At 65.0% G+C, this 55,829-nt stretch carries 53 protein-coding genes (1 of these 53 only partly in view); 17 read left to right on the forward strand and 36 right to left on the reverse strand.

All coding sequences use genetic code 11. The annotated features are described in order from the left end of the window. The 4 genes from AC1RMG_RS26170 to AC1RMG_RS26185 form a co-directional block, all read right to left on the reverse strand. Nucleotides 1–8, reverse strand: partial view of a type II toxin-antitoxin system RelE/ParE family toxin gene (locus AC1RMG_RS26170; protein ID WP_011059021.1) — the beginning only. 295 nt of this gene lie to the left of the window's left edge; 8 of the gene's 303 nt are visible here — the first part of the coding sequence; it begins with the start codon at nt 6–8; its stop codon lies beyond the left edge, outside the window. Nucleotides 9–191: 183 nt separating this feature from the next. Further along, nucleotides 192–920, reverse strand: coding sequence for a cobalt-precorrin-6A reductase (locus tag AC1RMG_RS26175; RefSeq protein WP_401021053.1), 729 nt, complete (start codon nt 918–920; stop codon nt 192–194). Beyond that, nucleotides 917–2,014, reverse strand: a complete 1,098-nt coding sequence (locus tag AC1RMG_RS26180; RefSeq protein WP_077933276.1) for a cobalt-precorrin-5B (C(1))-methyltransferase — start codon at nt 2,012–2,014, stop codon at nt 917–919. Before AC1RMG_RS26180 ends, AC1RMG_RS26175 begins: the two co-directional genes overlap by 4 nt. A gap of 93 nt (nt 2,015–2,107) precedes the next feature. Further along, nucleotides 2,108–3,322, reverse strand: coding sequence for a bifunctional cobalt-precorrin-7 (C(5))-methyltransferase/cobalt-precorrin-6B (C(15))-methyltransferase (locus AC1RMG_RS26185; protein ID WP_011059024.1), 1,215 nt, complete (start codon nt 3,320–3,322; stop codon nt 2,108–2,110). Nucleotides 3,323–3,459: 137 nt separating this feature from the next. On the opposite strand from AC1RMG_RS26185, the gene cobG reads away from it, so the two are divergent. From cobG to cobJ, 4 genes are read left to right on the forward strand one after another with little or no spacing between them, the layout of a single operon-like run. Beyond that, nucleotides 3,460–4,773, forward strand: a complete 1,314-nt coding sequence (gene cobG / locus AC1RMG_RS26190) for a precorrin-3B synthase (RefSeq protein WP_493170571.1) — start codon at nt 3,460–3,462, stop codon at nt 4,771–4,773. After that, nucleotides 4,766–5,392: a precorrin-8X methylmutase gene (locus AC1RMG_RS26195; protein ID WP_011059025.1), complete on the forward strand. Its 627-nt coding sequence runs from the start codon at nt 4,766–4,768 to the stop codon at nt 5,390–5,392. The genes cobG and AC1RMG_RS26195 overlap by 8 nt, the downstream gene beginning before the upstream one ends. Beyond that, nucleotides 5,392–6,123, forward strand: coding sequence for a precorrin-2 C(20)-methyltransferase (locus tag AC1RMG_RS26200; protein WP_026020077.1), 732 nt, complete (start codon nt 5,392–5,394; stop codon nt 6,121–6,123). The genes AC1RMG_RS26195 and AC1RMG_RS26200 overlap by 1 nt, the downstream gene beginning before the upstream one ends. After that, nucleotides 6,123–7,844, forward strand: a complete 1,722-nt coding sequence (gene cobJ, locus AC1RMG_RS26205; RefSeq protein ID WP_493170573.1) for a precorrin-3B C(17)-methyltransferase — start codon at nt 6,123–6,125, stop codon at nt 7,842–7,844. The genes AC1RMG_RS26200 and cobJ overlap by 1 nt, the downstream gene beginning before the upstream one ends. A gap of 18 nt (nt 7,845–7,862) precedes the next feature. Here the strand turns inward: cobJ and AC1RMG_RS26210 are convergent, their stop codons facing one another. The 18 genes from AC1RMG_RS26210 to gcbA form a co-directional block, all read right to left on the reverse strand. Continuing rightward, nucleotides 7,863–8,306, reverse strand: a complete 444-nt coding sequence (locus AC1RMG_RS26210) for an SMI1/KNR4 family protein (RefSeq protein ID WP_065364911.1) — start codon at nt 8,304–8,306, stop codon at nt 7,863–7,865. Further along, nucleotides 8,303–8,848, reverse strand: coding sequence for a CPCC family cysteine-rich protein (locus tag AC1RMG_RS26215; RefSeq protein WP_493170575.1), 546 nt, complete (start codon nt 8,846–8,848; stop codon nt 8,303–8,305). The genes AC1RMG_RS26210 and AC1RMG_RS26215 overlap by 4 nt, the downstream gene beginning before the upstream one ends. Before the next feature lie 27 nt (nt 8,849–8,875). Continuing rightward, entirely contained in the window at nt 8,876–9,328 is a 453-nt protein-coding gene (locus tag AC1RMG_RS26220) for a hypothetical protein (protein ID WP_493170577.1), read from the reverse strand. A gap of 33 nt (nt 9,329–9,361) precedes the next feature. Further along, entirely contained in the window at nt 9,362–10,039 is a 678-nt protein-coding gene (locus AC1RMG_RS26225) for a hypothetical protein (protein ID WP_011059031.1), read from the reverse strand. A gap of 3 nt (nt 10,040–10,042) precedes the next feature. After that, nucleotides 10,043–10,951 carry a hypothetical protein gene (locus tag AC1RMG_RS26230; RefSeq protein WP_053148854.1) on the reverse strand — a complete coding sequence of 303 codons (909 nt, stop codon included), beginning with the start codon at nt 10,949–10,951 and terminating at the stop codon, nt 10,043–10,045. Between the two features lie 38 nt (nt 10,952–10,989). Continuing rightward, nucleotides 10,990–11,586 carry a MarC family protein gene (locus tag AC1RMG_RS26235; RefSeq protein WP_011059033.1) on the reverse strand — a complete coding sequence of 199 codons (597 nt, stop codon included), beginning with the start codon at nt 11,584–11,586 and terminating at the stop codon, nt 10,990–10,992. A 64-nt stretch (nt 11,587–11,650) separates the two neighbouring features. After that, nucleotides 11,651–14,437, reverse strand: a complete 2,787-nt coding sequence (locus AC1RMG_RS26240) for a hybrid sensor histidine kinase/response regulator (protein WP_493170580.1) — start codon at nt 14,435–14,437, stop codon at nt 11,651–11,653. A 98-nt stretch (nt 14,438–14,535) separates the two neighbouring features. After that, nucleotides 14,536–15,825, reverse strand: a complete 1,290-nt coding sequence (gene purD, locus AC1RMG_RS26245; RefSeq protein ID WP_011059035.1) for a phosphoribosylamine--glycine ligase — start codon at nt 15,823–15,825, stop codon at nt 14,536–14,538. Between the two features lie 189 nt (nt 15,826–16,014). Then, entirely contained in the window at nt 16,015–17,622 is a 1,608-nt protein-coding gene (purH, locus tag AC1RMG_RS26250) for a bifunctional phosphoribosylaminoimidazolecarboxamide formyltransferase/IMP cyclohydrolase (protein WP_065364915.1), read from the reverse strand. An 82-nt stretch (nt 17,623–17,704) separates the two neighbouring features. Continuing rightward, complete coding sequence (gene fis, locus AC1RMG_RS26255) at nt 17,705–18,025, reverse strand: DNA-binding transcriptional regulator Fis (protein ID WP_003186237.1); 321 nt, start codon at nt 18,023–18,025, stop codon at nt 17,705–17,707. Further along, nucleotides 18,022–19,035 carry a tRNA dihydrouridine synthase DusB gene (dusB, locus tag AC1RMG_RS26260; protein WP_152685915.1) on the reverse strand — a complete coding sequence of 338 codons (1,014 nt, stop codon included), beginning with the start codon at nt 19,033–19,035 and terminating at the stop codon, nt 18,022–18,024. Before dusB ends, fis begins: the two co-directional genes overlap by 4 nt. 195 nt (nt 19,036–19,230) lie before the next feature. Beyond that, nucleotides 19,231–20,535 carry a DUF3426 domain-containing protein gene (locus AC1RMG_RS26265; RefSeq protein WP_053148860.1) on the reverse strand — a complete coding sequence of 435 codons (1,305 nt, stop codon included), beginning with the start codon at nt 20,533–20,535 and terminating at the stop codon, nt 19,231–19,233. 30 nt (nt 20,536–20,565) lie between these two features. Further along, nucleotides 20,566–21,444 carry a 50S ribosomal protein L11 methyltransferase gene (gene prmA, locus AC1RMG_RS26270; protein WP_011059039.1) on the reverse strand — a complete coding sequence of 293 codons (879 nt, stop codon included), beginning with the start codon at nt 21,442–21,444 and terminating at the stop codon, nt 20,566–20,568. Nucleotides 21,445–21,670: 226 nt separating this feature from the next. Then, nucleotides 21,671–23,032 (reverse strand): acetyl-CoA carboxylase biotin carboxylase subunit, encoded by a 1,362-nt coding sequence (gene accC, locus AC1RMG_RS26275; protein WP_015633996.1) that lies wholly within the window; start codon nt 23,030–23,032, stop codon nt 21,671–21,673. Nucleotides 23,033–23,049: 17 nt separating this feature from the next. Then, entirely contained in the window at nt 23,050–23,508 is a 459-nt protein-coding gene (accB, locus tag AC1RMG_RS26280) for an acetyl-CoA carboxylase biotin carboxyl carrier protein (RefSeq protein WP_011059041.1), read from the reverse strand. 48 nt (nt 23,509–23,556) lie between these two features. Beyond that, a complete protein-coding gene (gene aroQ / locus AC1RMG_RS26285; protein WP_011059042.1) occupies nt 23,557–24,009 on the reverse strand; it encodes a type II 3-dehydroquinate dehydratase in 453 nt (150 codons plus the stop codon). A gap of 230 nt (nt 24,010–24,239) precedes the next feature. Further along, nucleotides 24,240–26,201 (reverse strand): methyl-accepting chemotaxis protein, encoded by a 1,962-nt coding sequence (locus AC1RMG_RS26290; RefSeq protein ID WP_236203705.1) that lies wholly within the window; start codon nt 26,199–26,201, stop codon nt 24,240–24,242. Between the two features lie 53 nt (nt 26,202–26,254). Beyond that, nucleotides 26,255–27,922: a diguanylate cyclase GcbA gene (gcbA, locus tag AC1RMG_RS26295; protein ID WP_015634000.1), complete on the reverse strand. Its 1,668-nt coding sequence runs from the start codon at nt 27,920–27,922 to the stop codon at nt 26,255–26,257. 288 nt (nt 27,923–28,210) lie between these two features. On the opposite strand from gcbA, the gene AC1RMG_RS26300 reads away from it, so the two are divergent. The 4 genes from AC1RMG_RS26300 to speA all read left to right on the forward strand — a co-directional run bounded on the left by AC1RMG_RS26300 (nt 28,211) and on the right by speA (nt 32,510). After that, nucleotides 28,211–29,278 carry a DUF2333 family protein gene (locus AC1RMG_RS26300; RefSeq protein WP_011059045.1) on the forward strand — a complete coding sequence of 356 codons (1,068 nt, stop codon included), beginning with the start codon at nt 28,211–28,213 and terminating at the stop codon, nt 29,276–29,278. Between the two features lie 3 nt (nt 29,279–29,281). Beyond that, nucleotides 29,282–29,818, forward strand: a complete 537-nt coding sequence (locus AC1RMG_RS26305) for an NUDIX hydrolase (RefSeq protein ID WP_011059046.1) — start codon at nt 29,282–29,284, stop codon at nt 29,816–29,818. A gap of 184 nt (nt 29,819–30,002) precedes the next feature. After that, nucleotides 30,003–30,374, forward strand: a complete 372-nt coding sequence (locus tag AC1RMG_RS26310) for a translation initiation factor Sui1 (RefSeq protein WP_015634001.1) — start codon at nt 30,003–30,005, stop codon at nt 30,372–30,374. A gap of 222 nt (nt 30,375–30,596) precedes the next feature. After that, the gene (gene speA / locus AC1RMG_RS26315; RefSeq protein ID WP_041115725.1) at nt 30,597–32,510 is read left to right on the forward strand and encodes an arginine decarboxylase; all 1,914 of its coding nucleotides are present in this window, start codon (nt 30,597–30,599) and stop codon (nt 32,508–32,510) included. 86 nt (nt 32,511–32,596) lie between these two features. On the opposite strand, the gene AC1RMG_RS26320 is transcribed toward speA, so the two are convergent. After that, entirely contained in the window at nt 32,597–33,943 is a 1,347-nt protein-coding gene (locus AC1RMG_RS26320; protein ID WP_011059049.1) for an MATE family efflux transporter, read from the reverse strand. A gap of 67 nt (nt 33,944–34,010) precedes the next feature. After that, nucleotides 34,011–34,304: a hypothetical protein gene (locus tag AC1RMG_RS26325; RefSeq protein WP_011059050.1), complete on the reverse strand. Its 294-nt coding sequence runs from the start codon at nt 34,302–34,304 to the stop codon at nt 34,011–34,013. Nucleotides 34,305–34,494: 190 nt separating this feature from the next. Here AC1RMG_RS26325 and AC1RMG_RS26330 point away from each other — a divergent pair, with 190 nt between their 5' ends. From AC1RMG_RS26330 to AC1RMG_RS26350, 5 genes are all read left to right on the forward strand, one after another. Further along, nucleotides 34,495–34,800: a MazG-like family protein gene (locus AC1RMG_RS26330; RefSeq protein WP_011059051.1), complete on the forward strand. Its 306-nt coding sequence runs from the start codon at nt 34,495–34,497 to the stop codon at nt 34,798–34,800. Then, entirely contained in the window at nt 34,797–35,546 is a 750-nt protein-coding gene (locus AC1RMG_RS26335) for a methyltransferase (protein WP_011059052.1), read from the forward strand. The genes AC1RMG_RS26330 and AC1RMG_RS26335 overlap by 4 nt, the downstream gene beginning before the upstream one ends. An 11-nt stretch (nt 35,547–35,557) precedes the next feature. After that, on the forward strand, nt 35,558–36,166 hold the full coding sequence (locus AC1RMG_RS26340) for a DUF4136 domain-containing protein (protein ID WP_015634003.1): 609 nt from the start codon (nt 35,558–35,560) through the stop codon (nt 36,164–36,166). 38 nt (nt 36,167–36,204) lie between these two features. Beyond that, nucleotides 36,205–36,762, forward strand: a complete 558-nt coding sequence (locus tag AC1RMG_RS26345) for a DUF4136 domain-containing protein (protein WP_011059054.1) — start codon at nt 36,205–36,207, stop codon at nt 36,760–36,762. Nucleotides 36,763–36,921: 159 nt separating this feature from the next. Then, nucleotides 36,922–38,916, forward strand: coding sequence for a pilus assembly protein TadG-related protein (locus AC1RMG_RS26350; RefSeq protein ID WP_262213968.1), 1,995 nt, complete (start codon nt 36,922–36,924; stop codon nt 38,914–38,916). On the opposite strand, the gene AC1RMG_RS26355 is transcribed toward AC1RMG_RS26350, so the two are convergent. Together AC1RMG_RS26355 and AC1RMG_RS26360 are read right to left on the reverse strand one after the other, a co-directional pair. Next, nucleotides 38,901–41,669, reverse strand: coding sequence for an ATP-binding protein (locus AC1RMG_RS26355; protein WP_493170584.1), 2,769 nt, complete (start codon nt 41,667–41,669; stop codon nt 38,901–38,903). The genes AC1RMG_RS26350 and AC1RMG_RS26355 overlap by 16 nt on opposite strands. Next, nucleotides 41,666–42,103 carry a TadE/TadG family type IV pilus assembly protein gene (locus tag AC1RMG_RS26360; protein WP_011059057.1) on the reverse strand — a complete coding sequence of 146 codons (438 nt, stop codon included), beginning with the start codon at nt 42,101–42,103 and terminating at the stop codon, nt 41,666–41,668. The genes AC1RMG_RS26355 and AC1RMG_RS26360 overlap by 4 nt, the downstream gene beginning before the upstream one ends. Nucleotides 42,104–42,177: 74 nt before the next feature. Between AC1RMG_RS26360 and AC1RMG_RS26365 the strand changes: the two genes are divergently transcribed. Continuing rightward, nucleotides 42,178–42,645 (forward strand): prepilin peptidase, encoded by a 468-nt coding sequence (locus AC1RMG_RS26365; RefSeq protein WP_053148875.1) that lies wholly within the window; start codon nt 42,178–42,180, stop codon nt 42,643–42,645. Between the two features lie 126 nt (nt 42,646–42,771). Then, the gene (locus tag AC1RMG_RS26370) at nt 42,772–43,563 is read left to right on the forward strand and encodes a response regulator (RefSeq protein WP_493170586.1); all 792 of its coding nucleotides are present in this window, start codon (nt 42,772–42,774) and stop codon (nt 43,561–43,563) included. Between the two features lie 43 nt (nt 43,564–43,606). On the opposite strand, the gene AC1RMG_RS26375 is transcribed toward AC1RMG_RS26370, so the two are convergent. From AC1RMG_RS26375 to cpaB, 8 genes are read right to left on the reverse strand one after another with little or no spacing between them, the layout of a single operon-like run. Then, the gene (locus tag AC1RMG_RS26375) at nt 43,607–43,876 is read right to left on the reverse strand and encodes a DUF3613 domain-containing protein (RefSeq protein ID WP_015634009.1); all 270 of its coding nucleotides are present in this window, start codon (nt 43,874–43,876) and stop codon (nt 43,607–43,609) included. Further along, entirely contained in the window at nt 43,876–44,610 is a 735-nt protein-coding gene (locus AC1RMG_RS26380; RefSeq protein ID WP_053148881.1) for a tetratricopeptide repeat protein, read from the reverse strand. Before AC1RMG_RS26380 ends, AC1RMG_RS26375 begins: the two co-directional genes overlap by 1 nt. A gap of 11 nt (nt 44,611–44,621) precedes the next feature. Beyond that, nucleotides 44,622–45,506 (reverse strand): type II secretion system F family protein, encoded by an 885-nt coding sequence (locus AC1RMG_RS26385; RefSeq protein WP_493170588.1) that lies wholly within the window; start codon nt 45,504–45,506, stop codon nt 44,622–44,624. 1 nt (nt 45,507) lies between these two features. Beyond that, the gene (locus AC1RMG_RS26390) at nt 45,508–46,389 is read right to left on the reverse strand and encodes a type II secretion system F family protein (protein WP_041115745.1); all 882 of its coding nucleotides are present in this window, start codon (nt 46,387–46,389) and stop codon (nt 45,508–45,510) included. A gap of 16 nt (nt 46,390–46,405) precedes the next feature. After that, a complete protein-coding gene (locus AC1RMG_RS26395) occupies nt 46,406–47,680 on the reverse strand; it encodes a TadA family conjugal transfer-associated ATPase (RefSeq protein WP_011059064.1) in 1,275 nt (424 codons plus the stop codon). Further along, nucleotides 47,677–48,864 (reverse strand): CpaE/TadZ family protein, encoded by a 1,188-nt coding sequence (locus AC1RMG_RS26400; protein ID WP_015634013.1) that lies wholly within the window; start codon nt 48,862–48,864, stop codon nt 47,677–47,679. The genes AC1RMG_RS26395 and AC1RMG_RS26400 overlap by 4 nt, the downstream gene beginning before the upstream one ends. Continuing rightward, nucleotides 48,861–50,114, reverse strand: a complete 1,254-nt coding sequence (locus AC1RMG_RS26405; protein WP_053148923.1) for a type II and III secretion system protein family protein — start codon at nt 50,112–50,114, stop codon at nt 48,861–48,863. Before AC1RMG_RS26405 ends, AC1RMG_RS26400 begins: the two co-directional genes overlap by 4 nt. Before the next feature lie 19 nt (nt 50,115–50,133). Next, entirely contained in the window at nt 50,134–51,069 is a 936-nt protein-coding gene (cpaB, locus tag AC1RMG_RS26410) for a Flp pilus assembly protein CpaB (protein ID WP_493170591.1), read from the reverse strand. Between the two features lie 327 nt (nt 51,070–51,396). On the opposite strand from cpaB, the gene AC1RMG_RS26415 reads away from it, so the two are divergent. Together AC1RMG_RS26415 and AC1RMG_RS26420 are read left to right on the forward strand one after the other, a co-directional pair. Continuing rightward, nucleotides 51,397–51,603, forward strand: coding sequence for a Flp family type IVb pilin (locus AC1RMG_RS26415; protein ID WP_065364927.1), 207 nt, complete (start codon nt 51,397–51,399; stop codon nt 51,601–51,603). A 182-nt stretch (nt 51,604–51,785) separates the two neighbouring features. Continuing rightward, nucleotides 51,786–52,196, forward strand: coding sequence for a response regulator (locus AC1RMG_RS26420; protein ID WP_011059069.1), 411 nt, complete (start codon nt 51,786–51,788; stop codon nt 52,194–52,196). Nucleotides 52,197–52,271: 75 nt separating this feature from the next. Here AC1RMG_RS26420 and AC1RMG_RS26425 read toward each other — a convergent pair whose 3' ends face one another. Both AC1RMG_RS26425 and AC1RMG_RS26430 read right to left on the reverse strand, forming a co-directional pair. Continuing rightward, nucleotides 52,272–53,948, reverse strand: a complete 1,677-nt coding sequence (locus AC1RMG_RS26425) for a ShlB/FhaC/HecB family hemolysin secretion/activation protein (RefSeq protein WP_072451982.1) — start codon at nt 53,946–53,948, stop codon at nt 52,272–52,274. Between the two features lie 191 nt (nt 53,949–54,139). Continuing rightward, complete coding sequence (locus tag AC1RMG_RS26430; protein WP_373939653.1) at nt 54,140–55,651, reverse strand: collagen-like triple helix repeat-containing protein; 1,512 nt, start codon at nt 55,649–55,651, stop codon at nt 54,140–54,142. Nucleotides 55,652–55,829 lie beyond the last annotated feature (178 nt).

Below are 55,829 nucleotides of genomic sequence, written 5' to 3' on the forward strand. Positions count from 1 at the left end.
ACGAACATGGCGAATGTATTCCTTGGGATACGTCGCGGCAACCCATTTGCTCGCGAAAAACCCAGTGAAGCGACAGGCGGTCCTGCCCGGCGCCGGCGTCACTGAGGCTGTTCAAGGAAGGCTAAAGCAAGGAATTGGCGCGCGCTGCCAGGGGTTTCCCAGGTTGCTGTGGGGGATGATGGTTTTGTCTGTCAGGCTTTATCCGGCAAGCCCAGGGCCAGCAGCAACTGGGCCGTGCTGCTGAAACTGCGATCCGTTTCGGGCAGGTCCGGACGCTTGAGTACCAGCACCGGCAGCCCGCGCTCGCGGGCCACTTCCAGCTTGGGTTCGGTGGCGCTGCTGCCACTGTTCTTGCTGATCAGCACGTCGATCTGTCGGCGGGCGAACAACTGCCGCTCGTCTTCGATCAGGAACGGCCCGCGGGCACCTATGACTTCGCAGTGCTCGTTGCCCGGGCAGGCCTCCAGGGCGCGCAGGGTCCAGAATTGCCCGGGGGGAATTTCATCCAGGTGCTGCAGGGGCTCGCGGCCCAGGGTGAACAGTGGCCGCCTGAAGGGGCGCAGGGCCTCCACCAGTTGCGCCCAGCCGTCGATCTCGCGCCAGTCGTCACCCGGTTGAGGCTGCCAGGCCGGGCGCCGCAAGGCCCAGCAGGGCACGCCAGCGCTCTTCGCGGCGGCCACGGCATTGGCGCTGATCTGTGCTGCGTAGGGGTGGGTGGCATCCAGCAGCAGGCCGATCCGCTGCTCGCGGATAAAGCGCGCCAGGCCCTCGGCGCCGCCGTAGCCGCCGACCCGTACCTGGCACCGCAGGTCACCGGGCACCCGGCCGACCCCGGCCAGGCTGTAGATATGTTCCGGGCCCAGGGTGCGGGCGATGGCCAGGGCCTCGGTGACCCCGCCCAGCAGCAGGATACGGGTCATTGGAAACCTCCGGCGTGGCCGACGATGCCGCCCTGGCGGTCGATGGCAAAGACCTCTACCTGGACCTGGGGCGGCACCACGCTGCGGGCGAAATCCAGGGCGTGCCGGCATACCGCATCGCCCAGCGCGATTCCGGCGGCGCTGGCCATGGCCAGTGCCTGCTGGCTGGTATTGGCTTGGCGGATCGCCTGTTGCAGGGCCGGGTCGGCCCCCGCATCGGCGGCCCATTGCGCCAGTTGCGGCAGGTCGATACTGGAGTGGCGGCTGTGCAAGTCCATGTGCCCGGCGGCCAGCTTGCTGATCTTGCCGAAGCCGCCGCACAGGCTGAGTTTATCCACCGGTACTTTGCGCAAGTGCTTGAGCACCGCGCCGACGAAGTCGCCCATTTCGATCAGGGCGATTTCCGGCAGCTCGTAGACCCGGCGCATGGTGTCTTCGCTGGCGTTGCCGGTGCAGGCGGCGATGTGCAGGTAGCCATTGGTTTTGGCCACGTCGATGCCTTGATGGATCGAAGCGATGTAGGCCGCGCAGGAGAAGGGCCGGACGATGCCGCTGGTGCCCAGGATCGACAGCCCGCCAAGAATCCCCAGGCGCGGGTTCATGGTTTTCAGGGCCAGTTCCGCTCCGCCCTCGACGTTCACCGTGACCTCGAAACCGCCGGGGTAGGCCCGTTCTTCGGCGAGCCGTTGCAGGTGCTCGCCGATCATCCGGCGCGGTACGGGATTGATCGCCGGCTCGCCCACCGCCAGCACCAGGCCGGGGCGGGTCACGGTGCCGACGCCCTGGCCGGCGACGAAGCGAATGCCCGGTTCAGGGGTCAGGCGCACCCGGGAGTACAGCAGGGCGCCGTGGGTCACGTCCGGATCGTCGCCGGCGTCCTTGATAGTGCCGGCTTCGGCGCCGTCGGCGGTGTGGCGGCAGAATTCCAGGCGCATCTGCACCTGCTTGCCCTTGGGCAGGATGATCTGCACCGCGTCGGCGTTGCTGCCCTCGAGCAGCAGGCGCGCGGCGGCCAGGCTGGTGGCGGTGGCGCAACTGCCGGTGGTCAGGCCGCTGCGCAGAGGCGCTGGCTGTTCCGCTGTTTCTTCACGCATGCCCCAGCCCTCGCAGGGGCGAGCTTGCTCGCCAAGGGCGCACTTCGGTCTCTTGGGCGGACGTATTCGCGAGCAAGCCCGCACCTGCAAGGTTCATGGCAGGTCCCGGGGCTTGTGCAGGTCCAGCAGGGTGATCGGCAGGGCCTGGCGCCAGGTGTCGAACTCTCCCAGTGGCTGGGCCTGGGCGATGTGGATGCGGGTCAGCTCGCCGCCGTGGCGTTCTCGCCAGTCCATCAGGGTCATTTCGCTTTGCAGGGTCACGGCATTGGCCACCAGGCGCCCGCCGGGCTTGAGTTGTTCCCAGCAGGCCTGCAGCACGCCTTCGCGGGTCACGCCGCCACCGATGAAGATCGCATCCGGGCGTTCCAGCCCGGCCAGTGCCTGGGGCGCGCGGCCGCGTATCAGTTGCAGCCCGGGCACGCCGAGTACCTCGCGGTTGTGTTCGATCAATTGCTGGCGGCCGTCGTCGGCCTCGATGGCCAGGGCGCGGCAGCTGGGGTGGGTACGCATCCACTCGATGCCGATGGAGCCGCTGCCGGCACCCACGTCCCAGAGCAGCTCGCCGGGCACCGGTGCCAGGCGCGCCAGGGTCATGGCCCGCACGTCGCGCTTGGTCAACTGGCCGTCGTGGCGAAAGGCCGAGTCCGGCAGGCCGGCGAGCCGCGACAGGCGCGGGGTGCTGGCTTCGGCCAGGCATTCGATGGCCAGCAGGTTGAGGTCGGCGATTGCCGGGTCGGCCCAGTCATTGGCGGTGCCGTCGATGCGCCGCTCCAGGGGGCCGCCCAGGTGTTCCAGCACGCTGATCCGGCTCGGGCCGAAACCGCGCTCGCGCAGCAGGCCGGCGATGGCGGCCGGGCTGTGGCCGTCATTGCTCAGCACCAGCAGGCGTACCCCGCCGGACAGTTGGGCGCTGAGTGCGCTGATCGGCCGCGCGACCACAGAGAGCGTGATCACCTCCTGCAAAGGCCAGCCCAGGCGCGCAGCCGCCAGGGAATAGGACGAAGGAAAGGACAGTACCTGGATTTCCTCTGCGGGCAGCTGCCGCGCCAGGCTGGCGCCGACGCCGAACAGCATGGGGTCACCGCTGGCCAGGACGCAGACTGCAGCACCACGCTGGCTCAGCACCGGCTCCAGGGAAAACGGGCTGGGCCACAGCTGGCGCTGGCCACGGATGCAGGGTGGCAGCAGGTCCAGCTGGCGTTGGGCGCCGACGATCTTTGATGCGCCCAGCAGGGCGTGCCGGGCATTTCTGCCAAGGCCCTTGAAGCCGTCTTCACCGATTCCCACTACTGTCAGCCAGGGCGACATCTCTATTCCTCGAACGCAAAACCTGTTGTTCCGACAGGCAGGCTTTTCATGCCTTCGGACAAAGCAGGCATAATACCGCGCCTTCGCTGACGAAGCGCTTTTCCCACACGGCCGGTCACCCCTTGAACGAACGCTCGATGTCCACTGCCATCCGCCCCTCGGCCTGCCCGGGGTTGCTGCGCATCGTCCCGGCGCTGGACGGTGGCATCTGCCGGATCAAGCTGGCTGGCGGCGTCATCAGCGCGGAGCAGGCCGTGGCAGTGGCCGAGGCGGCGCAGGCTTACGCCGGTGGCGTGATCGAGGCCACCAACCGCGCCAACCTGCAGATTCGCGGCATCGGCCCGGAGCATCAGGCACTGATCGCCGCACTGCTGGCTGCCGGGCTTGGGCCGACTACTGCCGCCGGTGACGATGTGCGCAACCTGATGCTCAGCCCCTGCGCCGGGATCGATCGGCAGTGCTTGATGGATACGCGGCCCCTGGCCGCGCAGATTCTCGACACCTTGCAGGGCCATCCGCGCTTTCACCAACTGTCGGCCAAGTTCGCCGTACAGCTCGACGGTGGCGAAGCCCTGGCCATGCTCGAACATCACCATGACCTGTGGCTGTCGGCCCTTGAGCGCGACGGCCAGGGGCTGCTGGCGTTCGGCCTGGCTGGCTGCCCGGTGGATGAACCCCTGGCGGCGGTGGCGCAGGACCTGGGCCACGAGCTGCTGGTGGCCGTGCTGGAGCTGTTTCTCGACCTGGCGCGGCCGGAACAGACGCGCATGCGTCACCTGCTGATGGACATGTCGCGGGAGGATTTCCTCGCTCAACTGGAGCCCCGCCTGAGCCGGCCGCTGTTGAATATCGGTGGCTGGCGGCGCCAGGCCAGTGACGCCAGGCTGCACATCGGTACTTATCCACAGGCTGCGCCCGGGCAGGTCTATGTTGGCGCGGGCACGCCCCTGGGGCGGCTCGATCCGGCCATGCTCAAGGGCGCGGCGCAATTGGCCCGAGAGTACGGCGACGCAAGCCTGCGCCTGACCCCCTGGCAGAGCCTGCTGCTGCCCTCGATCGCCGCGGCGGATGCGCCGGCGGCCACTGCAGCCCTGGAACAACTGGGCCTGCTGTGCAGCCCGCAACAGGCCTTGGCTCACTTGATTGCCTGCACCGGTTCCAGTGGTTGCGGCAAGGCCCTGGCCGACACCAAAAGCGACGCCCTGCAACTGGCAGGACTGCTCCAGCGCCATGCCCGCCAACTGGATGTGCACCTGTCCGCCTGCCCGCGTTCCTGCGCCGCCGCTCATGTGGCGCCGGCCACCCTGCTGGCGGTGGCCCCAGGGCGCTATGACTTGTATTTGCGCGATGCAACGCAGCCGGGTTTCGGCACGCTGCACGCACGCAACCTTTCTATTGAAGCGGCAGAGGCATTGCTCGATGCCCGCCCACGGAGCAACCTTGATGCTTGATTACATCCGCGACGGTCAGGAGATCTATCGCAACTCCTTCGCGATCATTCGCGAAGAAGCCCGGCTGGAGCGCATTCCCGCCGACCTGGAGAAACTCGCCGTGCGGGTGATCCATGCCTGCGGCATGGTCGAGGCCGTCGATGGCCTGCAGTTTTCCGAGGGCGCCGGCAAGGCCGGGCGCGATGCCCTGGCGGCCGGTGCACCGATTCTCTGCGATGCGCGCATGGTTTCCGAGGGTATTACCCGGGCCCGCTTGCCGGCCAACAACCAGGTGATCTGCACCCTGCGCGACGACAGCGTGCCAGCGCTGGCCCGGGAGCTGGGCAACACCCGTTCCGCTGCGGCCCTGGAGCTGTGGCGCCCGCACCTGGAAGGCAGCGTGGTGGTGATCGGCAACGCGCCCACCGCTTTGTTCTACCTGCTGGAAATGCTCGATGCGGGCGCGCCGAAACCGGCGCTGATCCTCGGCTTCCCGGTGGGCTTCGTCGGTGCCGCCGAATCCAAGGCGATGCTCGCCGCCGACAGCCGCGGGGTGCCCTTCGTGATCATGCAGGGCCGCCTGGGCGGCAGCGCCATGGCGGCGGCTGCGGTCAATGCCCTGGCCACGGAGGTCGAATGATGCAGCAGCCCGGACGTTTGATCGGCCTTGGCGTGGGCCCCGGTGACCCGGAACTGATTACCCTGAAGGCCCTGCGCCTGCTGCGCGAATCACCGGTGGTGGCCTACTTCGTGGCCAAGGGCAAGAAGGGCAATGCCTTCGGCATCATCGAAGGGCATCTGCAACAGGCCCAGACCCTGCTGCCCCTGGTGTACCCGGTCACCACCGAGGTGCTGCCGGCGCCGCTGTCCTACGAACAAGTGATCAGCGACTTCTACGACAGCGCCAGCGAGGAGCTGGCGCAGCACCTGGACGCCGGCCGCGACGTGGCTGTGATCTGCGAAGGCGACCCGTTCTTCTACGGCTCCTACATGTACCTGCACGACCGGTTGGCCGAGCGTTACCAGGCCGAAGTGGTGCCGGGGGTGTGCTCGATGCTGGGCGGCGCTTCGGTGCTGGGCGCGCCCCTGGTGTATCGCAACCAGAGCCTGTCGGTGCTTTCCGGGGTGCTGCCCCATGAGGAACTCAAGCGTCGCCTGGCGGACGCCGATGCGGCGGTGGTGATGAAGCTGGGGCGCAACTTCCCCAAGGTGCGCCAGGTCCTGGAAGAACTGGGGCTGGCGCGGCGTGCGCTGTACGTCGAGCGCGCCACCATGGCCAACCAGAAGATCGTGCCGCTGGATGACGTGGAGCCGATGTCCTCGCCGTATTTCTCGCTGATCATCGTTCCCGGCGAAAGGTGGCAAGGCTGATGGCCCGTTCAACTCCGGCCATCGTCATCCTTGGCCAAGGCAGCCTCGACACCGCACGGCAGATCCAGCGGCTGTATCCCGACTCGTTGATCCACGGTCTGGCGGAACGGGTCGAAGGCGCCGACCGGGTCTACCACGAATTCGGCGCGACCCTGCGCCAGCTCTATCAGCAGGACACGCCTATCATCGCCCTGTGTGCGGCCGGCATCGTGATCCGCACCCTGGCGCCGCTGCTGCTGGAAAAGGGCGCCGAGCCGCCGGTGCTGGCGGTGGCCGAAGACGGCAGCGCCGTGGTGCCGCTGCTGGGCGGCCTGGGCGGCGTCAATGGCATGGCCCGGGAAATCGCTGCGGGCCTTGGAGTGGCCGCGGCCATTACCACCAGTGGTGAACTGCGCTTCGGCACCTGCCTGCTCAACCCGCCCAGCGGTTATGCCCTGGGCGACCTGGAACTGGGCAAGCGGTTCGTCTCCGACCTGCTGGGTGGCGAAAGCGTGCGCATCGAAGGCGCAGCACCCTGGCTGGCCGCAGCGAAGCTGCCCGAGGACGACCAGGCCCGCCTGACCATCCGGGTCGGTTCAGCCGAGCGCGAGCCCGTGGCCAATGAACTGTTGATCTACCCCCGCAGCGTGCTGGTTGCCTGCCGTGGGCAGCGACTGGCCGGCGAAGCTGATAGCGACCTGGCCACCCACATCCGCCAGGCTTTGCATCAGGCGCGCATCGCGGTGCAGTCGGTGGCGTGCCTGCTGGCCGCTGACCGCGACATGGCCGACCGTGCCCTGCACCAGGCAGCGGCGCAACTGGGCGTACCGTTGCGTTTCCTGCCGGCCGCCGACAGCGTCGTCGAGCTGGCGCAACAGGCCGTGCCGCAATTGCTGCCGCCGCTGAAGGTGGGCGAGGACATCGCCATTGCCGTGGCCAACCAGCCCCTGGACCCCGAGCAGATCGGCCGTCCCCGTGGGCGTCTGGCCGTGATCGGCCTCGGCCCTGGCGCCGCCGAGCTGATGGTGCCGGCAGTGAAAGCCGAACTGGCCCGGGCCAACGACATTCTCGGTTATGAAACCTACGTGCGCATGGCCGGTCCGTTTCGCGCCGACCAGGTGATGCACTGCACCGATAACCGCGAAGAGATGCAGCGCGCCCGTCACGCCTTCGAGCTGGCGGCCCAGGGCCGTTCGGTGGTGGTGGTGTCGTCCGGCGACCCGGGAGTGTTCGCCATGGCCGCGGCGGTGCTCGAAGCCCTGCACGAATCCAGCGACCCGGCCTGGCACAGCGTCGATCTGGAGATCCTCCCGGGCGTCTCCGCCTCCCTGGCTACCGCGGCACAGGCCGGTGCGCCTCTGGGCCATGACTTCTGCGTGCTGTCGCTGTCGGACAATCTCAAACCCTGGGACATCATCGAGAAGCGCCTGGACCTCGCCTCCCAGGCCGATCTGGCCCTGGCCTTCTACAACCCGATTTCCCGCTCGCGGCCCTGGCAACTGGGCCGGGCCCTGGAGATCGTGCGCCAGCACCGTACGCCGCAAACCCCTGTGGTATTGGGGCGCGACATTGGCCGCCCGGGCCAGACCCTGCGGGTCATCACCCTGGGCGAGCTGACCCCGGAGCAGGTGGACATGCGCACCATGGTGCTGGTGGGTTCCTCCACCACCTGCGTCTTCCCTCGGGCCGGGGGCGGCGACTGGGTGTACACCCCGCGCTGGTACGGCAATAAACCCCTGTAGGAGCCGGCAAGCCGGCTCCTACGAGTCGCTGGGTTCGGCGGTCAGCAGCCAGGTGATGAATTCGAAGAAGCCGGCCCATCTGGCGGGGATGCGGCCGGCGACGAAAGCTTCCCAGTCGCCCAGGTCGAAATCCCAGACGCCGCCGCTGTCCTTGTCCAGCAAGTAGCCGCCTTCGCCTTGCAATGAGGTGAAGGCCACAAAGTTCTCTGGCAGCTCCCAGACCTCATGGATGAACTCGGTGCCCATGCGAACTTCCTCGCCGGGCCCGGCAATGTCGAGGAGCACTTCGTCGCTGGCGCGGCTGCTGAAGTCGGCGGGGTGGCAGGCCAGGTAGATCTGTGCGAACTCGCTGTCCGGGGCAATGCCCAGGGCTTCCAGCGCCAGGGTGACCTCGGCGCTTTCAGGAAGCGGGCGGTAGCGGGGCTGGGCTTCGATCAGGGCAATCAGTGGCGCTGGAATCATGCCGGGTACTCGGTGGCGCGTGGCCATTTGTCCAGCGGCAGATGGTTCATGTCGCGGGTGAATTGTTCCCGGGCCTGGCCCAGGGTTTTATGGTTCGGCCCGCTCGGCACATCCAGCGCTTCGCTGCCGTCGTCTTCCCAGTGGCACAGGTCGCAGATCTCGTATTCGCCTCGTGCGCCCAGGGTCAGGTAGCCGCAGCAGGGGCAGGCCTCCAGGCACTCGATGTTCGCGCTGACGGTGTAGTCACCCAGCCCGGCTTCACGCAGGCAGCGCCTCAGGTACAGGTGGGTCACGCCGCGATATTCGGCGCGCAGGGCGATCAGCAGCAGCGCGTCGTAGTGGGGGTCTTGCACCTCTTCCGGGGGCTCCGGTTGGGTCATGATCTGTTGTTGCAGGCTGGGTGGCAGTGTTGCGAACTCAAGGTCGTCGCTGTCCATCCCCCACCAGTTCAAGAGATGGGAGGCCCGGGCGGCGACGTCGAGGCCGGGCAGCCTGTGTGTGCTCAGAAGGTCGATGGCTGCGTTGGCGGTGAGTTTTTCCATGGGGGCTCGGCTTTTCGAGGGGGCGGTTCAGGGCCAGGTCAGGGTCAATTGGTCAGGGCGCTGAATGGGTATTCGTACCCTGACCCCGGAGGTCGATTCGCCATGGAGGTACTGGTCCTGGATCTCTACTCGGTTGAAGGGGTTGGTGTCGCGCAGGGCAACCAGCCAGATCAGTGCATCCGAGCCTTTTTCCTGCAAGGCCAGGAAGCCATCGCCGCCGTAGCCTGCCGTCTCCCCACCCCGGGCATAGAACGACTGTGGACCGTCGGTGCACAAGCCCAGGGTGGTGACGAAGTCAGGCTCATCCTGTTGGGGATAGTCCAGGGCCGGCATCCAGACGTTGTTGATCAGCCGGGGATGTTCATAGGGCAGGTCGAACAGGCAGTAGAACCCGCTGCCGAGGACCAGGGTGTTTTCCCGGGGGAAACACCCGTCCAGCCATTGTTCCTGAATGAAAGCGGCATCGGCGCTGTAGGGCATTGGGTGGTTCCTGCTCCTGCTGGAAGGGGGTTTCTACAGGTTCGAGACCTGGCGAAAACCGGAGTTGTAGGCGCATTGCCCGGCGTACTCGGGGCGTGCATCACAGGCCTTGAGGCAACCCTGGACGCCCTTGGGAAAGCGCGCCTCCACCGACATAGCGAAACCGTAGGTCGGCGTCGTCACCGCAAAGCTGCTGTTGCAGGCCACTTGCGTGCTGTAGGTGAAGGTCATGGCCTCGCGCCGGCCGTTGTGGGCGAAGGCCACCTCGAAGCTGTCGAGGCTGTTCCAGCCCGACAGCGGCAGCACTACAAAACGGTAGCGGGTGCTGTCCAGGCGTTGGCCGATGACCCGCAGGTTCTTGCTCGATGAGTCGGCCTTGGGCGAAGGGTAGGGCAGGGCCAGCAGCGCCCGCGGGTCACCCACCACGCCCAGTTCGAAGCCGATACCTTTTTGGTAGAAGGGTATCTCCAGGGCCGGTGCGCCCTCGATCTTCACGTACTGGCTGGATGCATAGGGGCCGCGGGTTTCAGGCTTGTAGTCCGGCGCTTTGGCGAAGCTGACTTCAAGCTCCAGCACCGCGTCTGAGGCCTTGGCGTGCTCGGTGCGTATATCGCTGGGTTGCTCGCTGCCATGGCTGGCGCAACCGGCCAGCACCATGGCCGTAGTCAGTTGCAGCAGCTGTCGGGCGGGCCATGGACGTAGAACGGTCATCACTCAATGCTCCTTCTTCAGCGGGCTGGAGTTCAGGCCCAGCCCCTTGAGCTGCCAGCTTCCCTGCACCTGCTGCCAGCTGAACTGGCGGCCGACCCAGTCCACCTGCAAGGCGTGATGCAGGCGGCTCTGGTCAATGCGCCGGCCTTCGTCCAGGGCCTTTCGCGCGCGGTCGCCGGCTTGGTTGAACAGGGGCCAGAGCTGGCTCAGGTTCAGCTCCTTGCTGATCGGCAACTGGGCATACACGCCCTGCTCCGCCGAACTGAGCAGCAGCCCTTCCTTGCCGAGGAACGCAGCACTGCTGTTGTCCGGCGACACCGACACCAGCATGGCGTAGTGGGAGAACCCCCAGCCGGGCAGCCGCTCGTCGAACCACAGCACTTGCCCGGTGGAGGGCACCAGGGCCCGCGCGCCCTCGGGAAACAGCAGCAGGTCGCTGCGTCCGGGTTGCGGCTGGCCCCAGTCGGGTTCGCTCTTGCTCTTGACCGGGCTGAGGATGCGGGCCAGGGGCGTGTCGTTCTGCACGGCGATCAGCACCGTGCCGACGCCCATCCATTCGATGGTGGTGGCCAGCAGTACCGGTTGCCCGCCCCGGGTCGCCCCGGTGGGTTTTACATCGGTGATCTGCCAGGCGTTCAGCGGCCGATAGAGCTGGCCCTTGTAGGTGATTTCCCGGGGGCTGCTGCCGTCCCGACGGTGGTACACCTTGAAGTCGCCAAAGCGCTCAATGGATTCACTGGTCTTGTTCAGCCAGGCCTCGAGCTTGGCCTGGGGCGATTCGCCAGCCAGTGCCGGGAGGGGCATGAGCAGGAGCCCGGCCAGCAGGCAGGCCAGGCCGCGCCCGATCTGCGCAAGGCACAGGGCGCGCGCGGCGGCGGGGCCCGTGCCAGTGGGTCGTTGAAGAGTCTGCATTCCGTTGCCTGTCGCTTGATGGGAGGGTGGCCGGGGCCCTAAGGGACCAGGTAGCCCCTGACCCCGGTGAAGATGATCTGCGCCGCCAGGGCGCAGACGAACAGTCCCATCAACCGGCTGACGATCTGCAAGCCCTGGTCGCCGAGGATGCGTTCGATGCGGTTGGACAGGTACAGCACCACCCCCACGGTGAGGCTGGCCAGGGCGATGCTGAGGATGGCGGTGAGCTTGTCGTCCCAGTGCGGCTGGCTGACGCCCATCACCAGCAGGGCGCCGATGGTGCCCGGGCCCACGGTCAGGGGAATGGTCAGCGGGACTATGGTCACGTCCTGCTGCACGTTGTCGGTCTGCACCGCCGATTTGCCCTGGGCCATGCCCAGGGCAGAGATGAACAGCACACTGCCGGCGCCGATGCGGAAGGCGTCCACGGTGATGCCGAACACGCCGAAGATCACCCGGCCGAACAGGTACAGCAGGATGCTGGAGACCAGGGTCGCCAGGGCCACTTTCCAGGCCAGGCGCCGGCGCTCCTTGAGCGAATAGCCGCGGGTCAGGCTGATGAAGCACGAGAGCACGAAGAAGGGGCTGTAGAGCACCAGCATCTTCAGGTAAACGCTGAACAGCACGTGGAGCATGGTGGGAGCTCACGACTAAAGGAGGGCGAGCGAGAGTTTAACAGGCGCCGCAGAGCCTGTCGGCTCAACTGGTGTGCGCGGTGCTGCGCTCGCGCAGGTCGCGCTGGGTCACCCAGTGTTCCACCAGTTCCCGCAGTTGCGAGAGCTCCACGGGCTTGGCCATGTGCCCGTCCATGCCGGCCTGGCGCGCGCGCTCCTTGTGCTCGGCGAGGATGTGCGCGGTGAGCGCCACTACCGGGGTGCGTACCCGCTGGTTGCCGACTTCCCAGGCGCGCAGTTGCTGGGTGGCGGAGAAGCCGTCGAGCACCGGCATTTCGCAGTCCATCAGTACCAGGTCGTAGCGGTTGGCTTTCATTGCCTGCAAGGCTTCCTCGCCGTTGCTGGCGGTATCGGGCTGCAGGTTGAGCTTGCCGAGCATGCCGCGGATGACCTTGGTGGAAATACTGTTGTCCTCGGCCACCAGGATGCGGAAGTCGCTGGGCACGGTGACTGGCGCCGGGGCCTGGGCAGCGTGCGCCGGCTGGTTGTAGGGGGCGGCGGGGGCCTTGTCGCGCTGATTGAGTTCGTCCGCCAGGGTGGTCTTGAGGGTGTAGCCGGCCACTGGCTTGGCGAGGATGCGCTTGATCCCGGCATTGCGTGCAATCACCTTGCTCGGCGCATTGCTGATGCCGGTGAGCATGATCAGCAGGATGTCGTGGTTCAGGCTCGGGTCTTCCTTGATCTTCGCCGCCAGTTGCATGCCGGTCATGCCGGGCATGTTCTGGTCCAGCAATACCACGTCGAAGTAGTCCCGCAGGTGCGCCTTGGTGCGTAGCAGGGCCAGGGCTTCCTTGCCCGATGGCACGGCGCTGACGTTCAGGCCCCAGGCACTGCACTGCTGTACCAGCACCTTGCGGCAGGTGTCGTTGTCGTCCACCACCAGTACCCGCGCGCCCTGCAGGGGGCCGTCGAGGTCGGCGGTCGGGTGTTCCAGGCGCTCGGCATCCAGGGGCAGGGTCAGCCACAGGGTGCTGCCCTGGTTGGTGCCGCTCTTGATGCCGAACTCGCCATGCATCAGCAGGATCAGTTGACGGGCGATCACCAGCCCCAGGTTGCCCCCCAGGCGGGTGGTGGCGAGGAAGTTCTTGCTGTGCAGCTCGGTGTGCAGCAGGGCTTCGCGCTCTTCGGCCTCCATCGGCTGGCCGCTGTCCTGCACGGCGATGCGCAGGCGCGGTTTGCTGCTGCGCTCGTCGAGGGCGACGACGATCAGCACTTCGCCTTCATCGGTCTTCTTCAGGGCATTTTCCAACAGGCTCAGCAGGGCCTGGCGCAGGCGTGTCGGGTCACCGCTGATGACCCGTGGCACCTGGGGCTGGATGAAACTGATCAGCTCGACGTTCTGCTGTTCGGCCTTGGCCCGGAAGATGCTCAGGCAGTCTTCGATCAGGGCGTTGAGGTCGAACTGCACATCGTCCAGTTCGATCTGCCCGGACTCCAGCTTGGAGATGTCGAGGATCTCGTTGATCAGGGTCAGCAGCTCGTTGCCGGCACTGTGGATGGTCTGCACGTAATCGCGCTGCTTGACCGACAGCGGGGTGCCCAGCAGCAGCTCGGTCATGCCCAGCACGCCGTTCATCGGGGTGCGGATCTCGTGGCTGATCTTGGCCAGGAACTCGGCCTTGGCATTGACCTCGGCGGTGCTGGCGGCCAGGTCGCGGCTGACGCTGAAGCGGTTCTCGGTGATGTTGCGCTGGCGCTCGCCCAGGGCAATGCTCATCAGCAGCCCGGCGATGCACACCACGCTCAAGAGGGTGACGATCAGGCCTTGCGGGGCCACCAGGGTCAGCCCCAGCAGGGCCGGCAGGATCACCAGGGTGCCGAGGTTGAAGATCACCATGGCGGCGACGAACAGGCGCGCCGGGCGATAGCCCTTGTGCCAGTGATAGCCGCCGACGAACAGCATGCTCAGGCCGGCCAGGGCCACCAGGCCGTAGGTGATGATGTTCAGCGGCAGGGTATCGACGAACAGCAGCAACAGGCCGAACAGGCTGATCAGCAGGATGTTGCCCAGCAGCAGGCGGTTCAGCGGATGCGCGCCCAGAGGGGTGAAAAAGCGGTAGGCGAACATCATCCCGCAGGGCGCGGTCAGCAGCAGGGCGATATAGGCCCCCGGCGTCTGCAGGGCTTCCCAGGCCGGGAGCCAGGGCCCGAACAGGTTCAGCAGCATCAGCAGGCTGAGGGTCAGCAGCCCTTCGCAGGCTGCCAGCCACAGGCTGCTGCGCGAACGGGTGTAGGCGAAGCGGGTGAGGTTGTGCAGGATCAGCATCGCCAGGCAGCCGAACAGCAGGCCGTAGATCAGCGTCTGGCTCTGGTCGGCCGCGCCCATCACCGCCGATTGCAGGGTGATGAAGGGGCGCAGTTCGTGTTCGGACACCAGGCGTACATAGACGTCCAGTGGCTTGGCGCTTTGCGGCAGCGGCAGCATGAAGTCGCTGCTGGGCAGGGGCTTTTGCGCCTGCGACGGGCCGGAGCCGGTGTTCACTTGCTCGATCAGCTTGTCGCCTTCGAGCACGTAGAGGTTCAGGTGGGACAGGTCGGGGGCGAAGATCCGCAGGATCTGCTCATGGGTTCCCGGTTGCAGCTTGAAGCGTAGCCACAGGGCGCCATCGGGCTCGGCGGCGGTAAGCTTGTCCAGCTCGATCGGGCTGAACTGGTTGGTGTAGCGCGGGGAGCGGATGTCACTGAGCTGCAGGTCGGCCTGTTCGTCGAGCAAAACCGCCCAGCCACTGCCTTGAGCGGCCAGGGCCGGGTTCAAGCAGAGCAGGGTCAGCAAGGTGACGGTGAAGCCTAGGGCAATCCTGAGCCAGCGCACGGCGAAATCCCTTCGTTGGTTGATGCCTGATTATAACTATGCGCGGCGTAATGACCGCACGGCAAGGGCGTGTGCCCTTGCCGGGGTCAACGACAGCCTTACTCCTGGCCGCGCTCGCGGGCAATGGCGCGGTAGCCGATGTCCTTGCGGTAGAAGCAGCCCTGCCAGTCGATCTCGGCCGCCAGGCGGTAGGCCTGTTGCTGAGCCGCGTCGACACTGTCACCCATGGCGGTAGCGCACAGTACCCGGCCGCCGGAGGTCACGACCTGGCCATCCTTGAGTGCGGTACCGGCGTGGAACACCTTGCCTTCCAGTGCTGCCGCGGCGTCCAGGCCAGTGATGGCCGCGCCCTTGGCATAGTCACCAGGATAGCCGCCTGCCGCCAGAACGATACCCAGGCTCGGGCGTGGGTCCCACTGCGCTTCGACCTTGTCCAGGGCCTGGGCCAGGGCGGCTTCCACCAGCAGCACCAGGCTCGATTGCAGGCGCAGCATCACCGGTTGGGTTTCCGGATCGCCGAAGCGGCAGTTGAACTCGATGACTTTCGGGTTGCCGGCCTTGTCGATCATCAGCCCGGCATAGAGGAAGCCGGTGTAGACGTTGCCTTCCTCGGCCATGCCGCGCACGGTGGGCCAGATCACCAGATCCATCACCCGCTGGTGCACTTCTGAAGTGACCACCGGTGCCGGGGAGTAGGCGCCCATGCCACCGGTATTGGGGCCAGTGTCGCCGTCGCCGACGCGCTTGTGGTCCTGGCTGGTGGCCATGGGCAGCACGTTCTTGCCGTCGACCATGACGATGAAGCTGGCTTCCTCGCCGTCGAGGAACTCCTCGATCACCACGCGGGAACCGGCGTCGCCGAAGGCATTGCCGGCCAGCATGTCGCGCACCGCTTCCTCGGCTTCGGCCAGGGTCATGGCCACGATCACGCCTTTGCCGGCGGCCAGGCCGTCGGCCTTGATCACGATCGGGGCGCCTTTTTCACGCAGGTAAGCCAGGGCCGGCTCGATCTCGGTGAAGTTCTGATAGTCGGCAGTAGGGATCTTGTGGCGGGCGAGGAAATCCTTGGTGAAGGCTTTCGAACCTTCCAGCTGCGCAGCACCGGCAGTCGGGCCGAAGCAGTCCAGGCCACGGGAGCGGAACAGGTCGACCACGCCAGCCACCAGCGGCACTTCCGGGCCGACGATGGTCAGGGACACATTCTTCTGAGCAAAGTCTGCAAGCTGCTCCAGGGCCAGGACGTCGATGGCGACGTTCTCGCACTTGGCCTCGATGGCGGTGCCGGCGTTGCCTGGGGCGACGAACACTTTCTGAACCCGTGGGTCCTGAGCGACTTTCCAGGCCAGAGCGTGTTCACGACCGCCGCTACCAATGATCAGTACATTCATTTCAAAAACCTCGGATGACGCTAATTCTGTTTTGGAACCTGAAGAGCTGGACGCCTCAGGAGGTTGCAATGACAGTGGTAGATGCAAGGCGGAGCCCACCTCGATGAGCGCAGTTGCCTGTTGGCAATGAGCATCATCGAGGTGGGCTCCAACGCAGCAGATGCCGGTGTCAGTGCGACCGTTGTCGTATCAGTGACGGAAGTGGCGCATGCCGGTGAACACCATGGCAATGCCCGCTTCGTCGGCCGCGGCAATCACTTCGTTGTCACGCATCGAGCCGCCGGGCTGGATCACCGCGGTGATGCCGACCTTGGCGGCGTTGTCCAGGCCGTCGCGGAACGGGAAGAACGCATCGGAGGCCATGACCGAACCGGCGACTTGCAAGCCGGCGTGCTCGGCCTTGATGGCGGCGATTCGCGCGGAGTTCACGCGGCTCATCTGGCCGGCGCCGACACCGATGGTCTGGCGGTTCTTGGCGTAGACGATGGCGTTGGACTTGACGTACTTGGCGACTTTCCAGGCGAAGATCAGGTCGTTGATCTCTTGCTCGGTCGGGGCGCGCTTGGTCACGACTTTCAGGTCATCGGCACTGATCATGCCGATGTCGCGGCTCTGCACCAGCAGGCCGCCGTTGACGCGCTTGTAATCCCAGGCCGCAGCGCGCTCAGCCGACCACTGGCCGCAGGCCAGCAGGCGCACGTTGGCCTTGGCAGCGACGATGGCGCGGGCTTCTTCACTCACGGATGGGGCAATGATCACTTCGACGAACTGACGCTCGACGATGGCCTTGGCGGTGGCTGCATCCAGCTCGCGGTTGAAGGCGATGATGCCGCCGAAGGCCGATTCGGTGTCGGTGGCGTAGGCCAGTTCGTACGCCTGGCGGATACCGCCTTCAGCGTCCGGGCTGACCGCCACGCCGCACGGGTTGGCGTGCTTGACGATGACGCAGGCCGGCTTGACGAAGCTCTTCACGCATTCCAGCGCGGCGTCGGTGTCGGCCACGTTGTTGTAGGACAGCTCTTTGCCTTGCAGTTGGGTCGCGGTGGCGATGCCGACTTCAGCAGGCTTGGCCTCAACGTAGAACGCCGCGCTCTGGTGCGGGTTCTCGCCGTAGCGCATTTCCTGGGCCTTGATGAACTGGCTGTTGAAGGTGCGCGGGAATTCGCTGCGATCTTCTGTGCTGAGGGTTTCGGCGGCCTGGTTCACGGTGCCCATGTAGTTGGCGATCATGCCGTCGTACGCAGCGGTGTGTTCGAAGGCCTTGAGCATCAGGTCGAAGCGCTGGGCGTAAGTCAGGCCACCGGCCTTGAGGCTTTCCAGGACGCCGGCGTAGTCGCTGGCATTGACCACGATGGCCACGTCCTTATGGTTCTTGGCCGCCGAGCGGACCATGGTCGGGCCGCCGATGTCGATGTTCTCGATGGCGGTCGGCAGGTCGCAGCCAGGCTTGTTGATGGTGGCTTCGAACGGGTAGAGGTTGACCGCGACCAGGTCGATCGGCTTGATCCCGTGCTCGTTCATGATGGCGTCGTCAATGCCGCGACGGCCGAGGATACCGCCGTGGATTTTCGGGTGCAGGGTCTTCACCCGGCCATCCATCATTTCCGCGAAACCGGTGTAATCCGCGACTTCCACTGCGGACACGCCGTTGTCCTGCAGCAGTTTGAAGGTCCCGCCGGTGGAGAGGATCTCCACACCAAGGGCTTCCAGCTCCTTGGCGAATTCGAGGATCCCGGTCTTGTCGGAAACACTGATCAAGGCGCGGCGGATCGGCAGGCGGGTAGTCTGGTCGGTCATCTCAATTTCCATCAAAAGCAAAGGAGTCAGCAAAAAAGGCGACCGTTTTTTACGCGGGCGCCTTTCTGGTTTGATTGAATGCTTACAGCAAATCGTACTGCTTGAGTTTCTTGCGCAGGGTACCGCGGTTCAGACCCAGGAGTTCGCTGGCCTTGGTCTGGTTGCCCTTGACGTAGTTCATCACGCTTTCGAGCAACGGAGCCTCGACTTCGGAGAGCACCAGGTTGTACACGTCCGTGACGGCAGCGCCCTCAAGGTGGGCGAAATAATTGTGCAGCGCCTTCTCGACACTCCCGCGAAGGGTCTGGCCTTCTTCGCTGGGTGTATTGAGGTGCTGTTTCAAATTCACGTTGTCGCTCACGGGTGTTGTTCCACTCACTAAAGTCTCGGTCATCATCGTCATGCGGCCACCCCCTCTCCGTCCCCTGTTTCCAGGCTCTTGTAACGTCCGGCAAAGAACTCACGAACGTTGGCGCATTGTGCTTCCGTATCTTCCAAACGATTGAAGTGGGCGCGAAACTCCCTGGCGCCCGGCAGGGTTGCGAGATACCAGCCCACATGCTTGCGCGCAATGCGTACGCCCATGACATCTCCATAGAAGGCATGCAGCGCGGCCAGGTGCTCTAGCAGAATACGTTCCACCTCGAACAGCTCCGGTGCCGGGAGGGTTTCACCGGTACTGAGGAAGTGTTCGATCTCACGAAAAATCCATGGCCGCCCCTGGGCGGCCCGGCCGATCAACAGCCCGTCGGCGCCGGTGGCGTGCAACACCCGCCGGGCCTTTTCCGGCGAGTCGATATCGCCATTGGCAAAGACCGGGATCGACACCGCCTGCTTGATCGCGGCAATGGTGTCGTACTCGGCTTCACCGGTGTACAGGTCGGCCCGGGTCCGACCATGGACCGCCAGTGCCGTGATGCCGGCCTGCTCGGCGATCTTCGCCACCGTCATGCCGTTCTTGTTCTCCCGGTCCCAGCCGGTGCGGATCTTCAGGGTGACCGGTACATCCACAGCGGCCACTACTGCCTGGAGAATCTCGTTGACCAGGGCTTCGTCCTTCAGCAACGCGGAGCCGGCGGCCTTGTTGCAGACCTTCTTGGCCGGGCAACCCATGTTGATATCAATAATCTGTGCGCCCAACTCGACGTTGGCGCGGGCGGCGTCTGCCAGCATCTGTGCATCACCCCCGGCAATCTGCACCGAGCGGGGCTCGGGATCGCCTTCGTGGATCATGCGCAACCGCGATTTGCGGCTGTTCCACAAGCTCATGTCGCTGGTGACCATTTCCGAGACTACAAGGCCCGCGCCCAATTGCTTGCAAAGCTGACGAAAGGGCTGGTCTGTAACCCCCGCCATCGGGGCGAGAATCAAACCGTTGTGCACTGTATATGGGCCGATGCGTACCGCCGACATAGGACTTCCCTGTTGTGGGGCCGGATCATGAGAGTTCGAAAAAGGGTTGGCATGATACCCGCTCTCGATGACCGGATAAAGGCTGAATTGGATAAAATCTGAACAGTTCTTCTGTAACGTCCTGGAAGCAATCCAGGCGAAACAGTCATAAAACTGTCGTTAATCCAGAGTCGTCCGTGAACTTGTGCAGCCGATTCACTCAGGCGAGTGGAAACTCAGACTGTAGTTCACCGCTTTCGGGCCGGGGTCAAGAATATCCAGGGCGATGTGAATCGGGGTCTGCGGCGGCATTTCCGCCGCATCCTGCAAGTCACCGCCCAGGTATTCCCCGGGCTTGAAGCTGCGGCTGGCGATCAGGTGGCCGTTGAGGTCGGCGAAGCGCAGCTCAAGCAGCGGGAAGGGTTGGGAGAAGGGCGCGCGGTTATAGATGATGGCGTCCACCACCAGGGCGCCGCTGAATTCCGGATGGCTGCGTACCACCAGGTTGCTGCTCTTGATCCGGGCGATGTCGACCCGGGAAGGTACCGTGCAGCCGAATTCCGGGCACAGTTGCTGGAACCAGGGGCGGTACTGGTCCTGGCGGGCCAGCTCATCAAAGTGATAGGCGACGTATTGTCCCACCAGGCCGCCGGCGGCCAGCAGGATCAGCAGCAGCCAGAGCAGGCGCTTGCCCCAGGGCGAGCGGCGCTTCTGCCAGTCGAGGTGGAGCGGGTCGTCCACCAGGTCCAGCAGCACCTCTTCCTTGACCCCGGGCTCGTTGCGCTCGCGGCGCTTCTTGCCGGAGACGGCGGGCTCGTCGTCCTGGTCGTCCGGGTTGGCAGGCGAGTGAGGTTCCAGGTCATCGTCCAGGCGCAACCTGGGCGCCTGGGGTTCGTCGTCCAGGTCCGCGAGGTTGAACGACAGCGACGGTTCGGTGCGGCTGGGCTTGGGTGGTTCGGCGCTGGGTTCGGCGTCGTCCGGTTGCACCTTGGGGGGCGAAGGCTCGCTGTCGTCCCGTTCGGCGGCGCTGCCGAACAGTCCGTCCGGCCAGTGCGCCTCGTCGGCGTCCTGGGTGTCGCGCCGGGCGCTGAGGCTGCCTTCCTTGTGCTCGCGTTCCTGGCCAAAGGCCTTGGCTGGCTGGATTTCACGCTGTTCGAGCTTGGCCAGTTCCTCATCGAGGTCCAGGTGATCCAGGTCCATCTCGGCGGCCGACCATTGCTTCTGGCTGATGGCGCGCTGAGGAGCGGCAGGGGCCGCGGGGGGTGGCAGATCCGGCTCGGGTGCCGCCGGTGCCGGCGCCACGGTCGCTGCGGGAGCAGCCGGTGGCGCTACGGGTTTGGCAGCGGCTTTCGAGGTGGCAGCTTCCTTGGCCGCGCGCTGCTCGAGCAACTGCCGTGCGGCGTTGAACACCTGCAGGCAGGAGCCACAGCGAACCACTCCACGGGCCACGCTCAACTGGGCGTGGCTGACGCGGAAGCGGGTTTGGCAATGCGGGCACTGGGTGACGAAACTGTCGGTCATGCGGCCATCCGGATTATGCAGGCGGCCATTCTAGCGCCGACGGCCGGTGATGCGCACCCAGCCATCAAGGGTGGCGATCGGGTCCAGATCGAAGTCCTGGGCATAAGCTGCGGCGACTTCCTCGCCCTGTTCGGCAAGGATGCCGGAAAGCGCCAGGCGCCCGCCGGACTTGACCAGCCCCGAAAGCTGCGGCGCCAGGGCCACCAGTGGCCCGGCCAGGATGTTGGCCACCAGTACATCGGCTTGCACCTGGGGCAGTTGCTCGGGCAGGTAGAGCGGGAACAGCTCGTCGGCAATGCCGTTGCGCCCGGCGTTGTCACGGGAGGCTTCCAGGGCTTGCACGTCGATGTCGGTGCCCACCGCCTGTTTGGCGCCCAGCAACAGGGCGGCAATGGCCAGGATCCCCGAGCCGCAGCCGAAGTCCAGCACGTTGCAGTCCTTCAGGTCCTGGCCGTCCAGCCATTCCAGGCACAGGGCGGTGGTCGGGTGGGTGCCGGTGCCGAAGGCCAGGCCCGGGTCCAGCAGCAGGTTCACGGCCTCGGGCTCCGGCGCGGCGTGCCAGCTGGGAACGATCCACAGGCGCTGGCCGAAACGCATGGGCTGGAAGTTGTCCATCCAGCTGCGCTCCCAATCCTGGTCTTCGATGACTTCGCTGTGATGCTCGGGCAGCGGGCCGCCGGTCAGCAGCTCCATGTGGGCGAGTACGCTGGCGGCTTCGGTGCCGCCCTCGAACAGGGCCAGCAGATGGGTGTGGGACCAGAGCGGGGTGGTGTTCAGTTCAGGTTCGAAGATCGGCTGATCCTCGGCGTCCATGAAGGTGACCGAGACGGCACCGACTTCAAGAAAAGCGTCTTCGTAGGTTTCGGCTTGTTCTGGGCTGATGGCGAGACGGACTTGCAGCCAAGGCATGGCGGGCACCTTTGAAAATATGTGATGTGCAGCCTAGTGGGCCGCGAGAAGCGCGCAAGTTTACGCGAGACGCCCCTTGGGAGCGAGGGGGATGCCCTGTGCTTGGTCGCAAGGACGGTTGATCAGAGAATGGCCGCTGCGCGGTTCGCGAGCGGGCTCGCTCCTGCAGGGCGGCGGATACGACAAGGCCGCTCGAAAGCGGCCTTGTCGGTGTGGCGGGTGCCGATCAGTGTTGCTCGGCCAGCTTGTGCTCGAGGTAGTGAATGTTCACGCCCCCTTTGCAGAAGCCTTCGTCACGGGTCAGGTCGCGGTGCAGCGGGATGTTGGTCTTGATCCCGTCGACGACGATTTCGTCCAGCGCATTGCGCATGCGCGCCATGGCTTCGTCACGGGTGGCCCCGTAGGTGATCAGCTTGCCGATCAACGAATCGTAGTTCGGTGGAACCGCGTAACCGCTGTACAGGTGCGAGTCGACGCGCACGCCGTTGCCGCCCGGGGCATGGAAATGCTTGACCGTGCCTGGGCTTGGCATGAAGGTTTTCGGGTCTTCGGCGTTGATCCGGCATTCCAGCGCGTGGCCGCGGATCACGACGTCGTCCTGGGTGAACGACAGCTTGTTGCCGGCGGCAATGCTGAGCATTTCCTTGACGATGTCGATACCGGTCACCATTTCCGATACCGGGTGCTCTACCTGCACGCGAGTGTTCATCTCGATGAAGTAGAAGCGGCCGTTCTCGTAGAGGAACTCGAACGTGCCGGCGCCACGGTAGCCGATGTCGATGCACGCCTTGACGCAGCGGGCGAAGACTTCCTGGCGCGCAGTCTCGTCGATGCCCGGTGCCGGCGCTTCTTCGAGGACCTTCTGGTGCCGACGCTGCAGCGAGCAGTCGCGGTCGCCCAGGTGGATGGCATTGCCCTGGCCGTCGGACAGCACCTGGACTTCCACGTGACGTGGGTTGGTCAGGAACTTCTCCAGGTAGACCATCGGGTTGCCGAACGCCGCGCCGGCTTCGGAGCGGGTCAGCTTCGCCGAGGCGATCAGGTCTTCTTCCTTGTGCACCACGCGCATGCCGCGACCACCACCGCCGCCGGCGGCCTTGATGATCACCGGGTAGCCGACTTCACGGCCGATGCGCAGGGCGGTTTCCTCGTCTTCCGGCAGCGGGCCGTCGGAACCTGGAACCGTCGGTACGCCGGCAGCGATCATGGCGTGCTTGGCGGAAACCTTGTCGCCCATCAGGCGGATGGTCTCGGCTTTCGGGCCGATGAAGGCGAAGCCGGAGTTTTCCACCTGTTCGGCGAAGTCGGCGTTTTCCGCGAGGAAGCCGTAGCCAGGGTGGATCGCCGTGGCGCCAGTGACTTCAGCGGCCGCGATGATGGCCGGGATGTGCAGGTAGGACTGCGCGGCTTGCGCAGGGCCGATGCATACCGATTCGTCTGCCAGGCCCAGGTGCATCAGCTCCTTGTCGGCCTTGGAGTAGACGGCTACGGTCTTGATCCCCATTTCCTTGCAGGCACGCAGGATCCGCAGGGCGATTTCGCCGCGGTTGGCGATCAGGACTTTTTCCAACTTCGCAGGCTTCAACATCAAAGACTCTCCGCGGTTCAAACGATGGTGAACAGCGGTTGGTCGTACTCAACCGGCTGGCCGTCTTCGACAAGAATGGACTCGATCACACCGCTGGTTTCAGCTTCGATGTGGTTCATCATCTTCATCGCTTCGACGATGCACAGGGTGTCGCCCTTCTTCACGCTCTGGCCGACTTCAACGAAGGCTGGCGAGGTAGGCGAAGACTTGCGGTAGAAAGTACCGACCATTGGCGAACGGGCCACGGTGCCGTTCAGCGCGGGTGCGGCCGGTGCTGCAGGAGCGGCGGCAGCAGGAGCGGCAGCGGCAGGCGCAGCCACTGGAGCGGCAACCGGAGCCGGTGCGTAGTACTGCTGGGCTGGAGTCTTGCTGTGGCGGCTGATGCGTACGGACTCTTCGCCTTCCTTGATCTCCAGCTCGTCGATGCCGGACTCTTCCAGCAGTTCGATCAGTTTCTTAACTTTACGGATATCCATGAATCATCAACTCCCAAGGGTCGGTCAGGGGCGTTTATCGCTTGTCGTTCAAGCGTTTGCCTGACGTTCAAGCTGTTCTAGGGCGGCCTCCAGGGCCAGTCGGTAACCGCTGGCGCCAAGGCCGCAGATCACTCCCACCGCAACATCGGAGAAGTAGGAGTGATGACGGAAAGGTTCGCGTTTGTGCACGTTGGACAAATGCACTTCGATGAATGGGATGCTCACCGCCAGCAGCGCGTCACGTAATGCGACGCTTGTATGCGTAAAAGCTGCTGGATTGATCAAAATGAAATCCACGCCTTCATCGCGGGCGGCATGGATGCGCTCGATCAATTCGTACTCGGCATTGCTCTGCAGGTACTGCAGATGGTGCCCGGCATCACGGGCCCGTTGCTCCAGGTCCTGGTTGATCTGGGCCAGGGTAGTTGCACCGTAGACCCCCGGTTCACGGGTGCCGAGCAGGTTCAGGTTGGGTCCGTGAAGAACCAGTAGGGTGGCCATCGGTTGTTCCTTGTTATCGGGGGCTGTTGTCAGAACCCGGCGACTATGCCGGAAAGACTTTATGACTGTCCAGTTCTCTGCAATAGCCAGCACGATGACCGATGTTTGCGCAAAATATGTGACCGACAGATTAAATCCGGTCATTTGCCCTCAAGAAGGGGGGCGTGCTTCTTGTCGCCCGTTTCGTCGCTGATGGCGGTGGGTTGTGGTTTGCGCGCCCGTTTCAGAGCCTAGACGCGGAACGCTTGGACGGCCGTATGCAATTGCCCGCCCAGGTCCAGCAGGTTCTCGCCCTGGGCCCGGCCTTCGCCGATGCGCAGCAGGTTGTCGCCGCCCAACTGGTGGATGCGTTCGCTGTGATCGCGGATTTCGCTCACCGCGCCGCTCTGCTGGGCAGTGACATCGGCGATCCGCACGGCGGTATCGGCGATGGTCTGGATCGCCCCGACGATTTCGTCCAGGGCGCCATCGGCGGCCTGGGCCTGGCCGGCGGTGGCCTCGGCGTGTTCGACCTGGGCGCGCATGCCTTGTACCGATTGCTGGGCGGCGGCCTGCAGGCCGGCGATCAGGGTCTGGATCTCCGCGGTGGCCCCGGCGGTGCGCTGGGCCAGGGAGCGCACTTCTTCGGCGACCACGGCAAAACCGCGGCCCATTTCCCCGGCGCGGGCGGCTTCGATGGCGGCGTTGAGGGCCAGCAGGTTGGTCTGGTCGGCGATGGAGCGGATCACCGTCAGCACGCCGCCGATGGTGGCGGATTCCTGCGCCAGGTGTTCGATCATCTGCGCGTTGCCCTGGACTTCCCCGACAAGGGCGTGCAGCCCGGTGAGGCTCAGGCCTATGACTTTCTGCCCCTGCTGCACGGCGAGGCCAGCACTGCGGCTGGCGTCGGCGGCCTGGCTGGCGTCCCCGGCGACCTGCTGGATGGTGGCTTCCAGTTCGCCCAGGGCATCGCGGATCTGTGCGGTGTCGCCGGCCTGGCGCTCGGCGCCGCTGTGCAGGCCGCTGCTCAGGTCGGCCAGGGCGCGGCTGCTGCCGGCCACTTGTTCGGCGTTCTGGCGGATGGTGCCCACCAGGTCCACCAGGTAGGCGCGCAGGCGGTTCAGGGACTCCTCGATGTCATGCAGCTCGCGGTTGGTCTTGCCCAGCTGGATCGGTCGGCTGAAGTCGCCTTCGGCCCAGGTCGACAGCGCCGGGGCGAGGTTGGTCAGAACCCGCGCCAGCTTGCGCTGCAAGGTGTCGATCACCAGGGCGATCAACAGGATCAGGCCGATCATCAGCCCCTGCATCAGCCGCACTTCGCCCTGGATCTGCCCGTGCTGGGCCCGTACCGCCGGTTCCAGCTCGGCGATGGCCTGGCGCACGGCGTTGATCTTCAGCAGGGTTGCGGCGCTCAGGTCGGCGCGCTTCTGGATCTGCTCGCGGGTGCGTTGCAGTTCTGCCGGATAGCGGCTGAGCAGGCTGTTGAGTTCACGCTTGAAGCCTATGCCGGCATCTTCGGCGGCGGCTTTTTCGGTGTTTTCCAGGCCCATCATGGCGGCGAAATCATCGGTGCCCGATTCGCTGCTGGCGGCCACGCCCAATAAAGGCAGGGCTTCGAGCTGATCGGCCTGGGCGCGGATGCTGTTCACTTCCCGTTCCACATCGGCGGCCAGCTCGCTGCGGCCACTGCTCACCAGCTTGTCCCGGGCCAGGGAGAGCTTGCCCAGGTGCTGGGAGGCGGTGAGCAATAAAGGCAGGTAGTTCGCCGCTTCCGCGCTCTTGGCCCCGCTGGCGTACTGGCTGAGCTGCTCCAGGTTGGCGCCCAGCTCGCGTTCGGCCTGCAACAGCAGGGCCTGGGGATCGCCTGCCAACTTGCCGGCGGCCAGCAGGTCGGTCTTGCTGAAGTCGTCGAGGCTGGCCAGGCTCGGGCGCAGGCTTTGCGCCAGCGGTAGCGGCAGTTCGCCCAGCTCGCCCTGCAGGGTTTCCAGGGCCTGGGCCGCACTGCTCAGGCGCAGGGCATCGCCGCTGGCCAGGTAGTCTTCGATATTGCGCGCCACCTGGTTCTGAAACTGCTGGGACAGCCCCAGGTAGCGCTCCATCAATAGATAGGGGCGTTCCAGGGCCCGTTGCGACCACCACAGCGTCGCCCCAAGGGCGAGGCAAACGGCAACGAGCAGCAGGGTATTGAGATTGGTCAGCAGCTTCAGGCGCATCGGGGCTCTACCAACGGCATAAATGGTAAGCGCCTGAATTTATTGCGTTTGTATTACAAGGTTATGACCGAATCGGTGGATTCGGATGAAAAGATGGCACTTTGACTTGATCGCGCGGCCTGGACCCGATTGCGCCCACCATGCTTGGCCCGGTACAGGGCTTCGTCGGCCTGGCTGGCCATCATCAGGCTGTCGGAATCCTCCTGCATTTCCACCACCCCGGCGCTGAAGGTGCACCACAGGTCCTGGGGCTGGGCCGGGTAGTGGATCTCGGCAAAGCGCTGGCGGATTTCGTCCAGAACCTTGCACGCGGCGTCCTGGTCGGTGTCGGGCATGACAATGGCAAATTCTTCGCCGCCGTAGCGGCCGATGAAGTCGGTCTTGCGCAGGCGCTGTTTGAGAAACAGCGCCAGGCTCTTGATCACCCGGTCGCCCATGGGGTGGCCGTGGCTGTCGTTGACCCGCTTGAAGTGGTCGATATCCAGCATGGCGAAGCTCAGCGGCTTGCCCTCGCGACGGGCGCGGAAACTGCAGTCTTCCAGCAGTTGCAGGATATGGGTGTGGTTGTACAGGCCGGTGAGGCTGTCGCGGACCATTCGCGCCTTGAGGTTGCGCGCCCGGGCCGCGCGGTTGCGCACGGTGGTGATCAGGTGCCGGGGCTTGATCGGCTTGGTGAGGAAGTCGTCGCCGCCTTCGCTCATGGCGTCCAGCTGCTTGTCCAGGTCGTCCTCGGCGGACAGGTAGATGATCGGCACGCTGACGTAGCGGTCGTTGTGGCGGATTACCTTGGCCAGCTCGGTGCCGGTGCAGGCCGGCATGTACATGTCGAGAATGATCAGGTCCGGCTGGAAGTCCGCCAGCTCGGCCATGGCCTGGATCGGTTCGATCAGGGTGCGGGTGACGATCCCGGCACTGTTGAGCAGGCGCTCGGTGTGCAGGGCCTGGGCCCGGGAGTCGTCGATGATCAGCACTTTATAAGGTTCGTACTGGGCGACGCAGGTCAGTACTTCGATTTTTTCCAGCAGGCTGGAGGCTTCCAGGGTGCCGGTGAGGAATTCCTGGCCGCCGGCGCGCACTGCGGCCAGGCGCGTCGGGGTGTCGGTTTCATGCAGGCTGAAGAACAGCAGCGGGAGTTTCTGCTCCAGGCCGACCTGGGCCTCGGCGGCCAGGGTCAGGCCCATGCCGGCACCGCAGAAATCCACATCGATGACGATGGCCGCCGGCAGGCGTTCGACCATGGACGAACGAAAGGCCGGAATGCTGTCCAGGGACTGGGCGCTGAGGCCGAAGAATTCCAACTGCTTGGCCAGGCGCTCGGCCCGGTCGTGGTCCTGCAGCATCACGTAGATCGGCTTGCGCAGGGGCGGCAGGAAGGTCTGTTCCAGTTGGTCGCCGTGGCGCAGCCCGGTGCGCGACAGGCGCTGCATCAGGCGGTTGAGGTCGGTGATCAGGTTGCTGCTGAGGCGGCCACGGTTGGCGTCCACCGCTTCCAGGGACTGGCTGATGCTGCGGGCCAGCTGGGTATGTTCGGGTTGTTCGAAACGTTCGGCGAAGCGCAGCAGGCGCAGGTTGGCCTCGCACAGCTCCGACATGTCGGTGGTCGACCATTCGCTGCGTTGCAGACGCTGCCATATCTCAAGAATCTGACGTGCCTGATGAATTACCCGCTGGGCAAAGTGGTGCTTGAGGCGCTCACGGCTGGGGTCTTCTGGCTCGGTCATATCCTGACTACTAGTTAGGGTGCATGCTGAGATCGACTGGTGGCTCTATGCTAGCACCACTTTTGTGTCCCATGAGTGTCGTACGTCAATAATGTGCAAAGCGACGTTATTCAGTTCCTGACCGACTGGTCGCGTAGGCTCCGGACTGTGCTTCATTTATAGTGGCCAGCTGATTCGCAATCATTGCGCGGCGCGCATTTGCCGGAAGATTTATCCCGTCAAGGCAAGGCACGATGGAGTAGGGTTGTGGTCGAACCGATGAACTCAAGTGATTGAAAGGACATAGCCATGCTGGATTGGAAGAATCGCGCAGGCAGCGCGCCAGATCGTGCTGCCGAACCCAAGTCGGCGACACGCAGCTATTTCGGTGGCCTGCTGTTCAGTCGTGCCCTGGCCACCTTGCTGGGCCTGTATCTGCTGGTCACCGGTGCCCTGGGCTGGTACTGGAGCCAGGAGCCGGCGCTGTTCCCGGTCCAGCAGAACGCCCAGATCGCCGCCGAGAAGGAAGGCCGACAGATGGTGGTGGGCTACACCACCGTGGAAACCCTGAAGACCGTGGTCGGCACCCTGCTGGACAAGCCGGGTGGCTACATTTCCAACGACCGTTTTCCACCGGGGCTGTGGATGGACAACATGCCGAGCTGGGAATACGGCGTGCTGGTCCAGGTCCGCGACCTGACCCGTGCCCTGCGCAAGGACTTCGCCCGTTCCCAGTCGCAGTCCGCCGAAGACGCCGACCTGGCCAAGGCCGAGCCGCGCTTCAACTTCGACAACAAGAGCTGGATCCTGCCGTCCAGCGAATCGGAGTACCAGGAAGGCATCAACTCCCTGAGCCGCTACCAGGCGCGTCTGTCCGATCCGAACCAGAAGACCGCGCAGTTCTATGCCCGCGCCGACAACCTCAACAATTGGCTGGGTGACGTTGGCACGCGCCTGGGCTCGCTGTCCCAGCGCCTGTCGGCCAGCGTCGGCCGGGTCAAGCTCAATACTGCTCTGAAGACCGAAGTGCCGGCCCCCGGCCAGGGCCCGCAGGTCGATGAAGAAGTGGTGGAAACCCCGTGGATGCAGATCGACAACGTGTTCTACGAAGCCCGTGGCCAGGCCTGGGCGCTGTCGCACCTGCTGCGGGCCATCGAGGTGGACTTCGCCGATGTGCTGGCGAAGAAGAACGCCACCGTCAGCGTGCGCCAGATCATTCGCGAACTGGAAGCGTCCCAGGAGCCGGTCTGGAGCCCGATGATTCTCAATGGCAGCGGCTTCGGCGTGCTGGCCAACCACTCGCTGGTGATGGCCAACTATATTTCCCGGGCCAACGCGGCGGTCATCGACTTGCGTCAATTGCTCAATCAAGGCTGATCCATGGTCGCAACCGACAAAGAGGCGGCCCACCGCGCCGCCTCCGATGCAGAACAGATTGCCTGGGTCGATGGCGAAGACCAGTTGCTGGGCGCCATGGTCCGTTCCGAGTTGCGCGAGCGCGGCCTGATCGGGCGTGGCACCTACATCATGCTGTTCAACTCCGCCGGTGAGCTGTGCGTGCACCGGCGAACCCTGAGCAAGGCCATCTACCCGGGCTACTGGGACGTCGCCGCCGGCGGCATGGTCCTGGCCAGCGAGAGCTACGCCGAGTCGGCTGCCCGGGAACTGGAGGAGGAACTGGGGGTGAGCGGGGTGGAGCTGGTCGCCCACGATCATTTCTTCTTCGAGGACACCGGCAACCGCCTCTGGTGCTCGGCGTTCTGTGCGGTGTGGGACGGCCCGCTGCGCCTGCAGCCGGAAGAAGTCCTCGAAGCGCACTTCATGCCATTGGATCAGGTGCTGCGGGAAATCCACGAAAAGCCCTATTGCCCGGACTCCCTGGCTGCCCTGCAGCGCTATCTGGCACGGCGTCGCTAAAGTTGCATAAATTGGCGCTGATTGGCTCTTAGCAACCGGGCTTTTTGCCGTTACACTGCGCGACTTTTCAAGCTGAACCAGGCTGCCCTGGTTCAGTAGCGCTGCCCCTGCCTGAGTGGGGCTTCGCGGTCGATGGCACCGCCATGTGCTTCGACCAGTCTTTGTCCTCCCAAGAGGATTGCCGGTGGCCAAAAAAGCCGCATCCTTCGCCGCCCTTGGTGGCCTGGTATTTTCCACCGACGCAGGTCGACATTGCCCGGACTGTAGCCAGCCGGTAGCCGCCTGTATCTGCAAACAAACCGTGATCCCGGCCGGCGACGGCATTGCTCGCGTGCGCCGCGAAAGCAAGGGCCGTGGCGGCAAGACGGTGACCACCATCACCGGCGTGCCCCTGGCCGAAGATGCCCTCAAGGAGCTGGCCACGACGCTGAAGAAACGCTGTGGCACCGGCGGCGCCCTGAAAGACGGCGTCATCGAAATCCAGGGCGACCATGTCGAGCTACTCTTGGCGGAACTGGTCAAGCACGGTTTCAAGGCGAAGAAGTCCGGCGGCTAGCAGCCTCTGTGAAAACCACCTGTGACTGGACCCTGTCTTGATTCGCTCAGGACACCGGCGTCGTCTCCATGGTTTTCACAGAGCCTGTTCATGAACGGTTTCTAAACTCGGCACGGCGGGCGCGGTCTATTGCGCTTGCAGGCTAATCGTCATTTTCATTCTTTAGACTGCGCCAGCCCTGGAGTGGGGCGGCGCTCTATGACTTCTTTATAGGGGACTTCGATGTCCGTACGACGCACACGTAAAGACGATGGCAGCCAATGGACAGTTGCGGACAGCCGCAGTGTCTACGGGATTCGCCATTGGGGGGCCGGGTATTTCGCGATCAATGACGCCGGTCGCGTCGAAGTTCGTCCGAACGGCCCGAGCAGCTTGCCCATCGATCTGTTCGAACAGGTCGAGGAGCTGCGCAAGAGCGGCTTGTCCCTGCCGTTGCTGGTGCGCTTCCCGGACATCCTCCAGGACCGCGTGCGCCAGCTGACCGGTGCCTTCGATGCCAACATCGGGCGCCTGGAATACCAGAGCAAGTACACCGCGCTGTACCCGATCAAGGTCAACCAGCAAGAAGCGGTGATCGAGAACATCATCGCCACCCAGAATGTTTCCATCGGCCTGGAAGCCGGCTCCAAGCCGGAGCTGCTGGCGGTCCTGGCCCTGGCGCCCAAGGGCGGCACCATTGTCTGCAACGGCTACAAGGACCGCGAGTTCATCCGCCTGGCGCTGATGGGCCAGAAGCTGGGCCACAACGTGTTCATCGTCATCGAGAAAGAGTCCGAAGTGGGCCTGGTGATCGAGGAAGCGGCGTCCCTCAAGGTCAAGCCACAGGTGGGCCTGCGGGTGCGCCTGTCGTCCCTGGCTTCGAGCAAGTGGGCCGACACCGGTGGTGAAAAGTCCAAGTTCGGCCTGTCGGCGGCGCAACTGCTGTCGGTGGTGGAGCGCTTCCGCGCCGCCGGCCTGGACCAGGGCATCCGCCTGCTGCACTTCCACATGGGCTCGCAGATCGCCAACCTGGCGGACTACCAGCACGGCTTCAAGGAAGCGATCCGCTACTACGGCGAGCTGCGCAACCTCGGCCTGCCGGTGGACCACATCGACGTTGGCGGCGGCCTGGGTGTGGACTACGACGGCACCCACTCGCGCAACGCCAGTTCGATCAACTACGACATGGATGACTACGCCGGCGTGGTGGTGGGCATGCTCAAGGAATTCTGCGACGCGCAGAACCTGCCGCACCCGCACATCTTCTCCGAGAGCGGCCGCTCCCTGACCGCCCACCACGCCATGCTGGTGGTGCAGGTCACCGACGTCGAGAAGCACAACGACGACGTGCCGCAGATCGACAACAAGCAGGAGCTGCCGGAAACCGTGCAATGGCTGGTGGACCTGCTGGGCCCGACCGACATTGAAATGGTCACCGAAACCTACTGGCGCGCCACTCACTACATGAGCGACGTGGCCGCCCAGTACGCCGACGGCAAGCTGACCCTGGCCGAGAAAGCCCTGGCCGAGCAGTGCTACTTCGCCGTATGCCGGCGCCTGCACAACTCGCTCAAGGCGCGCCAGCGTTCCCACCGCCAGGTGCTGGACGAACTCAACGACAAGCTGGCCGACAAGTACATCTGCAACTTCTCGGTATTCCAGAGCCTGCCGGACACCTGGGCCATCGGCCAGGTCCTGCCGATCCTGCCGCTGCACCGCCTCGACGAAGAGCCGCTGCGCCGCGCGGTGCTGCAGGACCTGACCTGCGACTCCGACGGCAAGATCAAACAGTACGTCGACGAGCAGAGCATCGAGACCAGCCTGCCGGTACACGGCCTCAACGAGGGTGAGGACTACCTGCTGGGGATCTTCCTGGTGGGCGCCTACCAGGAAATCCTTGGTGACATGCACAACCTGTTCGGCGACACCGACTCGGTGAACATCTACCAGCGGGCCAATGGCAGCGTGTACCACGCCGGGATCGAGACCCACGACACCATCGAAGACATGCTGCGCTACGTGCACCTGTCGCCGGAGGAGTTGATGACCCACTACCGCGACAAGGTGGCCAGCGCCAAGATCAGCGCCGCCGAGCGTACCCAGTTCCTTGACGCATTGCGCCTGGGCCTGACCCGTTCGTCCTACCTGTCTTCCTGACAGCCCCGGCGAACCCTGGAAACCCACCGCTTGCGGTGGGTTTTTTTTGCCCGCAATTCAGGCTGTACGGCCTGCGGGCACGAGGTTCAGCGAGCCTCGGCGAACCAGCGGTCGCGGCGCTGCAGGTGCCAGGCGAAGGCACCCAGGGTCAGGCTGCGCAGGAACATGAACAGCAGGAACGTCAGCCACAGGCCGTGGTTGCCCAGGCCTTGCAGCGCCCAGGCAAAAGGCAGCAGCAGGAGCACGGTCAGCAACATGCCGTTGCGCATTTCCCGGGCCCGGGTGGCGCCGATGAACAGGCCGTCCAGCAGGTAGCTCCAGACCGCAATCAACGGCAGTACGGCGAGGTAGGGCAGGTAGGTAAAGGCGGTCTGGCGCACGTCGGGAATATCGGTCTGCATTTCGATGAACAGGTGGCCGCCCAGCAGGAACAGCACGGCGAACCCCAGGCTGGCCAGCAGCGACCAGCCACCGGCTACCACCAGCGAGCGGCGCAGGGCCGGGCGGTCATGGGCGCCGATGGCGTGGCCGCACAGGGCCTCCACTGCGTGGGCCAGGCCATCCAGGGCATGGGCGGTAAGCAGCAGGCCGTTGAGCAGCAGGGCATTGGCCGCCACTGTGGCATCGCCCAGACGGGCGCCTTGCACGGTGATCAGGAAGAACACCGATTGCAGGGCCAGGCTGCGGATGAAGATGTCACGATTGACCGCCAGCAGCGGGCGCCAGCTCTGCCAGCGGCGCAATGCCGCCCAGGCGATTTGCCCCGGATAGGCCCGCAGGGCCGGCCGGGTCATGGCCAGGCCGACCAGCGCGCCGCTCCATTCGGCGATCACCGAAGCCCGGGCCGAGCCCACCACGCCCCAGTCCAGGCCGAGGACGAACCACAGGTTGAGGGCGATGTTCAGCACGTTGGTGCTGAGCAGGATGGCCAGCGGTGCCCGGGCGTTCTGGGTACCGAGAAACCAGCCCACCAGGGCGAAACTGGCCAGGGCCGCGGGCAGGCCCAGCAGGCGGGTGTGGAAAAAACTCCGGGTCATCTGGTCCAGCTCCGCCGAGGGCTGCATCAGGTGCAGCGCCGCGCCGCTCAGGGGCACGCCTATGGCGCCCAGCAGCAGCGCCAGCCCCATGGCCAGTATCAAGCCCTGGAGCAGGATCTGCCGCAGCGCCGCCCCGTCGCCGCGCCCGGCGGCCTGGGCGGCGAAGCCGGTGGCGCCCATGCGCAGGAAGCCCATGGCCCAGGCCAGGAAGGTATAGAGGCTGGCACCGACCGCCACGGCGCCCAGCTGGTGGGCGTGGGGCAGGTGGCCGATCACCGTGCTGTCCACCAGCGCTACCAGGGGCACGGAAATGTTCGACAGGATCATCGGCGCGGCCAGGGCCCAGACGCGGCGATGGGTGGGGCGGTGACGCCAATCAGAAATCAGGGGGGGCATGCAGGCTCCTTGCGAGAGCGGGCATTGTACCCGGCGCCCGCGGGCTCCGGGGGTTAGTGCGGGGGGATCAGTGGATGATCCAGCTCAGCAGCCAGAGGCCGAGCACCAGCCAGATGATGCCGAGGATGATCGAGGCTCGCATGAAGGCGCGGATCGCCGAGTACAGGAACATCAGGCCGATGATCAGGGCAATGATGCTGACGATCGAGGTGTCCATGCCCAGAGCGCGGGACAGGCCGTCGACAAAGTTGCCCCCGGCGTGGGTCAGGGTATTGAACAACCCGCTGAGCAGGTCGACGATAAAGCGGATCACCGAGCCGATGGCCTGGCCGAGCCATTCGAAGAAACTTTCTACCTGCATGTGCGCGTCCTGATGAAAGATGGGCCGAGTGCCCGAGCTCAAGCTTGGGCCATGAACACCCGTGGCGAGTTCCCTGTTAAGCATAGAAGCTGCCGGGGGTTGCGCATTCTGGAGGAGCCGGCTTGCCGGCGAAAGCGCTCTTGCGTCCCACGCCCATCCCCCGGAAGCTATACGCCTTCAGGAGACCCCGATGAACCTAGAGCAACTGACCCAACGCCTGCACGCCATTCGTGACCGCAACGATTGGCGGCAATTTCACAGCCCGAAGAACCTGGCCATGGCCGCCAGCGTCGAAATGGCCGAGCTGGTGGAAATCTTCCAATGGCTGAGCGAGGACCAGTCGCGGCAACTGCCAGCAGACAAGCTGGCCCATGCCGGCCAGGAAGTGGGGGATATCGTCCTCTACCTGCTGTTGCTGTGCAGCGAGCTGGGGTTGGACATGGACCAGGTGGTACGCAGCAAGCTGGCGGACAGCGAACGGCGGTTCTGCTCATGAGCGACCGGCATTTCGACCAGTTGGCGACCCGTTTCGCCGAGAAGATCTATGGCGGCGCCAAAGGCGCGATCCGCCTGGCGGTGCTCCAGGCCGATCTCAAGGAAGCGCTGCCCGAGCGGCCACTGCGGGTGCTGGATATCGGCGCCGGGCTGGGGCACATGTCCTTGTGGCTGGCCGAGCGCGGGCACCAGGTCACCCTGGCCGAGCCTGCCGCGCCCATGCTTGAAGGCGCCCGCCAGCGCTTTGCCGACGCCGGGCAGCAGGCCACCTTCATCCAGGCGCCCTGGCAGGAACTGCTGGGGCAACTGACCGAACCCTACGACCTGGTGCTGTGCCACGCGGTGCTGGAATGGCTGGCCGAACCCCACGCGATCCTGCCGGTGCTGCATCAGTTGACCGCCGCCGATGGCTGGCTGTCCCTGGCCTTCTACAACCGCGACGCACTGGTCTACCGCAACCTGCTCAAGGGCCACTTCCGCAAGATGCGCAAGAACGACATGGCCGGCGAGAAACAGAGCCTGACCCCGCAACAACCCCTTGATCCTCGCGAGCTGGCGGCGCAACTTGAGGGCCTGTGGCGAGTCGAAAGCCAGAGCGGAGTGCGGGTTTTCCACGATTACATGCCGGTGGAGTTCCAGGCCCGTGCCGAGCTGACGGATCTGCTGGAAATGGAGCTGGCTCACCGTCGACACCCAAGTTTCGCCGGGCTTGGGCGTTATCTGCATTGGCTGTGCCGGCCGGTCTAACGGAGTGTGCAATGAAACACCGCCTGGGTCTGATCCTCCTGTGTTCGGGGCTTGCCGCCTGTCAGGGCAGCAACCCCTATGTCGCCAGCTCCAACCCGCTGCCGCCGGCCCCGCCGCAAGCGGCCAACACCTTTGACCGCAGCGCCTACCCGGCGCCGCAACGGGACTATGGCCGCTACCGCAACTGGGCCTGGCTCAATGGCCGCCTGCCCAGCGGTTCGGCCTGGGCCGACTCGGCGCAGATTGCCGAGGCGGTCAGCAATGCCCTGGATCAGCAGGGTTTGCGCCCTGTGCATGACAACCGGCCGGCGGACCTGTGGGTCAGCGCCGACCTGCACCTGGAAAAGCGCCTGCGCCAGGTCCAGGACGACTACGGGTATGGCGGTTACGGCGGCTATAACCGTTATGGCCCGGGCTACGGCATGTACGGCAGCGTGCCGGTGGTGCGCACCTACGAGGTGGAAGTGGTGGTGGTGCGGGTCAACCTGTATGACGGCGCCAGCGGCCAACCGGTCTGGAGCGCCAGCGCCGAGACCAGCAGCCGCGGCAGCCTCGGCGAGCGGGCCGATGCCTTGCGTGAGGCGGTGCAAAAGGCAATGGCGACCTATCCTCCCAGTTAGGATCGCCCCCGGTTTTTGTCTTCAAGCGGAGAAACAGCATGTTCCATCGAATCGCTCTACTGGTGTGTGCCGCCTTGCTCAGTGCCTGCGCCGCCAACCAGGTCAATCATGACTTCGACGCCAGCCGGGACTTTGGCGCCTATCGCAGTTGGAACTGGAAAGAACCCGCCCTGCAATACCGGCCGGATGATCCACGGATCAAGAGCGACTTGACCGAACAGCGCATCCGCCAGGCGGTGGCCGAGCAACTGGACCAGCGCGGCCTGCGTCCGGCCCAGGGCGGTGCCCGGGCCGACCTGAATGTGCAGGCGTACCTGATCGTCGAGGACCGCCAGCAGCAGGTCACCACCAACTATGGCGGCGGTTGGGGCGGCCCGTGGAATGGCTACTGGGGCGGGCCGATGTACAACGAAACCCGCAACATCACCTATAAGGTGGCAACCATCCAGATCGACCTGCTGGACGGCAAGGACGGCAAGCTGGTGTGGCGCGGCAGCGACGAGCAGATGCTCAGCAGCTCGCCCAACCCGGCAGATCGCAGCGCCGCGGTCCGCACCACGGTGATGCGCATCCTGCAGAACTACCCGCCCCACTGAAACCTTCGACCGGGCAGGGCGGCACAGGGTGTGCGGCCCTGCCTGCTGCCGCCAGTCCGGCGCCCCTGCGCCCCGGCCGGCGTCTGCCACGGCCTTTGACTACACTGCTTTCATCGATGGAGATAGCGCTCGGCTGCGAGCCGGTAAAGGAGTGCCCCGATGTCTCCCCTGAAGCGGTTTTACGGCCCGGCCCGTCAGCGCGGGGCCATTGGCCTGATGGCGGCGGTGACCTTCGGCCTGGCGTTGTTGCTGATGCTGCTGGTAGTGGACAGCGGCCGGCTCTACATGGAACAGCGCAAGTTGCAGCGCGTGGCGGACAACGCCGCGCTGGAGGCCGTCAGCCGTGGCGGCACCTGCCAGGCCGGCCTGACGGCCGCCGCCTACGCCGGCCAGAACGCCACCCGCAACGGCTTCACCGTAGCCACCGGCAGTAGCCTGAGCACTTCCTGCGGTTCCCTGACCACCGGGGCCAACGGCCTGCGGACCTTCACTGCCAACCCTGCACAAGCAGTGGCGATACGGGTGATCGCCACCCATACCGTGCCCATCAGCGTGGCATCGGGGGTGGCGGCCCTGTTCACACCGGGGCCGATCAACCTCACCACCCAGCTCAGCGCCACGGCCGTTGCCGCGGCGCCGACGCCCACCGTGGCGCAGTTGAGCATTCGCAGCACCCTGGGCACCGTCAGTACTGCGCAATCGAGCATTCTCAACCCACTGGTGGGCGGGATGCTGGGGGGCAGCCTGAGCCTCAGCGCAGTGGGCTGGAACGGCTTGCTCAACACCAACATCAACCTGCTGAGCTACCTCAACCAACTGGCGATCAATCTGGGGGTGGCCGCTGGCAATTACACCCAGTTGCTCAACACCACCACCAGCGTGACACAACTGATCCAGGCGGCGATCACCGTGGTCCAGGCCAATGGCGCCACCGCCGACATCCTGACCGCCCTGGGCAACCTGCAGGTTGCCGCGATCAATGCCGCGCCCTTGAAGCTGGGAGATATCCTGCAGTTGCAGACCGGCCTGCCCAGCACCGCCCTGGATGCCAACCTGCAACTGTTCCAGCTGTTGCAGGCGGTGATCCAGTTGTCCAACAGCAACAGCGCGGTGGCGGCGACCTTGCCGATCAACGTGCTGGGGCTGGCCAATATCACGGTGCAGGCCAAGGTCATCGAGCCGCCGCAGTTGTCGGCCATCGGCAATCCGGCGCTGGCCAAGGCCGATCCCACGGGCGCCAACCGGATCTATGTGCGCACTGCGCAGGTACGGACCCTGGTGCGGGTCAATCTGTCCCTGCCGCTGGTTTCCGGGTTGAGCACCGCGGTGGGCAACCTGGTGGCACCGTTGACCCCGGTGTTGAACAGCCTGCTGAGCCTGAACCTGGTGGCGACCCTGGGTTCGGCGTTATGCCTGCTGGGGGCGGGGTGCGAACAGCTATACCCGGCCATCGCCTCCTCATCGGAGATCGACCTGAGCCTGGACGCGGGGGGCGCGATTGCCTATGTCACCGACTACAGCTGCCCGGTGAACAACAGCGGGACCAAAAGCCTGACCGCCCATGCCATCAGTTCCATCGCCGACTTGAAGGTCGGCCAGATCGACCCGGCCAATGCCTTTTCGTCTGCCGCCGAGCCCGTGGTGAAGCCGTTGCCGCTGGTGGACCTGGGCATACGCACCTGCTACCAGTTCCTGGTCCTGCCGGGGCGCTGCGACCCGGTGGTGCACTACGCGGGCGGCGGCATCGCGGTGATGGTCAACACCAGCGTGGCGCAGAATACCCAGGATCTGGTGTTCTCCAGCTCGGCGTCGCCGTTTCCGATACCGCCCAACGTCAACCAGACCCCGACTTACCAGACGGCGGCCCCGACCACGAACATCGTCAACAGCCTGGCGGGCACCCTGGCCGGCATCAACCTGATCGTCTACAAACCGGTCAACAACAACCCGCTGGGGGCCATTGTCACGGGGCTGGCTTCGGCCATCAGCGGGGTCAGCAACCTGCTCACGCCGTTGATCACCGGGCTCCTGAGCCCGCTGCTGGACCCTCTGCTGAATAACCTGCTGTCGGGGCTGGGGATCAACCTGATGGACGTGGAAGTGGGGGCCAACCTCACCTGCGGGCAGACCGGCAAGGCCTACCTGGTGATCTGATCTGCCTCGGCGATCGGCAGTTCGATGCAGAAGCGCGCGCCGTCCTGGCTGTTGCTGACGCTCAGGCGGCCCCCCATGTTCTGCACGATGCCATAGCTCACCGACAGCCCGAGCCCGGTGCCGATGCCCACCGGCTTGGTGGTGAAGAACGGCTCGAAGATCCGCTCCAGCAGGCGCGGGTCGATGCCGCCACCATTGTCCTCGACCCACAGGCGTACCCACTGCTCGTCGCGCTGGCCGTACACGGCGATCCAGGGTTTGAAGTCGTGCTGCTTTTCCTGTTTGCCCAGCAGGGCGTCCCGGGCATTGACCAGCAGGTTGATCAATACCTGCTCCAACTGGTCGACAAACCCCAGCACCTGGACCTCGAACCCCAGCTCGCTGATCCGCAACTCCAGACCCTTGCCACGCATGCCTTCGGCCAGCAGCGAGAGGGTGCCTTCGATGGCGTGGGCCGGGTTGAACGGCTGCTGTTCCACTTCCGAGCGCCGGCCGAACACCCGCATGTGGTCCACCACCCGGGCCGCACGCTGGACCTGGGCGTCGATGCGCTTGAGCTTGTCGGTGAGGTAGTCGATCTGCACGTCGCCATTGCCCAGGCGCTTGAGCACGTTGACGATGGCCATGCGCATCACGTTGAGCGGCTGGTTGATCTCGTGGGCAAGCCCGGTGGCCATTTCCCCCAGGGTGGCCATTTTCGCGCTTTGCGTGAGTTGCTGCTGGGCGCGCCGGACTTCGGTGTTGTCGCGGCCCACGGCCTGGATTTCCAGCAGTTGCCCCTGTTCATCGAACACTCCGCGATCCGACCACACCCACCAGGCATGTTCGCGCCCGGGCAATTGCAGGTTGATCTCGGCGGTGCTCACGGGATATTCCGGGCTCAACAGCTTGAGCCGGCGCTCGAAGCCTTCACGCTGTTCGGCGGACAGCCACTGCCCCAGATTGCTGCCCGGCAGTTCCTCGGGGGCGGATTCCAGGTAGGCCGCCAGCGGCCGGTTGCCGAAGGTCAGGGTCAGGTCCGGGCGATAGCGACAGATCATCGCCGGCGAATCTTCCACCAGGATCCGATAGCGCTCTTCGCTCTGGCGCACCTGCTCGGCGGCCAGGGTTGCCTCGGTGACGTCCAGCCACAGGCCGACGGCTTCCACCGGCAACCCCAGGTCGTCGCGCAGCAGCTTGGCTTCGTCCAGCACCCAGTGGTATGCCCCGTGGCGATCGCGCAGCCGATAGCGGGTATGCACACTGCCTTCGCGCAGCAACTGGCGGCAGCGCTGGAAATACAGGTCGCGGTCGTCGGGGTGCACCCACTCCGCCAGGGGCTGCGCCGTGCAGTCCGCCAGGCTCCAGCCCAGCAGGGGTTGCAGGCTGGCGCTGAAAAAGCTCGGCTGCAAGGCGCCTTCCTGGTAACGCTGGACGTAGATCACCGCCGGTGAACTGGCGATCAGGTTGTCCAGCCGGGCATGGGCGGCGGCGGCCTGCTGCTGTTGGTTCTTGATGTCGCTGATGTCCAGCATGAAACCCACCAGGCGTTGGCTTTCCCCTCGGCCCAGGGCCTGGCCCTGCAAGCGATGCCAGCGCTGGGGGGCGCTGGGGTCGGGCTCGTGCAGGCGCACATTGAGCAGCAGCGGCTTGCCCAGTTTCAGTTCCTGCAGGCGGCTGCTGAGTTCGCCGCGGTCGGCGGGATGAATCAGTTCCAGCCAGGCCTGCACGCTCAGGCGAGCGCCATCCTCGGGCAGGTGCAGGCTGGCGGCCAGGCGGCTGGCCAGCAGTATTTCGGCGGTGTCCGGGCACAGCTCCCACCAGCCGGCGCCCAGCAGCCCTTGGAGGGCCTCCAGGCGTTCCAGGTGCAGGTGATGGCGATGCTCCCGCAGGCGACTGAGCAAGGGCCCGGCGAGGGCTGCGGCGAGCATCAGCCAGTCGCGATCCAGCAGGTACGGGGCATGCTGCTGGACCGCGTAGCAGCCGCACAAGAGCCAGGCGGCGACGCCGTGATCATCCCGATACGGCACCAGGAAGCCTTCGCGATGGCCGAAGATGCCTTGCAGTCGCGGGTGTTCGTTGAGGCCCTGGATCTGGTTCAGGTGCTGCGGGGTGTTGCCGCTCAGGCTGTCCAGGCCGGCCCCCAGGGCCTGGCCTTCCTGCCACAGGCGCGGGGCGTCATGGGCGCTGTAGCAGCTGTGGATCACCCAGCCCTGCTCCTGCTCGTCGAGCAGGGCCAGGCCGAGACAGGGAATGTGCCAATAGCGGGCCAGGTCGGTGAGTTGGTCGTGGAGCACGTCCGGCAGGCGGGTCAGGTTGCACAGGCGCAACTGTTCGCTGGCCTGGGCGGCAAACACCCGGCACTGCTCGCGCCCCAGGGCCTGTTGCCGCTGCTGGACCAGGTCGCCGATATCCAGCAGTTGCAGGTGCCATTCCTGCCCACAGCGCTGGACCCAGCCGCGCAGGTGCAGGGGCTGGCCGCCGGCGCCGCGCAGGTCCAGGTCCAGCACCTGGCCGCTCCAGTCGGCAGGGCCGCCCTCAAGGGCCAGGACGCTGCCGGGCAATACGTAGTCCAGCAGGTGCGGTGGCTCCCGGGAGGGGGGCAGTTGGATCAGGCTGTGGCGCAGCGGGCCGTGGCTGCTGAGGATGCGCCCCTGTTGATCGAGCACCAGTTGCAGGCCCACCGCCTGGGGCGGCAGCGGGCTGTGCGGCTGTGCGGCGGGAAGCGCCTGGCGGCCCAGTAGACGTCCGAGCAGCTTGTCGCCAGAGGTCAAAATTGCAGACTCGAGCTAGCGGTCAGGGTGGTGGGCAGGCTGGGTACCGGGCCGATTCCTGGCAGCACCAGCCGCGGCAGTACCTGGTTCAGCTTGCTGGTGGGGTAGTTCACCGAGACCGTCAGCACCCCGGCGCTGTACACCGCGCTGTAGTCGGTGGCGGCGAAGTTGAAGGGCGGGGGAATCCACTGAGTCTGGGTCTGCACCACGCTGTTGGCGAGGTTCTGCACCGTGGTGGCGTAGTTCGGGGTATTGGGGTCGACCATCACCGCGCGACGCACCGCTTCGGCAGTGGCCTGGTGGAACGACTGCATCATCAGCAGCGGCAGGCTGTAGCTGACAAGACCGTAGAACACCGCGAAAAAGATCACGAACACCGCGGCGAATTCGATCGCCACAGCGCCTTTCTGCTTTCTAGGGAGGCCCGGTTTCATGAGTGCGTCTACCCTGACAACCACTATGTCCATTGAGCATAGGACCATTCCGGCAAAAGGGACCGTTCTGGCTAATGCATTTCTGGGTTTTGTGGGTCTGGTTGGCAATCTGTGCGCTGCAGGATTTGCGTCAGCGGCATATTGCCAATGGCTTGACTCTTGGCGCCGCGCTCTTGGCGACGGTCTACCTGCTGTGGAGCGGCACGACCTGGCTGGGGGCCGGCGCGAGCCAGGGCGGTTGGGCGTTGTTGCTGGCGTTGCTGTTCACCTTGCCCGGCTACGCCAGCGGACGAATGGGCGCCGGCGACGTCAAGTTGATGGCGGCCCTGGGGCTGGCCTCCGGCCCCCTGTATCTGCTGGGGACGTTCATCGCCGCCGGTCTGTGCAGCCTGCTCTGGCTGCTTGTGCTCAGGCTCTGGCCCCAGCAGAAACAAGCACTTGATGCCCCCGTGGCAGGGCGCGTTGGGAGGGGGTCAAAAAAATACCCTTTTGCCCCCTTTGTCCTGGCTGGAATGGTCTTAACTGTGAGCGTGATCCACTAGTCGCCGGACCCATTAATGCTATGTACATAGTCGGAAAGTAGGTCTAGGTTTTAAGTCGTGGCTGCCCGGATCATGCGTGGCAGCACAGGAGTGGCCAATCGGCGATTGGCCCGCACGGAGTAGCACGTGAACAAGCTCACCTCACAGATGAAGGTGCTCGTGGTCGACGATCAGCCCCTGATTGTCGAAGAGCTTTGCGAGTTCCTCGAAAGCAGCGGTTACCGTTGTGTCCCTTGCCAAACCAGCCGCCAGGCGCTGGAGTGCTTCAACAGGGACCCGGAAATTTCCCTGGTGCTCTGCGATCTGCACATGCCCGATATGGACGGCATTCAGCTGGTCCAGGAACTGCAACGGATGGCCGGCAAGCAGCGGGTGTTCGAAGCCATCATGCTCACCGGGCAGTCCGACAAGCAGGACGTGATCAAGGCCCTGCGCGCCGGCATCGCCGACTACTACCAGAAGCCCATCGACCTGGACGAACTCCTCGAAGGCCTGCAGCGTCAGGAGGTCGCCTTGCAGGAACGGCAGAAGAACCTGCACCTGGGGCACCTCAACCAGAAGCTGCAGTTTCTTTCCGAATCCATCGATGACCTGTACCAGGACCTGGACAAGGTCCGGCGCAGCCCGGCTACCAGCCGCAGCGAAGAGCCCCGGGGCGAAGGCGCCGGCGAAGCGGATGCCATCGAGATCCCGGCCATCTTCAACCAGCTGTCGCCACGGCAACTGGATGTGGCCCGACTGGTGGGCAAGGGCCAGACCAACTACCAGATTGCCTGCGAGCTGGGGATCACCGAAAACACCGTCAAGCTGTATGTCTCCCAGGTACTGCGCCTGACCCACATGCATAACCGCACACAGCTGGCCCTGGCCCTGTCACCGAGCAATTCCGGGCTGCGCCAGCGGGTGACTGCCCACTGAGCCTGCGGCGGCGAGCCGTTCGCCGCCGGTTGCGGGCTTTCTCCTACTTGGTTTCCACCTTGCCGCCGGCGTCCGGGTCGTACAGGTCCGGGATCTCGTATTTGTATTTCTTCAGCCAGCGCTGCAGCGCCAGTTCGCGTTCGGTGGGCGTGGCCGTCTGAGGCTGGGGCGAGGACGCCAGGTTGCGGTTCTGCAACAGTAGCCAGGCTTCGGTTTCCTGTTGCTGGGGTGAAGCAGGGCCGGCCTCGATGGCCTGGGCGGCCAGGGGCAGCGCCAGCAGGGCAGTGCAATAGAACATCGGCAGTTTCATCATCAGCGCTCCTTGGCGGGTGCGGCGTCTGGCTGCAAGGTGGTAGCGCCACTGGCGACCTGGGTCACCTTGGCGCGTGGGGCGGTCGGGGCCTTGAGCTCTTCGGCGCGGGCCTGGGCCTGGGCGAACTGCTGCGGGTTCAGGCTCGCCTGGCTGACCACTTGCGCGGCCTGCTGCCAGTTGTCCTGGTAGAGCAACAGGGTCACCAGGTTGATGGCCGCCAGGGGCTCGGACTGCTTGAGCTCGATGGCGGTGAGGAACTCGAAGCGCGCATCCTCAATGCGCAACTGGTTGAGGTAGACCACCCCCAGGTCATTGCGGATTCTTTCATTGGTCGGCGCCAGGCGCGCGGCCCGTTGCAGGTGCGCCTGGGCCTGGCCGTTGTCGCCCCTGGCTGCCGCCAACTGCCCCAGGCCGTGCTCGCCTTCGGCGGCCAGGCACGAGCCCAGCAGGCTGCGGTACAAGGGTTCGGCCTCACTGCGGCCCAGCAACCGATAGACTCGCGCCTTGCGTACGCGCACCTCGGCGAGGTTGTCCGGCAGGTTCTGCAGGTTGGCCAGGCTGGCGTGCAGCTTGCCATCGGTGGCCATTTCGTCGGCGAGGTTCACTGCCAGTTCCTGCTCGGAGCTGAGCTTGGCGCAACTGCTGGAGTTGGTCAGGGCCGCCCAGGGCGTCTGGCCGTTGCTGGCGCATCCTCCGAGCAGCAACAGGCTGGCAACGGCAATCATGGCTTTCATCAGGTTCCCTCTTAGGAAGCGAAGGCCCGGGCGATGGCGGTGAAGCCTGGCCCGGCCAGCACGATCAACAGGGCGGGGAAGAGAAACAGCATCATCACCACCGACATTTTTGCGGACATTTTCGAGATGTATTCCTGCAGGCGGGTCAGGCGCCGGTCGTCCAGCAGTTGTTTGAGCGCCTGCAGCGATTTCATTGCCCCGCCGCCCTGCAGGATCAGTTGCTGGAGAATCACGCAGGTGTCGGTGAACTCGTCCACCGCCAGCAGGGTGGCGGTCTGGTTGAGTTCATGGCCCAGCTCCAGCCCCGAGTCGACACGGGCCAGGATCAGGCGCAGTTCCTGGGTCAGTTCCGGCAGCAGCTTTTGCGCTTCGCTGCTCAGTACGCGTAACGCTTGCTCCACTGCCATGCCCGACTCGAACAGGATGCGCAGCAGGGGAATGAAGGTCGAGATCTCCAGGGCGATGTGCTTCTGCCGGCGCTTGGCGGCGTAGGCCAGCGCACGCTTGGGTAGCAGGTAGCCGGCACCGAGTGCCAGCATGGGTACCAGCCACTTGCTCTGGGTCTGGGCAAAGGCCACTTCCTGGATGAAGATCACCAGGCACACGGCCAGCACCGGCGTGGCGATCTGGCTGGCGGCGAACAGTGAGCGCTCTCTGGCGCGGCGCCAGCCCAGACGGTTGAGCAGGGTCTGGGTTTCACTGTCCATGCTCACCGCGCGCTGCCCGAAGCGGCTGTCGCCCAGCAGTCGCAGCCAGTTGCCCAGGCGGCTGTCGCGGGTCATGTTGCCCTGCAAGCGCTGGGCGATCTGGCGCTCGCGCCGGCGCTGTTCCAGCACACCGTTGCCAAGCAGCAGCAACGCTCCGAGAAACATCAGTGCAGCGGCCAGTACCAGCATTTCAGATGCTCCTCAACATGCGCCAAAGGGCCAGGCAGCCGAAGATCTGCAGGCACACCGCGGTGATCAGCATTTTCTGCCCCGCGGAGTCGTGCCACATGCCCAGCATGTAGCCCGGGTTGGTCAGCATGAAGTAGCCCACCAGCAACAGCGGCAGGGTTCCCAGGACCCAGGCGGTCATGCGGGTTTCCCCGGTCATCGCGCTCAGTTGCCGCGCCCCTTGCTCGCGCTCGCGGATCAGCTTGATCAGGTTTTCCAGCAACTCGCTGGCGTTGCCGCCGTAGCGATGATTGACCTTCAGGCCCAGGGCGAACATGCGCAGTTCGTCCTGCTCGTAGAACTCGGCAAAATCGCTGACCGCGTCCGGCAGGTTGACCCCCAGTTGCACGTTGCGCTGGATGCGGCCCATGGCGTTCTTCAGCGGGTCGTTGCTGGCCTCGATGGCACCCAGCACGGCGTCCGCCAGGGTGCGCCCGGACTTCAGGCTGCGCACGCTGTGATCGAGCAAGGCCGGCAGTTGTTCGATCATGCGCTTGAGCCGGCGCTGATACAGCCAGGCGATATACAGCCGCAGCAGCAGGGGTGGCAGGAGGATGCCGCCCAACAGGCCGAGCCAGCTCGCCAGCACATAGCCCAGCAGCATCAGCACCACCCACACCGCCAGCCACAGGCCCAGGCGCTCGCTGGGCTGGCCCAGGCCGGCCCGGGCGAACGCGCGCTCCAGGCCACCCCAGGAGGTGCGTTGCGGCGTCAGGTCGGGCTGCCCTTCGGCCAGGCGGTTGAGCACTCGTTCCCGCTCGGTCTTGCGCACGCCGTGGTAGAACAGCCAGCCGGAAAGCCCCAGCAGAAGCAGGCAGATCAAGGTAAACAGCAGACCGATCATGGGCCACCTCGCCGGTTCAATTGACGCCCAGCCCGCTTTCGCGGCGCAGTTTGTCACCCGCAGGGTTCATCGCCTCGCGCAGGAAGCCGAAGCCGGTACGACGATCCAGGCGAAACAGGGTGTTGGTGACGTAGATGTCGTCACGTATGCCCACCACTTCCACGACTTCGCTGACGCAACGCCGGCCATCGGGCATGCGGGTCAACTGGATCACCACATCCAGGGCGGCACAGATCATCTGCCGCAGGGTGCGCTCGGCGATCTGGCGGCCGGTCAGGCCCACCAGGGTTTCCAGGCGCAGCAGGGCATCCTGGGCATTGTTGGCGTGCACGGTGCTCATGGAGCCGTCGTGGCCGGTGTTCATTGCGGTCAGCACGTCCAGTACTTCCACACCACGGATCTCGCCGAGGATGATCCGGTCCGGACGCATCCGCAGGGCGTTGCGGATCAGGTCGCTGGCCTTCACCTCGCCGTGCCCCTCGGCATTGGGCGGGCGGGTTTCCAGGCGGACCACGTGGGGGTGGCCCAGCTGCAGTTCGGCCACGTCCTCGATGGTGACCAGCCGTTCATGGGGGTTGATCAACTGGCTGAGGATGTTCAGCAGGGTGGTCTTGCCGGTGCCGGTGCCGCCGCTGATCAGGATGTTGCAGCGCTTGCCCACCGCTTCCTGGATGAATTCGAAGATCGCCAGGTCGATGGTCTGCATGGCAATCAGGTCGCTGCTCTTGAGCATGTCCTTGCGAAACTTTCGAATCGACAGGCAGGGCCCGTCCAGGGCGATGGGCGGGATGATCGCGTTGACCCGGCTGCCGTCCGGCAGGCGCGCATCGACCATCGGCGAGGACTCGTCGAGGCGTCGGCCCAGGGGCGCGAGAATCCGCTGCATCACCCGCTCCACATGGTGGGCGTCGATGAAGCGCAGGTCGCTCTGGTGCAGCACGCCTTCACGTTCGACGAACACCCGATGCGGGCCGTTCACCAGGATCTCGGTCACCGCCGGATCGCGCAACAGCACTTCCAGGGGGCCGAAGCCGGTCAGCTCGTCGACGATCTCCTCGGCGAGCCGCTCCATTTCATAGCGCGAGATCGCCAGGTGCATGCGCGCGATGTACTCCGCCACCTTGTCGGTGACGAATTGCGAGAGGTTCTGCCGTGAGCTTTCCAGCAGGTTTTTCCCCGACTCTTCGATGGCATCGATGATGTAGCGATGCAGCACCAGCTTCAGGCCTTCGTGGTCGCTGTTGCCGGCGCCTGCGCGGGGTGGTGCGCCAAAGAGTTTTTCGCCGCTCATCTGCCCCCCATGATGCGATTGAGCCAGCCGGCCTTGGGCTTGGGCAGGCCCTGGGAGCGTTTCGCCAGCCGCTCGCCCAGGGTACGCAGGCTTTGGGTCAGGGCCTCGCGCGGGGCCAGTTCGAACAGGGTAACGCCCTGGTTCTTGGCGTTCAGGCGCACCTCGGGGCTGTAGGCCAGCACCGCGATCACCTCCAGGCCGAAGGTCTTGCCCAGGGTCTCGGAATCCGGTGCCACGGTGCGCAGGTAGCGGTCGACCAGCAAGCGCGCATGCTCGAGTTTCATGCCTTTTTCACGCCAGTGATTGAGTATGGCCAGGTTGCGCCGGCAGTCGAGCACGTTCTGGTCGGTGCACCACAGCAGCTTGTCGCAATGGCTGACGAAGGTACGCAGGGCCTCGCTGTCCGGCTGGCCGACAAGGTTCACCACAATGTGCTGGAAGTGCTGGCGCAAGGCACTGAGGAGCATGTACAGCTCCGCCGCGCTGGTGTGCTCCAGAGGCGCGTCGTGGCTGGCGTAGGCGAGGATCCGCAGGCCCGCCTCGGCGCTGGTGAAGGCGCTGTCGATCAGCGTGGCATCCAGGCGCCGCAGGTGGCGCAGGGCGTCGCCGAAGTGGAACGAGCTTTCCAGGCCCAGCAGCGCCAGGCTGTCGCCCCGGGGCAGGCCCAGGTCCAGCAGCAGGGTCTGCTGGCCGCTCTTTTGCACTACCAGCGCCAGGTGGCTGGCCAGGAGGGCGCCGTCGCCATCGCCCTGGGCGCCATAGAGCACGGTCAGGCCGCCCAGTTGCGTGTTGGGTGTCACTGCCGGCAGGCGTTTGCTCAGACGCCGGACCAGCCCGGCGACTTCACTGGAGCGCGAGCCGTAGGCGACGAAGTCACGGGCGCCGGCGCGCATGGCATTGAGCACCAGCTGGTTGTCCATGCCATCACCGAGGGCGACGATCGCCAGCATCGGCTTGGCCTCCAGGGCGCCTTCGATCAGGGCCGCCTGGGCCACCACGTGTTCGCGATCGAGGCCGACGAACACCAGGTTGGCGAAGGTCACATCCACCAGTGCCAGCAGTTCGTCGAGACTGCCATCGGCACCCACGACCTGGCCCAGGGGCGCCAGGGCGCCTTGCAGCCACTCCAGGTCGGTGCTGTTGCGGGTGATGGCGAGAAACGTCTGGCTCAGGTCCTGGTTCATTGCGACAACCCGCTGCGCTTGTCGAAGTTGCCGTTCTCGAGGAAGAACATGCGGTAGAAGTTCGGGTCGTAGTTGCGCAGCCGTTCGCCGGGCAGGGCCGGCAGCTTGGCGTCCGCGGCCAGGGGCTGGACCAGGTGCGGGGTCACTACCATCAGCAGTTCACGCTCTTCGCGATTGATCGTGGTGTCGCGAAAGAAGGCACCGAGCACCGGAATGTCCCCCAGCCCTGGAAACTTGTTCACTTGAGAGCTGTTGTTGGTGCTGATCAGGCCGCTGATGACGAAGCTTTCGCCGTCGGCCAGGGAAATGCTGGTATCGGTGCGGCGTATGGTCAGCGCCGGGACTTGGGTCCCGGCAATGGTCACGGCGTTGCTGTAGTCCAGTTCGCTGACCTCCGGGGCAACCTTAAGGGAGATACGCCCGCGGTCGACGATAGTGGGCGTGAGGGTCAGGCGGATACCGAACTCCTTGTATTCGATGGTCACGCTGTTGCTGCCGGTGCTGGGCACCGGGATGGGGATTTCGCCCCCGGCCAGGAAGCTTGCGCTCTGGCCGCTGAGGGCCACCAGGGAAGGCCTTGCCAGGGTATAGGCGAAGCCGCTGCCTTCCAGGGCGTTGATCAGGGTCAGCACCCGACCGTTGCCGAAGCCGATGTTGAAGGTGCCGTTGTCCAGCGGGATGTTGGTCCGGCGGCCGCCGAAGGTGGGGGTCACGCTGCCGGAGGTGCCACTGGTAACGGGGGCGGTGCCGGGCGCGCCGAACAGGAAGTTGTGCCCGCGGCCGAAGATCGAAACGCTGGCCTCCTTGAGCTTGGTGCGGCTGACTTCGACAAAGCGGATGTCGGTCTGCACCTGGCTGGGCAGCAGTGGATCGTCACTGGCCGGCAGGCGGCCGGTGCTCATGTCGGCGGTGGCCCGGCCCTGGACAAACACCATGCTCTGGCGTGGGGTACTGGCGCAGGCGGTCCAGACCATCAGGCTGGTGGCGCCGGGCGCCATGCCGGTGAGCAGGAAGGCTTTGTTGCCGGTGGTCTGGACGTCCGCGATCTTGGGGTCGCCCACCGCCAGGCGGGTGATGGCCACCGCAGATTGCAGCTCCTGCTGCAAGCCTTCGCCGATCTCCAGCACTGCGGGCAACGGTGCCAGGCTCGAACAGCCTGCCACCGCCGCAGCCAGGGCCTGGGTGCAGAGCAGCGGGCCAAGGCTCAGGGTCAGCAGTGCGGAGAACAGTGGCATGGAACGACTGCGCATGTAGTGCATCCTTGCTCAATCAGGGAGTTTGTTGAGTGACTTGGTTGCCCCGGATCACTTCCACCGCCGACCGTGCGGCGCCACCTTGGGCGGCCGGTGAGCGCGGGGCGCTGCCCAGGGCAAGTTGGGTGAACTGGAACAGGTTGCTGTTGGCGGCATCGAGGTGCTCGCGGGCTTCTTCGTTGCCGGCCCAGTAATGGGCCAGGCGCTGTTCCTCGCTGCTGCGCACGGCCAGGCGCAGCACTCCGACCTGAGTGGCGAGCATCAGCCGGCTCAAGAGCTGTTCGGGGACGGCCAGGACCACCGTGCGCGCATTCAGCCGGCGCTGGTCCTGCTTGAGCTTTTCTTCGTTGCTCAACCCGGGGGAGGCGGGCTGCCCGTCATTGGCCAGGCCCAGCTGTTCGCCCACAGCCAGCACGCGCATGGCGGGCACGGCGATCTGTGCCGACTGCTGCGGGTTGCTGGTGTCCTGGCGCAGGAACAGCACGACATCGACATAGTCCCCCGGGCTCAGTTGCCCGGCGGCGCCGATCACCTCGTCGACCGCGACCGCCAGGGCTCGTTCGTCGCTGTGAATCATCCGCGCCAGTGCGCCGCCGGTACTGAAGCTTTGCTCATTGAGCCAGGTGCCGGCGTTCAACTGCCGCCAGGGCGTACGGCCCACCGCCTGGCTGATGGCGCTGAGGCTGCCGGCTGGCGCGGTACGCAGTTTTTCCAGCGCCAGATCGGCGGCGGCGAGGGGCACGAAGGGCGGCACATCGCGCACCAGCACGACCACCGGTTGGCGGGTCTGGTCTTCTGCGCTGGTGGTGGCTGGTTCGACGACACTGGGCGCCACGGGTTGAACCGGTGGTGCTGGTTCGGGTTTGCGACTGAGTACCAGGCCCCAGTAACCGAAAAACACCGCACCTACCAGAAGAAGTCCGGCCAGACCCATGGTGAGGCGACTGTTCATGAAGGCTCTCCCTTTCCTGCTGCACTACCAGCCCGTGATTCCAAACGAGTTAATTTCGCAATCAGGCAGCTATGAACATGCAACTATTTCGCTATGTGAAGGTAGTTGAGCTAGGACGAAATGCCATTAACTCACCCAAAAATAGCTAACAAAGGGATGAGTCTGTCCACATGGGCAGGTTTTTTGGCGCCTACCTTCCAATTAATACTTACTGACTAATCAGTTCTTACAGTTGCTGGGCCGGTCTTTGTTGACAATGCTCAGGTGGCATCGGGGAATTTGCCCGGTGCTGTTCCAACGGCGCCTTGCGGCGCAAGGAGAGCTAGGATGATTTTTCAATACTTGTTGCTCAGGGCGCGCCAGTTTTTTGACCGCACCGAAGGCGCATCCGCCATCGAGTACGCCATTGTCGTGGCCATGGTGGCCGTTGTGGTCGTGGCGTTCGTCACCCCCCTGGGTGATCGTGTTCTGGCCATTTTCAACAACATCCTGACTAACCTCGGAGGCGCCACCGTCACCCGTCCTACCCCTTGAGCATGGAGGGGCCCAGCTGAGCAGCCGCAGGGCTGTGATCGCCCGACCTTCCAGCCATCCGGGTCTCGTGCAGGCCTGCGGTTTGCTTAACCAAAGGCCTGCCGGTGGTTGGGTTCCGCCCGGCCTGCTGTGCCTTGGCTGCGCTCACCCACTTGCATGAAGTTCACACCAGGGTACCGTCCATGACTTCCCCATCCTCACGTCAGCAACTTCTTCTGGTCGATGACGAAGAGGATGCATTGCTGGAGCTTGCCGAACTGCTCGAAGGCGAGGGTTTCTGCTGCTTCACTGCCACCTCGGTGAAACTTGCCCTGGACCACCTCACCCGGCATCCGGATATCGCCCTGGTAATCACTGACCTGCGCATGCCCGAGGAAAGCGGCCTGTCGCTGATCAAGCGCCTGCGCGAGCACACCGCGCGCCAGCACCTGCCGGTGATCGTCATGTCGGGGCATGCCGACATGGATGACGTCAGCGACCTGCTGCGGCTGCAGGTCCTGGATCTGTTTCGCAAGCCGATCTACCACGTGCGCCTGCTGGAAACCCTCAACAATCTGTTTCCCGAACCCCGGCTGCATATCGTTGGCCCCTGACCCGAGGGTTGGCCGGTGCTGTCCTGGCGGCAAAAAAAAGACCCGCTCGAAAGCGGGTCTCAGTCATCCGGATGCTCAAAGTTGATAGCTGAAGCTCAAGGTATAGCGTGGCTTGCGGTTGTAGGTGTCGAGGGCTTCATCGGACATTGGCTTGGCCGCTTCCAGGGCGATGTTGTAGTGCTTGGCATCACCGAAACGCAAACCGACCGCGGCGGATGACAGGCTGCTGCCCCTGACCGGCAGCTGGTTGAACCAGGTCTTGGAGCGGTCCAGCACCACATAGGGCTGCAGCACACGCACCCAGGGCCCCTCGCGGTTGAAACTGTAGTTCACTTCGTAGGCCACGCCCCAGCCCTTGTCCCCGGTCGCCTGGTCATCGGGATAGCCGCGAGCGAAGTTCTGCCCGCCAAAGGACGCCCGCTCGCTGTCGGGCAGGTTGTCGTTGCTCCAGTACCAGGCGGCGGAAAGCACGCCTTGCCAATTGTCCAGGAAACGATCGCTCTGCACCCCGGCCAGGCGCAGGCGGAAGAAATCCAGATCATAGAGGCTGTTGTTGGTCTCGGCGCCCATGCTGTCCAGGCCCCGATACAGGCCGGCGCTGAGAATCCGCAGTTGGCGCGGATCGGACTTGCTCCAGTCCGCCTCAAGCGCCAGGGCGCGGATGTCGGTTTTTTCTTCCAGGGTCAGCGGGCTGTTGCTGACCCGGTAACGGGTCTTGTCATTTACCGCATACAGGCGTGTGCCGGCGGTGAGCATTTCATTGGGTGAGGCGATGAAAGGGTGGCTGACGCCGATGGAAAAGCGGTCGTTCTCCCGATGGGGCTCCAGCTCGATCCCGTTGTCCAGCTGCACGTTGCTCCGTGGGTCGGCGCGGTAGCGGGCGCCATAGAGGCTCAGTTGCGTGCCTTCCGAACCCAGCAACTGGCTGTAGTCCAGGCGGTAGTAGTGTTCCTTGTCGTGGCCCGGCGGGAACAGCCCGCTGAGGCTGAGCTGTTCGCCCCAGGCGGTCTGCGAGTTGCTGGTGATGCCCACCAGGGCCTGCAGGCCGTTGCGGTTGTCGTCGGTGCTGTTGAGGGTGGTGGCGATGGCCTTGCGGCTGGCCACGGCCACCAGTTGGGTTGCGCCGTCGGTAGTGCCCGGTGGCGGCACTACCGCCTGCAGGGTGACCCCGGGAACCTTGCTCATCAGTGTGGTGTAGCGTTCGAAGGTCTTGCGGGTCAGCGGGCGCTCGGCCTTGAGCTTGCTCACCAGTTTGTCCAGGTAAGCAGATACCGGGCCTATATCGCCCTGCAGCTGGTAGTCCCGAATGTAGCCTTCCACCAGCACCACCCGCAGCACGCCCTGGTCGAAGTTCTGCTGTGGCATGAAGGCGTAGGACAGCAGGTAGCCGTCGTTCTGATAGCGCCGGGTGATGTTGCGCGTGGCCTCGATCAATTGGCCGAAGCTGGCCTCGTGGCCGATCAGCGGCTGGTAGATCGCTGCCAGTTCTTCCAGGGGGTAGACCGTGCCGCCCTCGATCTGCACCTGGCGCACCGTGACCTTGGTGCCCATCATCAGCGGCTGCTGGCCTTGCGGCGCAGTGGGCTGCTCGGGCAGTTGCAGTTGCGGGGTAGCCGGGCGGTAGGCATCCACCGGCAGGTTGGGTTGGGGCAGGTTGTTGATGCTGTCATTGCTGTTGAGAAAGCGCGGAAGGGAGTCGGCGTAAACGGAGGTACAGCATCCAACTAACAACAAACTGGCCAACGTGCGCATAGGACACTCCATGGTCGAGCCGCAGCGGTGTAGAAAGTTCCTGGCTCCAGTTGCCGCTCGGGTCTTGGCCACGATCTGGCTCTGGATGCTTGTCTCTGGATAAACAAAAAGGCGAGAGACTCGTGGGAATCTCTCGCCCTCAACCAAGCGTAGGCGCTGTAGGTGAGGCCGTCGAATCGGCCAGGTGCAAATTATTTCTTGTTGCCGCCCAGGGCGCCGGTCAGGCCGCCGAGCACGCCACCCAGGCCGCCATTGAGGCCCGCACCGGCAGAGGCACTGCCACTGGCGCTGGCGCCAAGGCCACCGAGCAAGCCGCCACTGGGTGCTGTGCCGCCGTTGACCAGGCCACCGACCGAAGCCACGGTGTTGCCCAGCGCACCGAGGGTGCCACCCAGAGCGCCGCCCACCTGATTGCCGCCGGTGCTGCCGGCGATACCGCTGCCTACGTTGCTGACCGCGCCGCCGACCTGGCTCAGCAGGCCGCTGACCGGGCCGCCGAGGCCGCTGGCTGCGCCCACTTGCTGGGTCAGCCCGGTGACCGAACTGGTAACTGGATTCAATGCCGAGCCCAGGTTCACGCCAACACTGGCCAGTGGTGCGGTGACGACCAGGTTGGGTGTGCCGCTACCGCCCAGGGCACCGCCGACCGAGGCGATCAGGTTCCCGGCTGCAGCCCCGGTGGTGCCGCCGGCACTGACGGTGCCGTTGGTGTTGCCGGTATTGAGGCCGTTGCCCAGGTTGGCCACGGCGCCGCCGACCACTTCCAGCAGCCCGGTGCCGCCAAGGCCAGTACCGCCACCTGTGCCGCTACCACTGCCACTGCCACCGGCGGATTTGTCGACGTAGCCGCCAGCGGTGCCCACTGCGTTGCTGGCGTTGCTCAGGGCGTTGCCCAGCAGGTCGGTCACCGGATTGCCGTTGCCGGCGTCAGTCACTTTATCGCCGGTGTCATCGACGGCATCGGCGACGCCTTTGAGCAGGCCCTTGACTGGTGCCCCGAGGCCCGTGGCGCTGCCGACCTTGCCGGTCACGCCTTCTGCCAGGCTGACCACCGGCACCAGTACCTTGTCGCCCACACCATCGGTCAGGGTGCCCAGGGGGCCGCTGCTGGTGACGGTGCTCAGGGTATTGCCCAACATGGTGACCCGGGTACCGACGCCGCCAAGAACCGGTGCAACTTTGGTCACCACGCCGCCGACCACCGGAACGCTCTGGGTGGTGGTGGCCAGTTTGCCGCTGAGGTCGGTGACCCCGGTGCCCACATCGCCGACCACATTGCCGACGGTGGCAGTGGTCTTGCTCAGTGCCTTGGGATCGGTGCCCAGTTTGCCCAGGCCGTTGGTCAGGCCTTCGCCTACGGTATCCACCACATTGCCGGTGGTGTTGACAGCGCTTTGTACCACGCCGCCGACCAGGGGCACGGCAGCCAGGGAGTTGCCCAGATCACTCACGCCATTGCCGACGCCGCTGACGGTGGTGCCCAGGTCGGATACCAGGGAGCTGGTGGTCAGGGTCGAAGTGGTACCACCTGTGCCTCCGTCGGTACCGCCACCAGTGCCGCCACCGCCACCGCCACTGGCACTGGCTGGCGAACTGCTGCCACCACTTTTATGACCGCCACCGCCGCCGCTGCAGCCTGCCAGGCTGAGGGTCAGGATCATGGTTATTGCCGTTAACGCTTTCCATCCGAATTGAGTTTTCATGTCTGGTATTCCTTGCACCTGTTACAACGTTCGTTGTTTTCGATAGCTCTCCAGTTCTTGCGCTGGAGATACCTTCGTCCGTTGTCTACATAAAAGGCGCAGGGAACAAATTGAACAATTATGAACTTGGTATTAATGACTTATTTTGTTCGGCTTATTGATTTACAAGTAGCTAGTC

Source organism: Pseudomonas sp. GW822-FHT04H02, assembly GCF_058800645.1.

Coding starts and splice junctions, on each gene's coding strand:
- AC1RMG_RS26325 (WP_011059050.1), bottom strand. CDS start 34,304: ATGCAGGTAGAAAGTTTCTTCGAATGGCTCGGCCAGGCCATCGGCTCG.
- AC1RMG_RS26220 (WP_493170577.1), bottom strand. CDS start 9,328: ATGCCCTACAGCGCCGATGCCGCTTTCATTCAGGAACAATGGCTGGAC.
- AC1RMG_RS26395 (WP_011059064.1), bottom strand. CDS start 47,680: ATGAGCGGCGAAAAACTCTTTGGCGCACCACCCCGCGCAGGCGCCGGC.
- aroQ (WP_011059042.1), bottom strand. CDS start 24,009: ATGGCCACCCTACTGGTTCTTCACGGACCCAACCTGAACCTGCTCGGC.
- AC1RMG_RS26300 (WP_011059045.1), top strand. CDS start 28,211: ATGCTGGATTGGAAGAATCGCGCAGGCAGCGCGCCAGATCGTGCTGCC.
- AC1RMG_RS26180 (WP_077933276.1), bottom strand. CDS start 2,014: ATGCGTGAAGAAACAGCGGAACAGCCAGCGCCTCTGCGCAGCGGCCTG.
- AC1RMG_RS26290 (WP_236203705.1), bottom strand. CDS start 26,201: ATGCGCCTGAAGCTGCTGACCAATCTCAATACCCTGCTGCTCGTTGCC.
- cpaB (WP_493170591.1), bottom strand. CDS start 51,069: ATGAACAGTCGCCTCACCATGGGTCTGGCCGGACTTCTTCTGGTAGGT.
- gcbA (WP_015634000.1), bottom strand. CDS start 27,922: ATGACCGAGCCAGAAGACCCCAGCCGTGAGCGCCTCAAGCACCACTTT.
- AC1RMG_RS26185 (WP_011059024.1), bottom strand. CDS start 3,322: ATGTCGCCCTGGCTGACAGTAGTGGGAATCGGTGAAGACGGCTTCAAG.
- AC1RMG_RS26390 (WP_041115745.1), bottom strand. CDS start 46,389: ATGATCGGTCTGCTGTTTACCTTGATCTGCCTGCTTCTGCTGGGGCTT.
- AC1RMG_RS26365 (WP_053148875.1), top strand. CDS start 42,178: ATGCATTTCTGGGTTTTGTGGGTCTGGTTGGCAATCTGTGCGCTGCAG.
- AC1RMG_RS26380 (WP_053148881.1), bottom strand. CDS start 44,610: ATGAAAGCCATGATTGCCGTTGCCAGCCTGTTGCTGCTCGGAGGATGC.
- AC1RMG_RS26215 (WP_493170575.1), bottom strand. CDS start 8,848: ATGGAAAAACTCACCGCCAACGCAGCCATCGACCTTCTGAGCACACAC.
- AC1RMG_RS26360 (WP_011059057.1), bottom strand. CDS start 42,103: ATGAAACCGGGCCTCCCTAGAAAGCAGAAAGGCGCTGTGGCGATCGAA.
- AC1RMG_RS26230 (WP_053148854.1), bottom strand. CDS start 10,951: ATGCAGACTCTTCAACGACCCACTGGCACGGGCCCCGCCGCCGCGCGC.
- AC1RMG_RS26200 (WP_026020077.1), top strand. CDS start 5,392: ATGCAGCAGCCCGGACGTTTGATCGGCCTTGGCGTGGGCCCCGGTGAC.
- AC1RMG_RS26195 (WP_011059025.1), top strand. CDS start 4,766: ATGCTTGATTACATCCGCGACGGTCAGGAGATCTATCGCAACTCCTTC.
- AC1RMG_RS26305 (WP_011059046.1), top strand. CDS start 29,282: ATGGTCGCAACCGACAAAGAGGCGGCCCACCGCGCCGCCTCCGATGCA.
- AC1RMG_RS26335 (WP_011059052.1), top strand. CDS start 34,797: ATGAGCGACCGGCATTTCGACCAGTTGGCGACCCGTTTCGCCGAGAAG.
- AC1RMG_RS26425 (WP_072451982.1), bottom strand. CDS start 53,948: ATGCGCACGTTGGCCAGTTTGTTGTTAGTTGGATGCTGTACCTCCGTT.
- cobJ (WP_493170573.1), top strand. CDS start 6,123: ATGGCCCGTTCAACTCCGGCCATCGTCATCCTTGGCCAAGGCAGCCTC.
- AC1RMG_RS26385 (WP_493170588.1), bottom strand. CDS start 45,506: ATGCTGGTACTGGCCGCTGCACTGATGTTTCTCGGAGCGTTGCTGCTG.
- AC1RMG_RS26225 (WP_011059031.1), bottom strand. CDS start 10,039: ATGACCGTTCTACGTCCATGGCCCGCCCGACAGCTGCTGCAACTGACT.
- AC1RMG_RS26210 (WP_065364911.1), bottom strand. CDS start 8,306: ATGATTCCAGCGCCACTGATTGCCCTGATCGAAGCCCAGCCCCGCTAC.
- accC (WP_015633996.1), bottom strand. CDS start 23,032: ATGTTGAAGCCTGCGAAGTTGGAAAAAGTCCTGATCGCCAACCGCGGC.
- cobG (WP_493170571.1), top strand. CDS start 3,460: ATGTCCACTGCCATCCGCCCCTCGGCCTGCCCGGGGTTGCTGCGCATC.
- AC1RMG_RS26405 (WP_053148923.1), bottom strand. CDS start 50,114: ATGCGCAGTCGTTCCATGCCACTGTTCTCCGCACTGCTGACCCTGAGC.
- AC1RMG_RS26320 (WP_011059049.1), bottom strand. CDS start 33,943: ATGCCCCCCCTGATTTCTGATTGGCGTCACCGCCCCACCCATCGCCGC.
- AC1RMG_RS26345 (WP_011059054.1), top strand. CDS start 36,205: ATGTTCCATCGAATCGCTCTACTGGTGTGTGCCGCCTTGCTCAGTGCC.
- AC1RMG_RS26175 (WP_401021053.1), bottom strand. CDS start 920: ATGACCCGTATCCTGCTGCTGGGCGGGGTCACCGAGGCCCTGGCCATC.
- AC1RMG_RS26340 (WP_015634003.1), top strand. CDS start 35,558: ATGAAACACCGCCTGGGTCTGATCCTCCTGTGTTCGGGGCTTGCCGCC.
- AC1RMG_RS26415 (WP_065364927.1), top strand. CDS start 51,397: ATGATTTTTCAATACTTGTTGCTCAGGGCGCGCCAGTTTTTTGACCGC.
- accB (WP_011059041.1), bottom strand. CDS start 23,508: ATGGATATCCGTAAAGTTAAGAAACTGATCGAACTGCTGGAAGAGTCC.
- purD (WP_011059035.1), bottom strand. CDS start 15,825: ATGAATGTACTGATCATTGGTAGCGGCGGTCGTGAACACGCTCTGGCC.
- speA (WP_041115725.1), top strand. CDS start 30,597: ATGTCCGTACGACGCACACGTAAAGACGATGGCAGCCAATGGACAGTT.
- dusB (WP_152685915.1), bottom strand. CDS start 19,035: ATGTCGGCGGTACGCATCGGCCCATATACAGTGCACAACGGTTTGATT.
- AC1RMG_RS26430 (WP_373939653.1), bottom strand. CDS start 55,651: ATGAAAACTCAATTCGGATGGAAAGCGTTAACGGCAATAACCATGATC.
- AC1RMG_RS26235 (WP_011059033.1), bottom strand. CDS start 11,586: ATGCTCCACGTGCTGTTCAGCGTTTACCTGAAGATGCTGGTGCTCTAC.
- AC1RMG_RS26350 (WP_262213968.1), top strand. CDS start 36,922: ATGTCTCCCCTGAAGCGGTTTTACGGCCCGGCCCGTCAGCGCGGGGCC.
- AC1RMG_RS26265 (WP_053148860.1), bottom strand. CDS start 20,535: ATGACCGACAGTTTCGTCACCCAGTGCCCGCATTGCCAAACCCGCTTC.
- AC1RMG_RS26375 (WP_015634009.1), bottom strand. CDS start 43,876: ATGATGAAACTGCCGATGTTCTATTGCACTGCCCTGCTGGCGCTGCCC.
- AC1RMG_RS26420 (WP_011059069.1), top strand. CDS start 51,786: ATGACTTCCCCATCCTCACGTCAGCAACTTCTTCTGGTCGATGACGAA.
- purH (WP_065364915.1), bottom strand. CDS start 17,622: ATGACCGACCAGACTACCCGCCTGCCGATCCGCCGCGCCTTGATCAGT.
- AC1RMG_RS26330 (WP_011059051.1), top strand. CDS start 34,495: ATGAACCTAGAGCAACTGACCCAACGCCTGCACGCCATTCGTGACCGC.
- prmA (WP_011059039.1), bottom strand. CDS start 21,444: ATGCCTTGGCTGCAAGTCCGTCTCGCCATCAGCCCAGAACAAGCCGAA.
- AC1RMG_RS26400 (WP_015634013.1), bottom strand. CDS start 48,864: ATGAACCAGGACCTGAGCCAGACGTTTCTCGCCATCACCCGCAACAGC.
- fis (WP_003186237.1), bottom strand. CDS start 18,025: ATGACGATGATGACCGAGACTTTAGTGAGTGGAACAACACCCGTGAGC.